The sequence below is a fragment of the Isoptericola sp. S6320L genome, assembly GCF_023015685.1.
In the GTDB taxonomy this organism is placed as follows: Bacteria; Actinomycetota; Actinomycetes; order Actinomycetales; family Cellulomonadaceae; genus Isoptericola; species Isoptericola halotolerans_A.
In genome coordinates this window covers 1-42,812 of record NZ_JALKAT010000034.1, presented here as the reverse complement: position 1 = coordinate 42,812, position 42,812 = coordinate 1, and the positions used below count along the sequence as shown (strand labels likewise).

The 42,812-nt window shown below is 74.4% G+C and carries 36 protein-coding genes and 1 pseudogene; 18 read left to right on the top strand and 19 right to left on the bottom strand.

The features are described 5' to 3' along the window. Positions 1 to 366: 366 nt before the first annotated feature. On the bottom strand, positions 367 to 1,824 hold the full coding sequence (locus MWU57_RS15215) for a sugar porter family MFS transporter (RefSeq protein ID WP_246910276.1): 1,458 nt from the start codon (positions 1,822 to 1,824) through the stop codon (positions 367 to 369). A gap of 187 nt (positions 1,825 to 2,011) precedes the next feature. Here MWU57_RS15215 and MWU57_RS15210 point away from each other — a divergent pair, with 187 nt between their 5' ends. The 3 genes from MWU57_RS15210 to MWU57_RS15200 all read left to right on the top strand — a co-directional run bounded on the left by MWU57_RS15210 (position 2,012) and on the right by MWU57_RS15200 (position 4,460). Continuing rightward, a complete protein-coding gene (locus MWU57_RS15210) occupies positions 2,012 to 2,611 on the top strand; it encodes a hypothetical protein (RefSeq protein ID WP_246910282.1) in 600 nt (199 codons plus the stop codon). Positions 2,612 to 2,829: 218 nt separating this feature from the next. Continuing rightward, positions 2,830 to 3,450 (top strand): DUF47 domain-containing protein, encoded by a 621-nt coding sequence (locus MWU57_RS15205; RefSeq protein WP_106264675.1) that lies wholly within the window; start codon positions 2,830 to 2,832, stop codon positions 3,448 to 3,450. Between the two features lie 2 nt (positions 3,451 to 3,452). Continuing rightward, positions 3,453 to 4,460, top strand: a complete 1,008-nt coding sequence (locus MWU57_RS15200) for an inorganic phosphate transporter (protein WP_106264677.1) — start codon at positions 3,453 to 3,455, stop codon at positions 4,458 to 4,460. A gap of 7 nt (positions 4,461 to 4,467) precedes the next feature. Here MWU57_RS15200 and MWU57_RS15195 read toward each other — a convergent pair whose 3' ends face one another. The 7 genes from MWU57_RS15195 to MWU57_RS15165 all read right to left on the bottom strand — a co-directional run bounded on the left by MWU57_RS15195 (position 4,468) and on the right by MWU57_RS15165 (position 14,466). Continuing rightward, positions 4,468 to 5,514, bottom strand: a complete 1,047-nt coding sequence (locus MWU57_RS15195) for an NUDIX hydrolase (RefSeq protein WP_106264679.1) — start codon at positions 5,512 to 5,514, stop codon at positions 4,468 to 4,470. Positions 5,515 to 5,522: 8 nt separating this feature from the next. After that, positions 5,523 to 7,760: an RNA degradosome polyphosphate kinase gene (locus MWU57_RS15190; protein WP_106265159.1), complete on the bottom strand. Its 2,238-nt coding sequence runs from the start codon at positions 7,758 to 7,760 to the stop codon at positions 5,523 to 5,525. Between the two features lie 110 nt (positions 7,761 to 7,870). Next, positions 7,871 to 8,848 (bottom strand): mycothiol synthase, encoded by a 978-nt coding sequence (mshD, locus tag MWU57_RS15185; RefSeq protein WP_246910272.1) that lies wholly within the window; start codon positions 8,846 to 8,848, stop codon positions 7,871 to 7,873. 169 nt (positions 8,849 to 9,017) lie between these two features. Beyond that, positions 9,018 to 11,024: an acetate--CoA ligase gene (gene acs / locus MWU57_RS15180; protein WP_246910269.1), complete on the bottom strand. Its 2,007-nt coding sequence runs from the start codon at positions 11,022 to 11,024 to the stop codon at positions 9,018 to 9,020. Positions 11,025 to 11,419: 395 nt separating this feature from the next. Continuing rightward, complete coding sequence (locus MWU57_RS15175; protein ID WP_106265162.1) at positions 11,420 to 12,340, bottom strand: HAD family phosphatase; 921 nt, start codon at positions 12,338 to 12,340, stop codon at positions 11,420 to 11,422. A gap of 27 nt (positions 12,341 to 12,367) precedes the next feature. Beyond that, positions 12,368 to 13,048, bottom strand: coding sequence for a response regulator transcription factor (locus tag MWU57_RS15170; protein WP_246910266.1), 681 nt, complete (start codon positions 13,046 to 13,048; stop codon positions 12,368 to 12,370). Further along, positions 13,045 to 14,466 carry a sensor histidine kinase gene (locus MWU57_RS15165; RefSeq protein ID WP_246910265.1) on the bottom strand — a complete coding sequence of 474 codons (1,422 nt, stop codon included), beginning with the start codon at positions 14,464 to 14,466 and terminating at the stop codon, positions 13,045 to 13,047. Before MWU57_RS15165 ends, MWU57_RS15170 begins: the two co-directional genes overlap by 4 nt. Positions 14,467 to 14,609: 143 nt before the next feature. Between MWU57_RS15165 and MWU57_RS15160 the strand changes: the two genes are divergently transcribed. The 10 genes and pseudogenes from MWU57_RS15160 to MWU57_RS15115 all read left to right on the top strand — a co-directional run. Next, a complete protein-coding gene (locus MWU57_RS15160; RefSeq protein ID WP_246910263.1) occupies positions 14,610 to 15,272 on the top strand; it encodes a phosphatase PAP2 family protein in 663 nt (220 codons plus the stop codon). A gap of 13 nt (positions 15,273 to 15,285) precedes the next feature. After that, positions 15,286 to 15,912, top strand: a complete 627-nt coding sequence (locus MWU57_RS15155) for a transcriptional regulator (RefSeq protein WP_246910262.1) — start codon at positions 15,286 to 15,288, stop codon at positions 15,910 to 15,912. Further along, a complete protein-coding gene (locus tag MWU57_RS15150; RefSeq protein ID WP_246910260.1) occupies positions 15,909 to 17,201 on the top strand; it encodes an MFS transporter in 1,293 nt (430 codons plus the stop codon). Before MWU57_RS15155 ends, MWU57_RS15150 begins: the two co-directional genes overlap by 4 nt. An 89-nt stretch (positions 17,202 to 17,290) precedes the next feature. Next, the gene (locus MWU57_RS15145; protein ID WP_246910259.1) at positions 17,291 to 18,106 is read left to right on the top strand and encodes a pilus assembly protein FlpE; all 816 of its coding nucleotides are present in this window, start codon (positions 17,291 to 17,293) and stop codon (positions 18,104 to 18,106) included. 62 nt (positions 18,107 to 18,168) lie between these two features. Beyond that, complete coding sequence (locus tag MWU57_RS15140; RefSeq protein ID WP_374108568.1) at positions 18,169 to 19,323, top strand: TadA family conjugal transfer-associated ATPase; 1,155 nt, start codon at positions 18,169 to 18,171, stop codon at positions 19,321 to 19,323. Further along, positions 19,317 to 19,985 (top strand): hypothetical protein, encoded by a 669-nt coding sequence (locus MWU57_RS15135; protein ID WP_246910257.1) that lies wholly within the window; start codon positions 19,317 to 19,319, stop codon positions 19,983 to 19,985. Before MWU57_RS15140 ends, MWU57_RS15135 begins: the two co-directional genes overlap by 7 nt. Beyond that, positions 19,982 to 20,668 (top strand): type II secretion system F family protein, encoded by a 687-nt coding sequence (locus MWU57_RS15130; protein WP_246910256.1) that lies wholly within the window; start codon positions 19,982 to 19,984, stop codon positions 20,666 to 20,668. Before MWU57_RS15135 ends, MWU57_RS15130 begins: the two co-directional genes overlap by 4 nt. Before the next feature lie 96 nt (positions 20,669 to 20,764). Beyond that, the gene (locus tag MWU57_RS15125) at positions 20,765 to 20,998 is read left to right on the top strand and encodes a DUF4244 domain-containing protein (protein ID WP_246910254.1); all 234 of its coding nucleotides are present in this window, start codon (positions 20,765 to 20,767) and stop codon (positions 20,996 to 20,998) included. Further along, positions 20,995 to 21,345: a TadE family type IV pilus minor pilin gene (locus MWU57_RS15120; protein WP_246910253.1), complete on the top strand. Its 351-nt coding sequence runs from the start codon at positions 20,995 to 20,997 to the stop codon at positions 21,343 to 21,345. The genes MWU57_RS15125 and MWU57_RS15120 overlap by 4 nt, the downstream gene beginning before the upstream one ends. Then, positions 21,285 to 21,701, top strand: a pseudogene (locus tag MWU57_RS15115) (Rv3654c family TadE-like protein); the annotation flags it as partial. The gene MWU57_RS15120 and the pseudogene MWU57_RS15115, both read left to right, overlap by 61 nt. A gap of 18 nt (positions 21,702 to 21,719) precedes the next feature. Here the strand turns inward: MWU57_RS15115 and MWU57_RS15110 are convergent. Further along, positions 21,720 to 22,586 (bottom strand): CoA ester lyase, encoded by an 867-nt coding sequence (locus tag MWU57_RS15110; protein WP_374108567.1) that lies wholly within the window; start codon positions 22,584 to 22,586, stop codon positions 21,720 to 21,722. A 16-nt stretch (positions 22,587 to 22,602) separates the two neighbouring features. Then, on the bottom strand, positions 22,603 to 25,164 hold the full coding sequence (locus tag MWU57_RS15105) for a DEAD/DEAH box helicase (protein WP_246910251.1): 2,562 nt from the start codon (positions 25,162 to 25,164) through the stop codon (positions 22,603 to 22,605). Positions 25,165 to 25,388: 224 nt separating this feature from the next. On the opposite strand from MWU57_RS15105, the gene MWU57_RS15100 reads away from it, so the two are divergent. Next, complete coding sequence (locus tag MWU57_RS15100) at positions 25,389 to 26,249, top strand: LPXTG cell wall anchor domain-containing protein (protein ID WP_246910250.1); 861 nt, start codon at positions 25,389 to 25,391, stop codon at positions 26,247 to 26,249. Between the two features lie 211 nt (positions 26,250 to 26,460). After that, a complete protein-coding gene (locus tag MWU57_RS18225; RefSeq protein WP_281495793.1) occupies positions 26,461 to 27,309 on the top strand; it encodes a transglycosylase family protein in 849 nt (282 codons plus the stop codon). A gap of 18 nt (positions 27,310 to 27,327) precedes the next feature. Here the strand turns inward: MWU57_RS18225 and MWU57_RS15090 are convergent, their stop codons facing one another. Next, positions 27,328 to 28,671 carry a M18 family aminopeptidase gene (locus tag MWU57_RS15090; RefSeq protein WP_246910247.1) on the bottom strand — a complete coding sequence of 448 codons (1,344 nt, stop codon included), beginning with the start codon at positions 28,669 to 28,671 and terminating at the stop codon, positions 27,328 to 27,330. A gap of 95 nt (positions 28,672 to 28,766) precedes the next feature. Beyond that, positions 28,767 to 29,723, bottom strand: a complete 957-nt coding sequence (locus MWU57_RS15085; protein WP_246910245.1) for a glycoside hydrolase family 19 protein — start codon at positions 29,721 to 29,723, stop codon at positions 28,767 to 28,769. Positions 29,724 to 29,986: 263 nt separating this feature from the next. Here MWU57_RS15085 and MWU57_RS15080 point away from each other — a divergent pair, with 263 nt between their 5' ends. Further along, positions 29,987 to 30,766 (top strand): alpha/beta fold hydrolase, encoded by a 780-nt coding sequence (locus MWU57_RS15080; RefSeq protein WP_246910244.1) that lies wholly within the window; start codon positions 29,987 to 29,989, stop codon positions 30,764 to 30,766. 3 nt (positions 30,767 to 30,769) lie between these two features. On the opposite strand, the gene MWU57_RS15075 is transcribed toward MWU57_RS15080, so the two are convergent. The 3 genes from MWU57_RS15075 to MWU57_RS15065 are packed head-to-tail and all read right to left on the bottom strand — an operon-like array spanning position 30,770 to position 33,740. After that, positions 30,770 to 31,744 carry an ArsA family ATPase gene (locus tag MWU57_RS15075; RefSeq protein ID WP_246910242.1) on the bottom strand — a complete coding sequence of 325 codons (975 nt, stop codon included), beginning with the start codon at positions 31,742 to 31,744 and terminating at the stop codon, positions 30,770 to 30,772. Beyond that, positions 31,735 to 32,001: a cory-CC-star protein gene (locus MWU57_RS15070; protein WP_246910240.1), complete on the bottom strand. Its 267-nt coding sequence runs from the start codon at positions 31,999 to 32,001 to the stop codon at positions 31,735 to 31,737. The genes MWU57_RS15075 and MWU57_RS15070 overlap by 10 nt, the downstream gene beginning before the upstream one ends. After that, entirely contained in the window at positions 32,001 to 33,740 is a 1,740-nt protein-coding gene (locus MWU57_RS15065) for a carbon starvation protein A (RefSeq protein ID WP_106264707.1), read from the bottom strand. Before MWU57_RS15065 ends, MWU57_RS15070 begins: the two co-directional genes overlap by 1 nt. Positions 33,741 to 33,954: 214 nt before the next feature. Here MWU57_RS15065 and MWU57_RS15060 point away from each other — a divergent pair, with 214 nt between their 5' ends. Continuing rightward, positions 33,955 to 36,246 (top strand): sodium-translocating pyrophosphatase, encoded by a 2,292-nt coding sequence (locus MWU57_RS15060; protein ID WP_246910238.1) that lies wholly within the window; start codon positions 33,955 to 33,957, stop codon positions 36,244 to 36,246. Positions 36,247 to 36,276: 30 nt separating this feature from the next. Here the strand turns inward: MWU57_RS15060 and MWU57_RS15055 are convergent, their stop codons facing one another. The 4 genes from MWU57_RS15055 to MWU57_RS15040 are packed head-to-tail and all read right to left on the bottom strand — an operon-like array spanning position 36,277 to position 41,616. After that, the gene (locus MWU57_RS15055) at positions 36,277 to 37,134 is read right to left on the bottom strand and encodes an energy-coupling factor transporter transmembrane protein EcfT (protein ID WP_246910236.1); all 858 of its coding nucleotides are present in this window, start codon (positions 37,132 to 37,134) and stop codon (positions 36,277 to 36,279) included. Beyond that, positions 37,131 to 38,879, bottom strand: coding sequence for an ABC transporter ATP-binding protein (locus tag MWU57_RS15050; protein WP_246910234.1), 1,749 nt, complete (start codon positions 38,877 to 38,879; stop codon positions 37,131 to 37,133). The genes MWU57_RS15055 and MWU57_RS15050 overlap by 4 nt, the downstream gene beginning before the upstream one ends. After that, complete coding sequence (locus MWU57_RS15045; protein WP_246910232.1) at positions 38,879 to 39,889, bottom strand: cell division protein FtsQ; 1,011 nt, start codon at positions 39,887 to 39,889, stop codon at positions 38,879 to 38,881. Before MWU57_RS15045 ends, MWU57_RS15050 begins: the two co-directional genes overlap by 1 nt. Before the next feature lie 38 nt (positions 39,890 to 39,927). Then, positions 39,928 to 41,616, bottom strand: a complete 1,689-nt coding sequence (locus MWU57_RS15040; protein WP_246910230.1) for an HAD family hydrolase — start codon at positions 41,614 to 41,616, stop codon at positions 39,928 to 39,930. A 155-nt stretch (positions 41,617 to 41,771) separates the two neighbouring features. Here MWU57_RS15040 and MWU57_RS15035 point away from each other — a divergent pair, with 155 nt between their 5' ends. Then, entirely contained in the window at positions 41,772 to 42,752 is a 981-nt protein-coding gene (locus MWU57_RS15035; protein ID WP_246910227.1) for a LacI family DNA-binding transcriptional regulator, read from the top strand. Positions 42,753 to 42,812: the final 60 nt, after the last annotated feature.

The window sequence follows — 42,812 nt, the reverse complement described above, 5'->3', positions numbered from 1 at the left end:
CTTCGGGACTGACGACCGTGCACGGGACCCGACACCCGGCTTTGGCGTTCCCGCTCGGCACTACCCCACGCCGTCGGGCACTACCTCGCGCCGCGCGCTGCTACCTCGGCGGGCGGGGCGCTACCTCGCGCCGCGCGCTGCTACCTCGGCGGGCGGGGCGCTACCTCGGGCCGGGCGTTGCTACCTCGGCGGGCGGCGCACTACCTCGGCGGACGGCGCACTACCTCGCGCCGGGCGTTGCTACCTCGGTGACCGGCGCACTACCTCGGCGGGTGAGCCCCTACCTCGGCGGGGGAAGGGAGGGGCGGGACGACGACGGCGGCCCGCCCCGGGAGGGACTGGCCGCCGTGCCGTGGCGAGGGTGGCTCAGACGCGGCGACGTACGTCCTCGGTCATGTCCTCCAGCTCCTTGCCCTTGGTCTCCGACACCTTGAACCAGATGAAGAAGAAGGAGATCACGGCGAAGAGCCCGTACATGCCGTACGGGACCGCCGGGCCGAACGCCGACAGCATCGGTGGGAAGGTCAGCGTGATGGTGAAGTTCGCCAGCCAGTTGGCCGCCGCGCCGACACCCAGCGCCGCGGCGCGGATCCGGTTCGGGAACATCTCGCCCAGCATCACCCACATGAGCGGACCCCACGTGGCGCCGAAGAAGACGACGAAGGCGTTCGCGGCGATCAGCGCGATGGTGCCCCACGGGTCGCCGAGGGACAGCGTCGACTCGCCCGCGGCGTCGACCGTGGTGGTGCCCTGCGTGAACACCGCGGCCATGGTCAGCAGCGAGACCGCCATGCCGGCCGACCCGATGAGCAGCATCGGACGGCGCCCGACCTTGTCGATGAGGGCGATCGCGATGAAGGTCACCGCGATGTTCGTGATCGCGGTGATGGTGGAGACGAGGAACGCCTGCGACTCGTCGAACCCGACCGCCTGCCACAGCGTCGTGGAGTAGTAGAAGATGATGTTGATGCCCACGAACTGCTGGAAGATCGCCAGCAGGATGCCCACCCAGACGATGGACTTCAGCCCGAGGAACCCCTTGCCCTTGAGCGAGCCGAGGTCGGCGTTCTTCTCGTCGACGGCGATCGACCGCTTGATCTCCTCGATGCGGTCGTCGGCGTCCTCCTGCGGCCCGAGCACCGAGGCGAGCACGCTGCGTGCCTCGCCGACGTCGCCCTTGGCGACCAGGTAGCGCGGCGACTCCGGCATGCGCAGCGCCAGCAACCCGTAGACGACGGCCGGGACCGCCTCGACGAAGAACATCCACCGCCAGGCCTCCCAGCCCAACCACAGCTCCTCCGACGCGCCGCCGGCGGTGCTCGCCAGGATCTGGTCGCTCAGGAGCGCGCCGAAGATGCCCACCGTGATGGCGAGCTGCTGCAGGGAGGCCAGGCTGCCGCGGATCGACGCCGGGGAGATCTCGGCGATGTAGGCGGGCGCGATGACCGACGCGATACCGATACCGATGCCGCCCAGGAACCGCCAGAGCGACAGGTCCAGCGCGGTCCAGGCCAGGGCGGACATCACCGCGGAGAACAGGAACAGGCCCGCGCCCAGCAGCATCACCTTGACGCGACCGATGCGGTCCGCGAGCCGGCCGGCGCCCCAGGCGCCCAGGGCGCAACCCAGGAGCGCGACCGCCACGACGAGGCCGGTGACCGTGGCCTCGAGCTCGAACTCACCCTCGATCGCCGACACCGCGCCGTTGATCACCGACGAGTCGAATCCGAACAGGAAGCCACCGACGGCGGCGGCGAACGACAGGCCGATCGCCTTGCGGTGCGCCGATCGTGCTCCGGCGCCGCTGGGTGCGGATGCGGTCATCACCAAACTCCTCTCGGGTCCCGGTCCCGGGGCCGTCCCCTGCATGCTAGGAGCGTTGCGCCGAGCGAGCACGGCGAGCGCCCGTGGCGATCCCCACAGGGGATCGGGCGCCCACCTGCGCCATCGCCCGTCGAACCGGACCTGCGAGACTGGGCGGGTGAACGACCGACGCTTCCGTCGCCCGGCCATGCTCGACCCGCGCGACGCCGACGCCCTGGCGGGCGCCCTCGACCCTGCGCGGCGCGACGAGGTGGCGCACACCACCGCCCGCGCCGTCGTGCACCGCGCCCGCGCGGCCGAGGATCCCGAGGTGGTCGCCCGCCTCGTCCGGCTCGTCGAGGACGAGGGCCTCGACGTCGTCGCCGAGCTCTGGTCGGACGCCGCGCCGGCGACCCTGCCGGGAGCGCTCTGGCGGCTGTATGCGCTGCGCGAGTGGGTCCGGCGGGACCCCCGCACGATCGGCCTGCGCTACCGGCTCGGCGTCGACGTGGCGCCCGTGCAGGAGGTCGTGGCCGGCGTCCCGCGCCCGCCCACGCCGTCGGACCTGCGCCAGCTGGCCGACACGGTGCTCTCCGGGGTCTATGCCGGTGACCTCGCGGTCGCGCTGGAACGGGCGGCGGCGTTCTGCCGCATCCTGGCGACCGGCGCCGCCTACGACGCCGACGCGCGGGAGGTCGCCGACCCGGAGGCGGCGGCGCGCATGACGCGCGGAGCGGCCGACCTGGTGGGCACCGCCGGGGAGCTCGAGCACGCCGCCGCGCTCTGGCGTGCGGGTTCGCTCGACTGAGGGGAGCGGTCGTACGATGGACGCGCGACGTCGGACCGCGGTAGCCCCGGGCTCCATCTTCAGCCGCTACGAGCGGCCACGCGCCGAGAGGCGCTCCCGGTCCGGCGTCGCACTTCTGCGTCCGGAGCCGGAACGCACCGGACGGTCGATTTAGCCCGGCCGCGGGGCGGGATCTACTCTGTGTCTGACCGAGCGTCCTTCCTCACCGGGAGCCTCACGTGCGCCTGCGCCTCACACCGCGCGACACCACCTTCTTCGACCTGCTGGCCGTCCTGGCCGGACACACCGTCACCGGAGCCACGCTGCTCGCCGAGCTCCTCGGTGCGTCGCGCCCCGAGCGTGAGGAGATCGTGGGGCGGCTGACCGAGGCCGAGCACGAAGCGGACGATGCCACGCACCAGATCATGCGGCGGCTCAACAAGACGTTCGTCACACCCTTCGGACGGGACGAGATCTACAGCCTCGCCTCCGCGCTCGACGACTGCATGGACGCCATGGACGAGGCGGGGCACCTCATCGTCCTGTACAAGATCGACGAGCTGCCGATGGCGGTCTCGGAGCAGATCCAGGTGCTGCTGCGCTGCGCCGAGCTGACGGCCGACGCGATGCCGCGCCTGCGCAAGCTCGACCAGCTCCCCGAGTACTGGGTCGAGATCAACCGGCTCGAGAACCAGGGCGACAAGCTGCACCGCACGCTGCTCGCGCACCTCTTCGACCGCGTGGCCGACCCGATCCTGCTGATCAAGCTCAAGGAGGTCGTCGACATCCTCGAGGAGGCCACCGACGCCTTCGAGAAGGTGGCGAACCTCGTCGAGACGATCGTCCTCAAGGAGTCGTGAGCGTGGAGCTCGCCCTCGTCGTCGTGGTCGTGGTCGTGGCGCTCGGCTTCGCGTACACGAACGGGTTCCTCGACGCGGCGAACTCCGTCGCGACCTCGATCTCGACCCGGGCGCTCACGCCGCGCATCGCGGTGGCGATGGCCGCCGCGATGAACTTCGTCGGCGCCCTGCTCGGCACGTCCGTCGCCGAGACCATCGCGACCTCCATCGTGGACCTCGACGGTGCGCCTGCCGTCGACGCCCTGGGCGTCCTGCTGTGCGCGCTGCTGGGCGCCATCGCGTGGAACCTCGTGGCCTGGTGGTTCGGCATGCCGACGTCGTCGACCCACTCGCTCGTCGGTGGTCTCCTCGGCGCCGGGCTCGCCGGCGGCATGGTCGTGCACGGCGAGGAGGTCCTCGACCGCGTGGTGCTCCCGCTGCTCGTGTCGCCCGTCATCGGTTTCGTGGCGGCGTTCGCGCTCATGGTCGCCCTGCTCTGGGCGTTCCGGAACGCGGCGCCGTCGCGGGTGAACCGGCGCTTCCGGATCGCGCAGACGGCGTCGGCCGCGGCCGTGGCGCTCGGGCACGGTCTCCAGTCGGCCCAGAAGACCATGGGCGTCGTGTGGCTGGCGCTGCTCACCGTCGGCGCCGTCACCCCCGTCGAGGGCATCCCGCTGTGGGTCAAGCTGGCGGCGGCGACCGCGATGGCCGCGGGCACCTACGCCGGCGGCTGGCGCATCATGCGCACCCTGGGACGGCGGATCATCGAGATCGACCCGGCGCGCGGGTTCGTCGCCGAGTCGGTCTCCGCCATCGTGCTGTACGTCAGCTCGATCGTGCTCCACGCCCCGGTGTCCACCACGCACACCATCACGGCCGCGATCGTCGGCGTGGGCTCCACGCGGCGGCTCTCCGCGGTGCGCTGGGGGGTGGCCCGGACGATCGCCGTCTTCTGGCTCCTGACCGCACCGGCGGCTGGCCTCCTCGCCGCCGGGACCACGTGGCTCCTGCTGGGGGTCCTCGGGAGCTGAGCCCGGCTCAGAAGACCGGTGGCGCGACGCGTTCGGCCGCGACCACCCGCGGGCCGCGGCCCGTCGTGGCGACGTGCGCGACGAGCGCCTCGCCGGGCTCCAGGTACGGGTCGCGCCGGGGCAGCGCGTTCGCCACCGCACGGCGCGAGTGCTGCCCGAGCACGTCGAGGACCGTCGGCAGCACCGGCCGGTGCGTGCACAGTACCGACGACCGGCCCGACTCCAGGAGGTCGCGCACGGCGCCGGCGACGCGCGCGGGCGACCGCTCGTGCTGCGCCTCGCCGAGGTTGTCGCTGTACTCGGGCCGGACGCCGGACGCCCGCACGTAGGGGTCGATCGACGTCGCGCACCGCTCCCACCGGCTGGAGACCACGGAGTCGACGCCGTAGGCCGCGAGGACGGGCACCAGCGCGGCCGCCTGAGCGTGCCCGACCGGTGTCAGCGGACGCTCCTGCTCGGCGCCGTACCACGCCGCACGGGGCAGCGCCCGGCCGTGCCGCACGATGACGACGGCGTGGGTGGCGAGGTGGTCCTCGCGCGCGGCCTCGACCAGGGCGTCCAGCGGCCCCCGGTCGGTCGCCCGGGTGAGCCGCTCGCCGGCGACGTCGGCGTCGACCCACTCGCACCGGTCGATCTCGTGCTTGTCCACCGCGGCGACGGGGGACCGGGCGGCGAGCGGGCGCGCGTCGCGCTCGGAGGCCGCACGCCGCGCCGCCCAGTAGTGCACGCGCTTCACGCGTCCCTCGGGCGTGAGGTACTGCAGGCCGGGCAGCGGCAGGCCCAGCACCACGGCGCGACCCGTCTCCTCGGCGACCTCGCGCACCGCCGTCGTGGCGAGGGACTCGCCCTCCTCGTGCTTGCCCTTCGGCCACGACCAGTCGTCGTAGCGAGGGCGGTGCACGAGCTGCACCTGGAGCTTCTTGTGCCGGATGCGCCACACGAGCGCGCCGGCCGTCTCGATGACGGGAGCGTGCTGCACGGACGTGGCCCCGAGGGGGTCGACGAACGGCGTCGCGGTGCGGAGCGGGCGGGGCGACTGCGGTGCGGAGACCATCGCTGGGATCAGCGCGTCATGCTGGGTCGACGGCGGTGACGGCGGACGAGCTGTGACTGCAGGTCGGCGAGCGGCCGCCCGTCCGGTCCTGCCGCCCGCAGCCACGTGCCGTCCGGCTGCAGGTGCCAGGAGGCGGTCTTGTCGGACATCGACTCGTTGATGAGCTCGAGGAGCTCGAGGACCTGGCCCTCGTCACTGATGCGCACCAGGGCCTCGACCCGGCGGTCCAGGTTGCGGTGCATGAGGTCGGCGGAGCCGATGAACACCTCCGGACCGGTCTCGGGCCCCTCGCCGATCGCCGGGCCCGCCGAGTTCGCGAACGCGAAGATCCGCGAGTGCTCCAGGAACCGGCCCAGGAGGGACCGGACCCGGATGTTCTCGCTCAGCCCGGGCACCCCCGGGCGCAGGGCGCAGATGCCGCGCACGACGAGGTCGACCTTGGCGCCGGCCTGCGACGCCCGGTAGAGCGCGTCGATGGTGGCCTCGTCGACGGCGGAGTTGACCTTGATCTTCACCCACGCCTCGTGGCCCGCCCGGGCGGCGGCGGCCTCGCGGTCGATGCGCTCGATGAGGCCGGACCGCACGGTGCGCGGTGCGACCAGCAGGCGGTGGAACCGCGAGCGGGGCGCGTAGCCGGACAGCTGGTTGAACAGGCGCGTGAGGTCCTGGCCGACGTCCGGGTCGCAGGTCAGCAGACCGTGGTCGGTGTAGAGCCGCGCCGTCTTCGGGTGGTAGTTGCCCGTGCCGACGTGGCAGTACCGGCGCAGCCCGTCGGACTCCTGCCGGACCACGAGGGACAGCTTGCAGTGGGTCTTGAGGCCGACGATGCCGTACACGACGTGCACGCCGGCCTGCTCGAGCTTGCGGGCCCAGGAGATGTTCGCCTGCTCGTCGAACCGGGCCTTGATCTCCACCAGCGCGAGCACCTGCTTGCCGGCCTCGGCGGCGTCGATCAGGGCGTCGACGATGGGGGAGTCGCCCGAGGTGCGGTACAGCGTCTGCTTGATCGCCAGGACCTTGGGGTCGGCGGCGGCCTGCTCGAGGAAGGTCTGCACCGACGTCGAGAACGAGTCGTACGGGTGGTGTAGCAGGACGTCGCGCTCCCGGATCGCCGCGAAGACGTCGCCCGGCATCGCCGACTCCACCTCGGCGAGCTGGCGGTGCGTGGTGGGGATGAACGGCGGGAAGTGCAGCTCGGCCCGGTCGATGTCCGCGATGACGTTGAGGCCCGTGAGGTCCAGCGGGCCGTCCAGCTCGTAGACCTCCTCCTCGACGACGCCGAGCTCGCGCACCAGCAGCTCGCGGATGCGCGGCGAGATGCCACCGGCGAGCTCCAGGCGCACCGGCGGGCCGAACCGGCGCCGCAGCAGCTCCTTCTCCATGGCCTGCAGGAGGTTCTCGGCGTCGTCCTCCTCCACCTCCACGTCCTCGTTGCGCGTGACGCGGAAGGTGTGGTGCTCGCGCACCTCCATCCCGGGGAAGAGGTGGTCCAGGTGGTGGGCGATGACCTCCTCCAGCGGGACGAACGACTTCTGCGTGCCGCCCGCCTGCGTCGGGGTCGGCGCGCTGGGGCGCCCGCGGTCGTCGACGGCGATGAACCGGGGCAGCAGCGGCGGCACCTTGACCCGCGCGAAGTGCTCCTTGCCGGTCAGCGGGTTCTCGACGACGACGGCGAGGTTCAGCGAGAGGCCGGAGATGTAGGGGAAGGGGTGCGCGGGGTCGACGGCGAGCGGGGTCAGCACCGGGAAGATGTGCTTGCGGAAGAACTTGTGCAGCCGCTGCTGCTCCTTGTCGAGCAGCTCGTCCCAGTGCACGATCGTGATGCCCTCGGTGGCGAGCGCCGGCTGGACGTCGCCGCGGAAGACGGCGGCGTGCCGCTCCATCAGCCGGTGGGCGTTCTCGCCGATGCCCTGCAGCACCTCCCGGGGGTTGAGGCCCGACGCCGCGGTGACGGCGATGCCGGTGGCGATGCGGCGCTTCAGGCCGGCCACCCGCACCATGAAGAACTCGTCGAGGTTCGAGGCGAAGATCGCCAGGAACCGCACGCGCTCCAGCAGGGGCATGGAAGCGTCCTCGGCCAGCTCCAGCACGCGTTCGTTGAAGGCGAGCCAGCTGAGCTCGCGGTCCGCGAACCGGTCCTCCGGGAGCGGGGTCGGTTCCGGCGCGACGATCTCGACGTGGTCGGTCGTGTCGTCGGTGTCCTCGGCGATGTGCTCGGCGATGTGAGCGGCGAGCTGGGGGTCCATGCGGTGCGGTCCTGCCTTTGCGGTCGTGCGTGTCTCGGACGTGCTGGCGGTGGCCGCGGCGACGAACCGCCCGCGGGAGTCACGCCGGGCGGTGCGCGGGCTGGACGCAGTCATGACCCCATGTTGGCATCGTTTGATGAACGGTGGGTGACGTGCGGCGCGTACTGGACGTCGATCGCCGCGCGCTCGAAACCTGCCCGCTCGTACGTCGCCAGGGCGGCAGGGTTGTCGCCGTCGACGTAGAGCACCGCCCGGGTGCACCCCACGGACGCCAGGTGGTGCAGCCCCGCCGCGGTGAGCAGGGCACCGAGGCCACGGCCCTGCGCGGCCGGGTCGACGCCGACGGCGTAGATCTCGCCGTCGCGCGCGTCGTCCGGCCGGCCGGTGGGCACCTTGGTCCAGACCGAGCCGGCGAGGTGGCCGTCGGGGCCCTCCAGCAGCCAGAACCCGGCGGTGTCGAACCAGGGTTCGGCCGCGCGCGCGTGCAGGTCGTGGACGGTCAGGCGGCCCTGCTCCGGGTGGTCCGCGAACGCCCGGGCGTTGAGCGCGACCCATGCCTCGTCGTCGGACCCCGGCCGGAACGTGCGGAGCCGGTAGCCCTGCGGGGGCTCCGGCGCCGCCGGGACGTCGTCGAGGGCGAGGGCGAGGAACAGCAGCTCGCGCACGCTCGCGTAGTCCCGCGCCGCGGCGAACGCGCGGGCCGCGGGCAGGTCGCCGTGCGCCCAGACGCGCAGCGCCTTGCCGCGCTGGTCGGGGGCGCCGGAGCGGTCGGGCAGTCGGGCGTCGCGCTCGGCCGTGCGCAGCAGGATCGTGCCGATGCCGGTGCGGCGGTGGTCGGGGTGGACCACGAGCTCGGCGCTCGCCACGTCGCCACCACGGTCCACCTGCAGGTAGCCGGTGGTGGCGCCGGTCCGGGTCTGCACGCGCACGTGCGTGAGGTCCGGGTGGTCGTCCCCGAGGCGCAGCAGCGGCTGCTCCGAGAGCGGGGCCACGCCGTCGTGGGCCTCGGCCGCGGCCGCGAGCTCCCGGACGGCGTCCTGCGACGCGGCGGTCAAGGGATGGATCTCGATCGGGAAGGGGAAGCGCACGTGGTCATTCTCCATGCCGAGCCACGCAGTTGCCGAGCCACGCAGTTGCCGAGCCACGCAGTTGCCGAGCCACGGTGTTGCCGAGCCACGGGGCCACCCGCCGAGGTGGTGCTTCCTCGGCGGGCGGCCCCGCCGTCGTCGACGGCGGCACGGGCCGGGCGGGAGCGGCTCAGTCCTCCGCGGGCTTGGCGAGGCCCGCCTGGATGAGGTTCATGACCGACGAGTCCGCCAGCGTCGTGGCGTCGCCGACCTCCCGGTTCTCGGCCACGTCGCGCAGGAGGCGGCGCATGATCTTGCCGGACCGGGTCTTGGGCAGCTCGGCGACCACGAGGATCCGCTTCGGCTTGGCGATGGGACCGATCTCCTGGGCGACGTGGTCGCGCAGGGTCTTCTCGATGCGGGCCGAGCCCTCGTCGGTGCCCGCCTCGTCGGCGTGCTCGCCGCGCAGGATGACGAACGCGACGACGGCCTGGCCGGAGACGTCGTCCGCGGCGCCGACGACGGCGGCCTCCGCGACGAGCTCGTTCGACACCAGGGCCGACTCGATCTCGGTGGTGGACAGCCGGTGCCCCGAGACGTTCATGACGTCGTCCACGCGGCCGAGCAGCCAGATGTCGCCGTCCTCGTCCTTCTTGGCGCCGTCGCCCGCGAAGTAGATGCCTGGGAACCGTGACCAGTAGGTGTCCTTGAACCGCTGCAGGTCGCCCCAGATGCCGCGCAGCATGGAGGGCCAGGGCTCCGACAGCACGAGGTACCCGCCGCCGCCGTCGGGCACGGGATTGGCCTCGTCGTCGACCACCGTGGCCGCGATCCCGGGCAGCGGGACCTGGGCGGAGCCGGGCTTGGTCGAGGTGACGCCGGGCAGCGGGGAGATCATGATGGCGCCGGTCTCCGTCTGCCACCAGGTGTCCACGATCGGCGTGCGGTCGGAGCCGATGACGCGGCGGTACCACATCCAGGCCTCCGGGTTGATGGGCTCGCCCACGGACCCGAGCACGCGCAACGAGGAGAGGTCGAACTCGGCCGGGATCTCCTCGCCCCACTTCATGCAGGCGCGGATGGCGGTGGGGGCCGTGTAGAAGATCGAGACGCCGTACTTCTGAACGATCTCCCACCAGCGGCCGCGGTGCGGGGTGTCGGGGGTGCCCTCGTAGATCACCTGGGTGGCCCCGTTGAGCAGCGGGCCGTAGACGATGTACGAGTGCCCGGTGACCCAGCCGATGTCCGCGGTGCACCAGTAGACGTCGGACTCGGCCTGGAGGTCGAACACGTTCTTGTGGGTGAACGCCGTCTGGGTGAGGTAGCCGCCGGTGGTGTGCAGGATGCCCTTGGGCTTCCCGGTGGTGCCCGAGGTGTACAGGATGAACAGCGGGTGCTCGGCGTCGACCCAGGCGGGCTCGTGGAACGTGTCGGCGGCCTCGACGGCCTCGTGCCACCAGACGTCGCGACCCTGCGTCCACTCGACGTCCTGCTCGGTGCGTCGCACGACGAGCACGTGCTCGACGGTGGTGGCCGGCTCGCCCTCCTTCGCGGCGAGCGCCGCGTCGACGGCGGGCTTGAGCGCGCTGGGCGCACCGCGGCGGTAGCCGCCGTCGGCCGTGATGACGAGCTTGGCGCCGGCGTCGGCGATGCGGCTGCGCAGCGCGTCGGCGCTGAACCCGCCGAAGACGACGGAGTGCGCGGCTCCCAGCCGGGCGCAGGCGAGCATCGCGACGACCGACTCGACGAGCATCGGCAGGTAGATGACGACGCGGTCGCCGGACTCGACGCCCAGGGTGGCGAGCGCGTTGGCGGCGCGGGAGACCTCGCGCTGCAGGTCGGCGTAGGTGACGGTGCGGGTGTCGCCGGGCTCGCCCTCGAAGTGGATGGCGACCCGGTCGCCGAGCCCGGCCTCGACGTGCCGGTCGACGGCGTTGTACGCGGCGTTGAGGGTGCCGTCGGCGAACCACTTCGCCACGGGGGCCCCGGACCAGTCGAGCGTCTGGGTGAAGGGCGTCTTCCAGGAGACGAGCTCGCGGGCCTGCCGGGCCCAGAACTCCACGCGGTCGGCGGCGGCCTCGTCGTACATCGACGGCTGGGCGTTGGCCTGGGCGGCGAACTCGGGACTCGGCGGGAACGCGCGGGTCTCGTGGAGCAGGTTCTCCAGGCTCGGGCTGGTGGAGTGGCTGTCGGTCACTGGGTTCCTCCGCGTCGTCGCGTTCCGTCCGTGGGGCGCCCGAGGGCCGCCCTCTGGGGAGTGTAGACCTGCGTCGTGGTGCAGATCACGCCCCGCGGGGACCATAGTAAGGGGAGATGACATATCGGTCGCCCGGGTGGACGCCGGCGCTCTCCGGCGAGCGGTCGGCTGGGATACCCGAGCGGTCGCGGCGAGTTCCCGAGCGGTCACGGGCCGGCCGTGTGCCGGTCGGTCGCACGAGCTCGGCGCACGAGGGCTCCGCGAGCGAAGGCCTCCGCGCACGAGGGCGGCGCCCGGGATCGGTCCACCGAGCGCCGCTCTCGCCGGACGGTCCGCGGGTAGCAGGCGCGTGGTCCTCGCGTCGTCGTACCGGGACAAGCCCGCTCGACGAGTCCTCAGTGGACTGTCTGTGCGTGGGTCCCGTGCACCGTCCTGATGTCTCCATGGAACGCCGAGCCACCACGGTCCGCAAGAGGAGCCGGGTGTCCGGTCCGGCGTCGCCACCGCCGCCACCACGTCCAGGCGAGCCCTGCGAGGGCGAGCGTCCCGATCACGGCGAGCACCGGCGTCGGGCGGATCGTGGGACGCAGCGCGACCGGCCGGTTGAACGTGAGCGTGCCCCAGCCGTTCTGTGCCGCGAGCCGGCGCAGCCCGCGGTCCGGGTTCACGGCGAACCCGTGCCCGACGGCCGCCAGCATCGGGGCGTCCGTGACGGAGTCGGAGTAGGCGTAGCAGCGCTGCAGGTCGTAGCCCCGTGCGGCCGCCAGCTCCCGGATCGCCGTGGCCTTGTTCTCCCCGTAGGCGTAGAAGTCGATCTCGCCGGTGAACCGGCCGTCGGCCACCTCCATCCGGGTGGCCACCACGTGGTCCGCCCCCAGCATCGCGGCGATCGGCTCCACGAGCTCCGTGCCCGACGCCGAGACCACCACGACGTCGTGGCCCATCGCGTGGTGCTCCGCGATGAGGTCGACCGCCTCGGCGTAGACGTAGGGGTCGATGTGCTCGTGGAGCGTCTCGGCGACGATCTGCTCGACCTTGGCCACGTCCCACCCCGTCGCGAGCTCGGACAGGTGCTGGCGCATCCGCTCCGTCTGGTCGGCGTCCGCGTTGCTCGCCATGTACAGGAAGTGCGCGTAGGCGCTGCGCAGCACGTCGCCGCGGGTGATGAGCCCGCCGGCGAAGAACGACCGGGAGAACGCCGCGGTGGAGCTGGTCGCGATGACGGTCTTGTCCAGGTCGAAGAACGCCGCCACCCGGTGGCCCGCCCGTGACCGCGCCCGCCCCTGCGGCGGAGGCGTGGCCGGCGACGGGTTGATCACCCGACAGAGCCTACGGCCTGCGGCTCAGACCTCGTCGGCCCGCACCGCCACGAGCGCCGCCTCGACGCGGTTGCGCACCTCGGTGGTCCGCAGGATCGAGGTGACGTGCACCTTGACGGTGCCCTCGGCCAGATGCAGCGCCGCCGCGATCTCGGTGTTCGTCAGGCCTCGTCCGACGAGCCGGAGCACGTCCTGCTCGCGCGGCGTGAGCAGAGCGAACCGTGCTCTGGCGCGATGTGCCGCGTCGAGGGCGGCGGTGCGTCGCACGGTGAGCAGGCGGCGGGCCACGGCGGGGGAGAAGAACGCCCCGCCGGCGGCCACGGCGTGCACGCCCAGCAGCAGCTCGCGCGGGTCACCGGACTTCAGCACGAACCCGTCCGCACCCAGGGCCAGGGCCTCGGCGACGTAGTCGTCCTCACCGAACGTGGTGACGAACAGAACCGGTGCTCCCGACCCCTCGCGACGCAGCTCGGCCAGCACCTCGAGTCCGGACAGTCCTGGCATGCGGACGTCGAGGACCAGCGCGTCGAACCGGTGCGCCCGGGCCGCCGCGAGGGCCTCGTCCCCGGCGCCGGCCTCGCGCGCGACATCGATCCCCGCATCGGTCCGCAGGATGCCGACGACGCCGGCACGCGTCAGTGGTTCGTCGTCGGCCACCAGCACCCGGACCGGTCGCGCCTCCGGCCGGGCGTCGGACCCCGTCACCGGTCTGCCGGGGCGAGACGACCGGCGAAGGCGACGACGCCGTCGGTGAAGCACACGCGGTGGACGTCGCCGGAGGCGTCGTCGAACCTAGCGGTCGTGATCGCGTAGTCGTGGCACGCCGTCCCCGCCTCGGCAGCGGGACGGGGCAGCAGCTCGTGCTCGGGCAGCAGGTGGGCGACCTCGTCGCGGGCGTCTCCGAACTCGATCCGGGCGAAGTCCTGCTCCGGGAGCAGAGCACGGTGGGCCTCGACGAGGGTGAAGGCCTCGACGGCGCCGAGGGCCGCGACGATCACCACGGTGGCCGCCAGGAGGACGGCCCGGCCGCGCCGCCGCGCCCCGGACAGCAGTGCTGCCTCGCGCTCCGGCCCGTCGTCGTCCTCGTGGTCGTCATCGTCCGCTCCGTCGTCCGGGGGCGGGTCGTCGGTGAAGGCCCCGGCGGGCCGGCGCGTCGCGACGGTAGCGCGGAGCGTGAAGGTCTCGCCGTCGTCGCCGGCGTGGAGCGTGCCCCCGGCCCGTTCGAGGTGGCCGGTGAGAGAGGCCAGCCCGGTCCCGGACGTCCCGCCGGTGGGCGGGTGCGGGGCCAACGGGTTGCGGACGGTGACCACCAACGGCCCCTCGCCGGCGACCGCGACGGTCACGGGCTGCCCGGGTGCGTGCCGGACGGCGTTGGTCAGGCCTTCCCGCAGCACCCGCACGAGCGACGCCCGGTCGGCCGTCCTGGGCAGCTCGTGGGACAGGCCGGTGACGCTGACGGCGGCGCCGGCACGCCGGGCCTCGGTGAGCAGGGCGGCGACGTCGTCGGAGCGCGCCAGGCCGGGCGCGGCACCGCTGCGCAGCGAGTCGACCGACGTGCCGAGGCCGTCGACGGCACGAGCGAGCTGGCGGCGGGCGGCGGCCACCCGGTCCCGGGCGGGTCCCGTGAGGTCCGGGTCGAGCTCGAGGCGGCCGAGCTGCAGCGCGACGAGGCTGAGGTCGTGGCCCAGGTGGTCGTGCAGGGACTCGGCGAGCGCCAGTCGTTCGGCGTCGCGCCGCCGCCGCGCGGAATCCCGGCGCGCGTGCCGCTCTTGGGCCAGCCGCTCGACCGCCTGGCGGCGCACCTGGGTGCGCAGCCGCCACGCGTAGCCGACGAGCCACGGCACGCCGCCGCGTACGGAGGCGAACAACATCTCCCGGGCGGCCACGGCTGGATCGTTCCCCTGCGCGAGGGTCAGGAGCATGACCGTCGCCGTCGCCAGGAGGAACGCCGCCGCGCCGCGCCGCGCGCCGTCGTCGGACAGGCCGACGGCGCACGCGACGACCGCGAGCAGCAGAAAGGTCCACGGCCGGGGCTGCGGCAGCGCGAGCAGGCCGGCGAGCACGACGACGGCGACCGGCCCGGCGAGCGGGCGCAGCCTCGCCGGGAGGGGGCGGTCGTCCATGCGTCCATGATCGCCGACCCGGGGGCCCGCACGCGTCCGCCGAGGGGACGATCCCGGCCGTGCCCGCCTACCACCAGGGTCATAGCCGGGTCGTGCCCTCGGGGGGATCTGGCGCGTCCGGGCGCTCCGTAGCGTCCGTCGACATGTTCTCTCGAAGCCTCCCGCCCACCTCGGGCGACCGTGTCGCTCCAGCCGTGGTGGCCCTGCGTCCGGTCGGCCTGGTCGTCGGCATCCTCGTGCTCCTGTCGGCGACGACCTACACCGTGCGCGACCCCCTCTACCTCGCGCTGGCGGGCGCGGCCGGGTCGTCGTCCCTGTGGGGACCCGTGGCCGGTCTGGTGGCAGGGAAGGGCCTGCTGGTCCTGGTCGCCGTGACCGCGTGGCTCGTCGTCCGGTCGTGGCGACGGGGGCGCCGCGTGTTCTGGACCCTGGCGGCTGCTGGTGCCGGCGTCGTCGGTGCCTATGTGACGAGCGAGGCCGTCAAGATGCTGGTCGCCGAGGAGCGGCCGTGCCGTGCCCTGGTGGTGCGGACCGTGCTCGCCTGCCCGCCTCCGGGTGACTGGTCGTGGCCCTCGAACCACGCGGTGATCGCTGCTGCGTTCGCGACGGCGTGCGTCGTCGCGGCACCCCGGACGGCCTGGTTCGTGGTGCCGGTGGCGGTCTCGATCGCCGCCGGCCGGGTCCTTGCCGGTGTCCACTACGTGCACGACGTGGCGGCCGGGCTCGCGCTGGGGGTGCTCGGGGTGGTGCTGGTGGTCCTGGTCGCCAGGCGAGGCACAATTCTTGTGCAAAAGAATTGTGCATGAGTATTGTGCACGCATGGACACGAACCCGGAGCAGCCCTGGACCCGCCTCGACCTCACCGCCGAGTCGGTCAAGGTCCTGGCCCACCCGCTGCGCTCACGCCTGCTGAGCGCCCTGCGGCGCGGCGGACCGGCGTCAGCCACGGCGCTCGCCGCCGAGCTCTCCACCAACACGGGCGCCACCAGCTACCACCTGCGCAAGCTGGAGTCGGTCGGGCTGGTGGAGGACACCGGCGGCGGCCGCGGCAAGGAGCGCATCTGGCAGGCGGCGACCGAGAGCCACGCCTGGTCCCACGCCGACCTCGCCGACGACGAGGACGCCCGCACGGCGCTCGGCTGGCTCGTGCGTGACTACCACCGGCAGTTCGACGTCGCGTACTCCCGCTGGCTCGACGTCGCCGAGTCCTGGCCGATGCCCTGGCAGGAGGTCTCCGGCATGGGCGACGCCTGGGTCGAGGTGACTCCGGAGCAGGCGCGCCAGATGCAGGCGGAGCTGGACGCCGTCGTCGCCCGGTACGCCCACGCGGGCGCCGGTACCCCGGACGCGAGGCGCCTGCACCTGTACATGACGTCGTTCCCGCTCGAGCCGGACGACGTGCCGGCCACCGGAGGCGCCGACGGCACCGAGGACGCCGGCTCGTGACCGGGCTCACGCCGGCCGCCGCGCGCCGGGTCTTCCTGCTGCTGAGCGCCACCCGCTGGTTCCCCGTGGGCCTGGTCGTCGCCGTGACGACCCTCCTCCCGGTGGAGCGCGGGCTCACCGTGACGCAGACCCTGACGCTCGCGTCGGTGACCGGGATCGTCGTGTTCGCGCTCGAGCTGCCGACCGGCGGCACCGCGGACGCGTTCGGTCGCAAGCCCGTGCTCGTCGCCGCCGCGGCGACCCAGGTGGTTGCGGCGACCGTGTTCGCCGTGGCGGGCAGCTTCTGGCAGTTCGCCGTCGCGGCCGCCGCCACGGGGGCGTTCCGGGCGCTGGACTCCGGCCCGCTCGAGGCGTGGTTCGTCGACACCGTCCACACGACCAGCCCGGGCGCCGACGTCGACCGCACCCTGGCACGGCACGGCGGCGTCGTGGGCCTGTCCGTCGCGTCCGGCGCGCTCGTCTCCGGTGCGCTCGTGTGGTGGCATCCCGTGACGGCCTGGTCCGCGCTCACCCTGCCGTACGTCGTCTACGCCGGGCTCGCCGTCGTGCACCTCGTCGCGGTGTGCCTCCTGCTCCGGGAGGTCCGTCCCGTGCCCGACGGCGGTGCCCGCCGCGGGGGAGCGGCCCGGCGTGCGCTCGCCTCGGCCCGCCGGACGCCCGCCGTCGTCGCCGACGGGCTGCGCCTCGCCGCCACCAACCGGGTGCTGCTCGGGCTGCTGCTCGTCGAGGTGTTCTGGTCGACGGCGATGGTCGTGTTCGAGTCGTTGCAGCCGATCCGACTGGCCGAGCTCGTCGGCAGCGAGGCGCGCGCCGGCGCGATCATGGGACCGGTGGCATCCGTGGGGTGGGGCGTCTTCGCGCTCGGCTCGGCGCTCGCAGGCATGGCCTCCCGGCGCATCGGGGTGGTGCGCGCGGCGATGGCGGCGCGCGTCCTCAACGGGCTCGGCGCGGTGTGGATGGGTCTGGTGGCCGGCCCGGCGGCCCTCGTGGTGGCCTACCTCGTCACCTACGCGCTGCACGGCGCGGCGGGCCCCCTGTACAACGCGCTGCTGCACCGCGAGGCCGCGTCGCGCAACCGCTCGACCGTGCTCTCTCTGGCGTCGATGACGGCCTTCGCCACCTATGCGATCGCCTCGCCCGCCCTCGGCTGGACCGCCGACCTGCTGTCCACCCCGACGGCGATGGTGCTCGGCGGCGCGGTGAGCGTGCTCGGCGTCTTCTGCTTCCTGCCCGCCCTGCGTCGCGAGCGCGAGCTACGGCGCACGGGACGGGCCGTCCTGAGCGTGTAGCCCGCGGCGAGTCCGTCCCCAGGCGGGTCGTTCCACCGCCGGGGACCCCCGCCCGACGGCGGAGCCTCCGGTCGCTCCAGGGTGGCGGCATGGATCACGCCACCGAACCGTCCGCCTCCGCGCAGCGGGGGCCGGCCCGCCTCACCGCCGTCGTCGGCGCCTGCGGCGGGGCCGGCGCCAGCGTGCTCTCAGCGGCGCTCGCACGTGCCCTGCGGCGACGGGTGGGCGCGGCCGCACTCGTGGACCTCGACGTGCCCGGCGCGGGGCTCGACGTGCTGCTCGGGGTCGAGGCCGACCCTGGTGCGCGCTGGCCAGACCTGGCCGACGCCCGGGGCAGTCTCGACGCCGAGGGGCTCGTGGCCGCGCTGCCGCGCTGGCGCGCCGTGCCGCTGCTCTCGGGCACGCGGGAGCAGGCGCCCGGCGGCGGCCCCGACGACGCGGTGGTGCTGGACGTGGCGACGGCGCTGCTGCGGTCCGGCCACCGGGTGGTGCTCGACCTGCCACGGCCGTCCGGCTGGGGCGAGGCGACCCGCTCCCTCGTGACCGCCGCCGACGCGGTGGTCCTCGTCGTCCCGCTCACCGCGCCGGCGGTGGCCGGCGCGATGGCCACCCTGGCGGTGCTCGACGCGCTCGGTACCGCCCCCGTGCACGTGGTGCCCCGCCGCCCGGCCCCCGGACGGGTCGACACGGCCGGGGTCGAGCGGGCGCTCGGCCGCCGGGCGGTCGCCACCGTGAGCTGGGACGGCCGCCTGGCCGCGGCGGTCGAGCGCGGCGACGGTCCCCGCACCGGACGCCGCACCCCGCTGGGTGCGGCCGCCGAGCGGCTCGTGGACGCGCTCGCCCGCCCGGCCCGCACGTCCGGGGCGACGGTCGCGGCGGCCACGACCACCGGGGCGGTCGCGTGAGCGCCGCCGGGCCGGGCCGCGCCGGCAGCGGACCCGCACCGGGGGACGGCGGCCGGTCAGCCGTGCTCGACCCCCTGCTCCTGGACGGGTTGCGCACCCGCCTCGGCGCCGCGGCCGGCACGCCCGACGACGCGGCGGTCGCCGACGCGCTGCGGGCCAGCGGTCGTGTCCTCGGCTCCGATGCGCTCGCCGACCTCACCCGCGCCGCGCGGGCCGAGCTGTCCGGCGCCGGCCCGCTGCAGCCGCTCCTCGAGGAGCCGGGCGTCACCGACGTGCTCGTCAACGGTCCCGACGAGGTCTGGGTCGACCGGGGGGACGGGCTGCGCCGCAGCGACGTGCGGCTGGCGGGCGCCGCGGAGGTCCGGGCGCTCGCGGTCCGCATGGCCGCCGTCGCCGGGGCCCGGCTCGACGACGCCAGCCCCGTGGTCGACGCGCGTCTTCCGGACGGGACCCGTCTCCATGCCGCGGTCGAGCCGATCGCACCCTCGGGTGCGGTGATCGCCCTGCGCGTGCTGCGCCAGGCCGTGCTCGACCTGCCGGCCCTCACCGCCCGCGGTGCCGTGCCCGCCGCGTGGGGGCCGCTCCTGGCCGGGCTCGTGGCCGGGCGGGCCAACCTGCTGGTCACCGGTGGGACGGGGACGGGCAAGACGACACTGCTCGCCGCGCTCCTCGGTCTCGTGCCGCCCGGCGAGCGCCTGCTCACGGTAGAGGAGGCCCGCGAGCTCGCGCCCGTCCACCCGCACGTGGTGGCGCTCGCGGCCCGGCGGGCCAACGTGGAGGGCACCGGCGAGGTCACCCTCACCGATCTGGTCCACGGGGCGCTCCGGATGCGGCCCGACCGGATCGTCCTCGGCGAGTGCCGCGGCGCCGAGGTGCGGGAGCTCTTGCTCGCACTCAACACCGGGCACGACGGCGGGATGGCCACGGTGCACGCGAACGCCGCCGAGCACGTCCCGGCCCGCCTGGAAGCCTTGGCCGCGCTGGCCGGGATGCCACGTGCCGCCGTCGCCGCGCAGGCGGCCGCGGCCCTCGACGTGGTGCTGCACCTGCGTCGTCGTCGAGGCGTGCGGCACCTGGCGCAGGTGGCCGTGGTGCGGCTCGCCGCTCCGGGCGAGCTGGAGGTCCGCCCGGTGGCGACCTGGGACGGCCCGGGTACCGGGGACCCGGCGCCGGGACCCGGCTGGGAGGACCTGCTGAGGCGGTGGGGCCGGTGCTGAGCACGGCGCTGGTGGGCCTCGGTGTGGCCTGCGCGGCCTGGTGCGTCACGGTGCCCGGCGGTCGCCGGGCGGCGTCGCTCGTCGTCCCGTCGACGGCGCGCACGGGTCGCCGGCCGGGCGCCGGCTGGTGGCGCCGGCTGACGCGGCGGTCCGAGCCCGAGGCGGACCAGGTGCGGCTGGCCGTGGCCCAGGTGGGTGCGCTGCTGCGTTCCGGCGCGTCGCCGGCGGCGGCCTGGTCGCGGGCGCTCGGAGTACCGGTCGATGCCGACGGCCTCCCCGACCGTGAGGCGCTGGCCGCGACCGTCGGGGGTACCCGGCCCGCGCACGCCGTCGTCGCCGCGGCGCGGCTCGCCCGGGAGGTCGGTGCGCCTCTGGGAGGCGTGCTGGAGGCCGTCGGCGCAGCTCTCGTCGCCCAGACCGAGGCCGACGCGGAACGCGAGGCGTCCCTCGCCGGACCGCAGGCCACGGCGCGTGTCCTGCTGTGGCTGCCGGCGCTCGGCGCGGTCCTCGGGACGGCGCTCGGCGCCGACCCCCTCGGTACCGCCACCGACGGCGGGATCGGCACCGCTGCGGTCCTGCTCGGCGTGCTCGCGCTCCTCGCCGGCCGGACCTGGACCCAGCGGCTCGTCGCCACGGCCCGGACGGCGGGAGCAGGTCCGTGAGCGCCGCACTGACGAGCGCCGCACTGACGCTCCCTACGCTGACGAGCCCTGCGGTGCTGAGCACCGCCGTGAGCCCTGCCGTTCTCGGCGTGCTGGTGGCCCTGGCCGCCTACGCCGGTCTGTCGCCGTGGCGGTGGGCGGCACGGGCGTCGAGCCGTCGGGTGTCGACGCTCGCCGCCGACCCGTCCCCGCACGACGACCCGGCCGGGCAGGGTCCGGTGGCGGCGTCGATGGACGTGCCGTGCCTGCTCGAGCTGGTCGCGGCAGCGGTGCGGTCCGGCGCGGGCGTGCCGCGTGCGCTGGAGGCGGTGGCCGCGGCCGTCGACGGTCCGGACGGCCGCGACCTCGCGCGGGTCGCCGCGGCGCTCCGGCTGGGCGCCGGGTGGGACGCGGCCTGGGCCGGCGCCTGTGGCGAGACAGGCCGTCTCGCGGCCCCGCACCGGCTCGACGTGCTGCGGCGGGCGCTGCGCGGTGCGTGGGTCGACGGCGCGGCACCCGGCGAGTCGCTGCGGGCCGCCGGGGCGGGGCACCGCCACGAGCGCCAGGCGGCAGCCCGGACGGCGGCCGCACGCCTGGCCGTCCGGCTCGTGCTGCCGCTCGGCCTCTGCTACCTGCCGGCCTTCGTGCTCGTCGGGCTCGTGCCCGTGCTGCTCGCGCTCGGCGTGGACCTGCTGTCCGGCTGAGCGTGCCCACCCGGCCGGTGGTCGGGCGGATCGCCTCCGGTCGACCGGCCGGAGGCGCGGAAGCCGGGTGCGAGCCCGGTGGAGAGAGGAGAACGCATGACCGAGAAGACGCAGCGCGTCGACGACGACCTGGCCCCCGGGGTTCTGGCGGGAGAGCCCGGTACCGGCCGTTCCGACGCGCTCGACCCCGAGGCCGGCCTCGCCACCGCGGAGTATGCGATCGCGACGATCGCCGCCGTCGGGTTCGCGGGGCTGCTCATCCTGGTGCTCCAGAGCGACGCCGTGCGCGGCATGCTCGAGTCGATCATCAGCTCGGCGCTGTCGGTGTGAGCGCGCGCGACCGGGGAGAACGCGGCTCGGTGACGGCCGAGCTGGCCGTCGGCATGCCGGTGGTCGCCCTGCTCCTGGTCGCGGTGCTCACGCTCGCGGCCGCGTCCACCGCGCAGCTGCGCGCGGCGGACGCGGCCCGGGCGGGCGCCCGGCAGGCCGCCGTGAGCGGGGACCTCTCCGCCGCGGGCTCCGCCGTGGCACGGGTCGCCGGCGGCGACGCCGAGGCCACGGTGACCCAGGAGGGCGACTGGGTGCGGGTGGTCGTCACCCGGCCGGTCGTCGGCGGATGGCTCGCCCACGGGCCGCTGCGGGCGACCGGCGAGGCCGTCGCCTGGGTGGAGCCATGACGGGTCCGCCTCGTGCCAGGAGCAGTGACCGCGAGCGCGGCGCCGGCACGGTGCTCGTCCTCGGGCTGGCGGCGGTGGTCCTTCTGCTCTGCACGGCGGTCGCGGCGCTGGGCGCGGCCCAGCAGGCGCGGTCCACGGCGCGTTCGGCCGCGGACCTCGGTGCGCTGGCCGGAGCGACGGCGCTGCGCTGGGGACACGACGCCTGCACGACGGCGGAGCGCGCCGTCCGGCAGAACCACGCGCAGGTGGTGGCCTGCGACGTCGGGCACGGTGGCTTCGTGACGGTCACCGCCGCGCGGTCCGTGGCGGGCACCGCTGGGCCGTGGGACGCGGCCGGCCGCGCCGAGGCGACGGCGCGGGCCGGGCCCCGCCCGTCAGCTCGGGTCGATGCGGAACAGCTGGGCGCGCTCGGTGATGAGACGCGCGCGGGCGAGCCGCGGCTTGTCGGACCCGTCGCGGATGACCGACCCGGACGCCTCGAACTCCGCGAGGAAGTCGAACGCCCAGGCGACGTCGGCGGGCGCGGGGGACAGGACCTCGTTGACCACGGCGGGCTGCTCGAGGTCCAGGCAGAGGCGCCCCGTCATGCCCATCGCGACGGCGTCGCCCGACTGCTCGCGCAGCAGGGGGTGGCTGGAACCCACGGTGGGACCGTCGACGGGACCGGGCAGGCCGCCGATCCGGCTGGCGGTCACGAGCCGCGAGCGCGGGTAGGCCATCGCCAGCGGCTCGTTGGCCGCGCCGGTGTCGCGCCGGTAGTCGCCCGAGCCGAACGCGAGCCGGAACGTGCCGGGGGCGCGGGCGATGCTCACCGCGTCCTCGATCCCCAGCGCCGACTCGACGAGGGGCACCACGGGAAGGTGCCCGCCGAGCCGCTGCACGGTGTCGACCACCTGGTCGGGGCTCTCGGTCTTGGCGAGCATCACCCCGCAGAGGCCCTCGGCGTCGCGGAAGGCACGGACGTCGTCGGCCCAGGCGTCGGAGCCGCGTTCGTTGATGCGCACCCAGGCGCGGCCGCCGGAGGCGAACCAGTCCAGGACACCGCGACGGGCCTCGTCCTTGCGGGACTCGTCGACCGCGTCCTCGCAGTCGAGCACCAGCTGGTCGGCGCGCGAGAGCTGCGCGGCGTCGAAGTCGTCGTGGCGCAGCGCGTTGAGCAGCAGCCAGGAGCGGGCGTTGGCGGGATCCACACGCCGCGCCTCGCGGGTGCGGCGGAGCGCGGTCAGGTCGTCGGTGGTCACGCGACGATCGTAGGCGCTACGTCGCCACCGTCGGTGCCGACGACGGCGAGCCGTCCGGGGCGTGCCGGAGCAGCGCGTCCAGGACCCGCACGGCCGCCGCCTTGTCCAGCGGCGAGTTGTCGTTGCCGCACTTGGGCGACTGGACGCATGCGGGGCAGCCCGTGGCGCACGGGCAGGCGGCGACGGCCTCCCGCGTGGCGCGTAGCCACCGCTCGCCGAGCTCGTAGCCCCGCTCGGCGAACCCTGCCCCGCCGGGGTAGGCGTCGTAGACGAACACCGTCGCCTCACCGGTGTCGGGGTGCTGAGCGGTGGAGACCCCGCCGAGGTCCCACCGGTCGCAGGTGGCCAGCAGCGGCAGGAGCCCGATGGCGGCGTGCTCGGCCGCGTGGAGCGCACCCGGCGTCTCGTCGGCGTCGACACCGGCGGCCCGCAGCACGTGGTCCGGGACCGACCACCACACGGCGGTGGTGCCCAGCGTCCGGGACGGCAGGTCGAGGGCCTCCGTGTCGAGGACCTGCATGTCCGGGATGCGACGCCGCTGGAAGCTCACGACCTGACTGGTGACCTCCACCGGGCCGAGTCCCCAGGTGATCGGGCCCCACTCGCGCCGCTGCGGGGGGCGCGACCCCTCGGGGGCCGGGTGCTCGGGGTCGCCGGGTTCCTCGAGGGAGATCTCCATGACGTCGCGCGACCAGGTGCCGTGGTCCACGTCGCGGCGCACCACGAGCGCCACGTGGTCGTCCAGGTCCAGGTGGTCGACGACGTAGGTGACGCCCTGGTGGACGTAGACCGCGCCGTCGTGCACCTGACCGTCCGCCGAGGCGGCGTCGACCGTCCCCAGCAGGCGGCCCGTGCTCGCCTCGACCACCCGCACCGGCCGCCCGCCGGACCCGCGCAGGTCCGCCATGCCGGCCGCCGGCTGGGCGTGCGTCCAGTACCAGCCGGAGGGGCGACGTCGCAGCAGGCCGCGGGCGACGAGCACGTCCAGCACCTCGCGGACCCGGGCGGGGTCGCCGAACCGGGCCAGGTCCTCGGCGCGCAACGGCACCTCCTGCGCCGCCGCGCAGAGCTGCGGGGCGAGGACGTAGGGGTTGCCGGGATCGAACACGGTCGCCTCGAGCGGGGCGTCGAACACCGCCTCGGGATGGGTGACCAGGTAGGTGTCCAGCGGGTCCTCGCGCGCGACGAACGCCACGAGGCCGTCGGCGCCGGCGCGTCCGGCCCGCCCGGCCTGCTGCCACAGGGACATCCGGGTCCCGGGCCAGCCCGCGACCAGCACCGCGTCGAGGCCGGAGATGTCGACGCCGAGCTCGAGCGCGTTGGTCGTGGCCAGCCCCAGGAGCTCGCCCGAGCGGATGGCCTGCTCGAGCTCGCGCCGTTCCTCCGGCAGGTAGCCGCCCCGGTAGGCGGCGACCCGGCCGGCCAGCTCGGTCGACACGGGGCGCAGGTGGTCGCGGACCTGCTGGGCCACGGACTCCGCACCGCGGCGCGAACGGGTGAAGGCGAGCGTGCGGGCACCGTGCGCGGCGAGGTCGGCGAGCAGGTCGGCCACCTCGGCGGTGGCGGACCGGCGCGGGTGCTCGGCCGCGCCCTCGACGGTGAGGACGGCGTCGGTCTCGTTCGCCTCGGGGTCCAGGGGGTCCGGCAGGGCCCAGGGGTCCTCGTCCTCCGCCGTCGCGCCGCCGGAGCGCTCGAACGCCGGGCCCGTGAGCTCGGGCGGTTGCCAGAGGACGACGGTGCGCCGTCCCGCAGGTGAGCCGTCGTCGGTGACCTCGGTGACGTCGTCGGGCGAGGTCCCGAGGAGCCGGGCGACGCTCGCGGCGGGGTCCGCCGTCGTCGCGCTCGCCACGACGAACGTGGGTGCCGTGCCGCCGTAGTGCTCGGCGAGCCGCGCGAGCCGCCGCAGGACCAGGGCGACGTGGGCACCGAAGACGCCGCGGTACGCGTGCCCCTCGTCGACGACGACGTAGCGCAACCCGCGCAGCAGCCGCGTCCAGCGGCGGTGGGCGGGCAGCAGGGCGAAGTGGAGGAAGTCGGGGTTGGTGAGGACGACGTCGGCGTGCTCGGCGACCCAGCGGCGCTCCTCCGTGGGGGTGTCACCGTCGCACGTGGTGGCCCGGACGTCCCGGGTGCCGGCGGCGTCGAGGAGCCGGGTCAGCGCGGTCAGCTGGTCCGCCGCCAACGCCTTGGTGGGGGACAGGTACAGCACCGTGCTGCGGCGGACCGTCGACTCGATGCGCCCCTGCCCGTCCCGCGCCACGGCGTGTCCCGCACGCACGGCCGTCAGCGCGGGCAGCCAGAACGCCAGCGACTTGCCGGAGCCCGTAGAGCTCGCCAGTGCGACGTCCTCTCCCCGCCACGCGGCGTCCGCCGCGGCGACCTGGTGGGTCCAGGGACGCTCGACCCCGAGGGCCCGGTAGCCCGCCACGAGCTGCGGGTCGGCCCAGCCGGGCCAGTCGGTGTGCGCCGCCGCGCGGGCCGGGAACGTACGGGCGTGCTTGAGCCGGTCGGCCCGGGCGCCCCGAGCGGTCAGCACGTCCAGCAACGGGTGGTCGGCGGACGGCGTCTCGGATGGCACGCCGACAGTCTCGCACCTGCCATTCACCCGCATCGCGTGCCACGGGGGAGGTCCGCTCGCACCGCCGACGTCTAAGATCGGTCGCGAAACCATCAGCCCGGTATGGCCGTCCTGTCGTCTTCATGCCATGAACCCGACATGTCTGTCTGTCCCGGCCGGACCACAGCTCCCGGAACACGCCTGGCGCCCTCGGCCGCTGGGCACCGCCCCGACGAAGGACTCGCATGCGCACGCTCCCGGCCGCCGCTCTCACCGCCGCTCTCGTCATCGCCCCGGCCGCCCTGGCCTGGGCGGGAGGCTCGGACGACGTCACGCCGTACCAGGTCACGGCCGAGGGCATCCAGCTCCCCGACGGGGACGTCTTCCCGGACAACGGTCACGTCAACGTCCGGACGTCGAAGAACGGTGCCCAGATCGGGCAGGCGCACTTCGAGGGCAAGTGCGTCGACCGCACGGACGCCGAGTGTGCCGGGACGCGGCACGAGGTCGCCCAGTACATCGGGCAGGGCTTCATCCCCTGGGCCGCGCTGGGTGTGGCGGCCGGTGAGTGCGTCGGTTGGGTGCAGGTGAGCCACTACGACGAGCACTTCGGCGAAGGCGGCCAGGAGCCGGTCTGCCTCGAGACCCCGGCCCCCGAGGAGACCCCGGCCCCCGAGGAGACCCCGGCCCCCGAGGAGACCCCGGAGCCCGTGGTGACCCCGGAGCCCAAGCCGACGCCGGAGTTCCCCGACACGCCCCCGGTCGTTCCGGGCGAGCCCGTCGAACCGGGAACCGACCTCACGCCCACCGAGCCCACCGAGCCGGTCGCGCCGAGCGAGAGCCCGGCCGCGGTCGTGGACGAGGGCGACGACACCTCCGACGGCACGATCGGCCGCCCGCAGGGTGTGGCGGTCACACCGGGTGCCCCGGAGACGTCCGGGGACGCGGCCGAGGTGAGCGCAGGGTCGGCCGAGCAGGTCCGCGCGCAGACCGGCGCGGAGCTGCCGCAGACCGGCACGGCGGTCACGGGCGTGGTCGTCGCGGCAGTCGCCCTCGTCCTGGGAGGTCTCGGCGTCCTGACGGTACGCCGCCGCCGTCGCGTCTGATCGGGCGACACCACGGGGCGGCCCGTCCGACGGCGGGCCGGCCCGGTGGCTCTATCGCCGTTCGCAGGGCATAAGCGAAGAATGATCGACCTGACCGTTCAGAAGCATTTGTCTATTCTCTGATGAATGGCTTGAGGAATGGTCATGGACGTCTTGTGAAAGAAGTCTCGACCGGGCTGTTATCCGTTCGTGACCATCGTTCCCTGGTCTCATGCCCACCACCAGGACCCGGCGGCTCGCTGCTGCCCTCACGGCGGCCACCGCCGTCGCCCTCGCCCCGCTCGCGGTCGCTCCGGCGAACGCCGCCGCAGCCCCTGCCGCGGCGTCCGCGCTGCCGGCGACCACCGCGGCCACCCTCCCGGCGGCCGCACCGCCGAGCGCCGCGCCCGCCGCCGCCGTCGGCCCTCTCGCCGCGGCGTCCCAGGGCACCGTGCGCTGGGTCAAGGCCGACCGGGCCAAGGTCACGAAGAAGCGCGGGCGGTCGAGCCGCGTCGTGGCCCGGCCGGACGACGGCACGCGGCTGACGGTGCTCGAGCGCCGCACCCGTCTGCTGGAGGTCCGGCTGCCGAACGGGAAGGTGGGTTGGATCGGCAAGCGCCACGTGACGGCCACGCCGTTGCGTGACGTCGGCGGCCAGCGGTTCACGACCAAGCGGGTCGCGATCACCCGCGAGGTCCGCGGGGCGTCCCGCACCGTGGCGCGAGCGGCCCTGGGCACGAAGGTCACCAAGCTCGCCCGGACCACCGGCCGTGACGTCAACCGCGTCAAGGTCGAGCTGCCCGGCGGGAAGACCGGCTGGGTGTCGGCGAAGAAGCTCCGGACCCGCGACGTGTGGGGCCAGCTCGCGCGGTGCGAGTCCGGCGGCCGGCCCGGGATCGCCACGGGCAACGGCTACTACGGCATGTACCAGTTCACCGCCAGCACGTGGCGCGCCGTCGGCGGCTCGGGCCTGCCGCACCGCCACAGCGCCCGTGAGCAGACCAAGCGCGCGCAGATCCTCCAGGACCGCGCCGGCTGGGGGCAGTGGCCGCACTGCACCCGCAAGCTGGGGCTGCGGTAGGGGCCACTCAGCGCCGCGTCACCGGACGAGCACGGCGCCCATGGCGCGCGCGAGGTACCAGGGGTCGACGACGGCGGTCAGCTCGCGGGCGGAGTGCATCGACAGGATCGGCACGCCGACGTCCACGACGCGGATGCCGAGCCGCGTGGCGGTGATCGGCCCGATGGTGGACCCGCACGGGATCGTGTTGTTCGAGACGAACTCCTGGGTGGGCACGCGCGCGGCGTCGCACGCCGCCTGCCAGAGCGCCGCCCCGTGGGCGTCCGTGGTGTAGCGCTGGTTGGCGTTGATCTTGAGGATGGGACCGCCGCCCGCCCGCGGGTGGTTGGCGGGGTCGTGGCGCTCCGGGTAGTTCGGGTGCACGGCGTGGCCGACGTCGGACGAGACGCACACCGACGAGGCCAGCGCCCGACGGCGGTCCTCGCCGCCCGCCCCGAGGGCCCGGGAGACGCGGCCCAGCACGTCGGCGAGGAACGGTCCGGCGGCGCCCGAACGCGACTCCGACCCGATCTCCTCGTGGTCGAACGCGGCCAGCACGGCGACGCCGTGGAGGTCCGCGGGCGTGGCGCCGAGCAGCGCGGTGAGCGCCGCGTGGGTGGACAGCAGGTTGTCCAGACGGCCCGAGGCCCACAGCTCCTCGTGCGTCCCGAACGCGCGCGGTGCCTGGGTGTCGGCGACCACGACGTCGTAGCCGAGGATGTCGGCCGGGTCGACGGCGGCGCCGTCGGGCAGCTCGGCCCGCGCGGCCAGCGCGGCGAGCACGTCGGCGTCGCCGACCTCGCCCAGGCCGATCACCGGCTGCGTGTGGCGCTGCTTGTCGAGCGTGAGGCCGTCGTTGACCTGGCGGTCGAGGTGGATCGCGAGCTGCGGGATGCGGGCGAACGGCCCGGTGCGGACCAGGTGCTCCGTGCCGTCGCGGGTGACGAGGCGCCCGGCGAGCTCGAGCTCGCGGTCCAACCAGGAGTTGAGCAGCGGCCCGCCGTACACCTCGACGCCGGCCTGGACCCAGCCCTCGCGCCCGGTGGTGGGGCGCGGCTTGAGCTTGAACCCGGGGGAGTCCGTGTGCGTGCCGAGCACCGTGAACGGGGTGGTCGCCCCGGCCGAGGGCGGCACGACGAAGGCGATGGCCGAGCCGTCGCGCACGACGACGTAGCGGCCGCCCGGGGCGACGTCCCAGGTGTCCGTCTCGGCCAACGGTACGAACCCGGCGGCCTCGGCGCGGCGGGCCACCTCGGCGGCCGCGTGGTACGACGACGGCGCGGCGGTGACGAACGCGCCGAGGTCCTCGGCGTGCTCCCGGGCCTCCACGGGAACCTCGGGGTGCGGGTGCGGTGCAGGGGTGACGGGGGTGTTCTCCGGCATGGGGGAATCCTCGCACGCGCGCACGGGTCGGTCGGGGGCACGGACCGACGAGGGGCCGACGGCGGTGGGTCCCGCCGTCGGCCCCTGCGGCGAGGTCAGCAGCCGAGGTTGCCACCCGTCGTCGTGCCGAGGATCTGCGCGAAGCGCTGGAACGAGGCGATCCGGCTCTGCACCTGGGCCGGGTTGCCGCCGTCGCACTCCAGGGCGCCGTTGATCGAGCGGATCGACTCGCCGAACCCGGCGCCGGTCACGATCGCCTGGTGGCCGGTCAGGGTGCCGGGGCCCGACTGGGTGTTCCAGTACCAGAGCCCGGTCTTCCAGGCGACGGCCGGGTCGGTCTCGACGAGGTAGGGGTTGTTGAGCAGGTCGATGCCCAGGGCGTCGCCCGCGGCCTTGTAGTTGTAGTTCCAGGAGAGCTGGATCGGGCCCTTGCCGTAGTAGGCCGACTGACCGGCGGGGCACCCGAACGGCTGCGTGGTGTCGCAGTAGTGCGGGTAGTTGGCCTCGTTGATCTCCTTGACGTAGCGCAGCCCGCCCGTCTCGTGGTCCACGTTGGCCAGGAACGCGGCGGCCTCCCGCTTCGCGATCTCGGGGCCGCCGGCCGCGGCGAAGTCCGGGTACGCGCCGAGGGCGTCGACGAGGCCCTGGTAGGTGTAGAACGCGTTCCGCTGCGGGAACATCTGGTCGAACTGCGCGGCGGATACCACGAAGTCACCGGGGTCGACGGGCGGGTCCGTGGGGTCGGGCGTCGAGCCGCCGTCGCAGGCGCCCGCGGAGCGCCAGACGCCCCACTGGCCGGTGGTGCCCGGCGTCTCGCCGAGCGTCCACCACTGCGCGTCCCAGTTCTCGCCGTCGTGCGAGACGACGTCGCCGGCGGTGTACACCGTGCCCGCCGACCAGGCGGGCGCGCAGCTCGCGGCGGAGGCCGACGCGGCGGGACCGGCGGTGGTCCAGGCCAGCGCGCCCGCGGCGGCGACCACGAGGGCGGTGAGGGCGGAGAAGGTGCGACGCACTGCGGCGCCGCGGAGGTCGAAGGCTGTCGATCGGGTCATGGCGAACCTTTCGTCAGGGATGCTCACAGAACCGAGTCTGGGACGCCACCCAGCGATGGACAACACCCGTACACCGATGCCCGACCGTGAGGAAAACCCTTAGCGAGCGACGCCGTGCGGGCCTCGGGTGCGACCCGACGCCGCGGACTGCCGTCGACGATGGTCGTGCGACCGCGCGGCCACCTCCGTACCGTCGTGGGTGGAGAGCGGCGGCGAGGCCGGGCTCCGGTGGGAGGAGGCGCGCGATGGTGAGGCGCCGGTCCGTGAACGGTGTCGATGTCGCGTACCGCCGCGCGGGCGAGGGTCCGCCGCTCGTCCTGGTGCACGGGGCAGGAGAGGACGGCCGCCTGTGGACTCCGCAGCTGCGGTCGCTCTCGGACGAGCTCACCGTGGTGGCGTGGGACGAGCCGGGCGCCGGGGCCTCGGGCGGGCTGCCCGAGGGTTTCGCGCTCGCCGACTACGCCGACGTGCTGGCCGGCCTGATCGTCACCCTCGGGCTCGCACCGACCCCCGTGTGCGGGCTCTCCTGGGGATCGACGGTCACCCTCGAGCTGTCCCGGCGGCACCCCGAGCTCGTGTCCGGCCTGATCCTGACCGGCGCCTACGCCGGATGGAAGGGATCGTTGCCGGCCGCTGAGGTCGCTGCACGCGTCGCCGCCCTCGAGCCCCTGCTGGCAGCACCCGAGGGCGAGGTCGACCTGGTCCTGCCCGACCTGTTCGCCGCGGGGCCGCCCGGCCCGTTCACGGCGCTGGTCGATGCGATGGCGGCGAGCGTGCGCCGTGACAGCCTGCGCACCCAGCTGGCCATCATGGCCGCGACGGACCTGAGTGCCCACCTGCCAGCGGTCCGGGTGCCGACGTTGCTGCTCTGGGGAGAGCTGGACGCCCGGTCGCCGCTCCGTGTGGCGCACGAGATGGCGCGGGTGATCCCGGGGTCGACGCTCGTGGTGATCCCGGAGTGCGGGCACGTCACGAACCTCGACCGGCCCGACGAGTTCGACCGGGCGGTCCGTGCGTTCTACCGAGGGCTGCCCACCCGGTGAGGTTCAGTGCCACCAGGTCGCCAGACGGGCCAGCCCCTCCGCTCCGACGGGCTCGGCCGCGAGCAGCGGCACCTCGCAGCCGGGCACGTCGGGCAGCGCGGACCGCAGGGTGGCCAGGTGCACCGACTCCGCCGCGTGGCGCGCGGCGAGCAGCTCGCCGGCGTCGGCGGGCGAGCGCTTGTTGACCACGAGCCCGCCCACGTCCACCCCGAGCCGGTCGAGCTGCCCCACGAGCTCGACCGTCTCCAGCACGGGCAGCCGCTCCGCGGCCAGGACGACGACGAACGTGCAGGCGTCGTGGTCCGTCAGCACGTCCCTCAGGTGCGCGAACCGCTCCCGCCGCCGGGTCAGCACGGAGCGGATCTCGGCGTCGCGCCGTGCGGTCGCCTCGCCCCGGCCGCCCAGCATCTGGGCGGCGGCGCCCAGGCGGTCGGACCGGTCCCGGCGGCGCAGCAGGCCGTCCGTCCAGGCCCCCATGGTCTCCGGCAGGGACAGCAGCCGGGCGGTGTGCCCCGAGGGCGCGGTGTCCAGGACCACGAGGTCGTAGTCGGCCGTGCCTGTCTGGACGAGGTCGGCCACCCGCTCGAGGATCGCGGCCTCGTGCATGCCGGGGGCGTCACGGGCCAGGTCCAGGTGCCGGTCCACCTCACCGCCCAGGTGCTCGGGCATGAGCCGGCGCAACGTGGCCCGGACCGCGGCCAGGTGCGCCGCCGTCGTGCGCCCCGGGTCGATCTCGACGCCGTCGAGGGACCCGTCGGCAGCCCCTCGGGCGAGGTGGACGACGTCGTCGCCCACCTCGCGCTGCCACAGGTGGCCCAGGTTGTGTGCCGGGTCGGTGGAGACGACCAGCACCCGGCGGCCGGCGCGGGCCTGGTCGAGCGCGACCGCCGAGGCGATCGACGTCTTGCCGACACCGCCCTTGCCGCCGAGGAACATGACACGGCGGCGGGCGGCCAGGCCGTGGAGGTCTAGCAGCACGACACGTGGTCCAGGGGGGAGCGGTCCATGCCGAGGCGGGTGTGCCACTCGTGCACGCGGTCGGCCACCAGGGGCAGCAGCTCGACGGTGTAGTACGTGGCGGGGTTGGGCACCCCGAGCGCCTCGGCGAGCACGACCAGGGTGAACAGGTCGTCCTCGTCCCGCTGGGCGCGAGCCATCGTGCGCCGGTACGGCGCCTCGTAGAGCTCGCGCAGACCTGCGGTGAAGGCGGCGAGGGCGCTCGGGGTGCCGGGCATCAGGCCTCCTGGGTGGGGTTCCCGCCCGCACCGCGCGCGCCGGCGGCGGCCGAGCCGCTGGGCACCGGCTCGTCGGACTCCGGGTCGAAGGATCCCTTGCGCGCGGCGTTCATCGCGGCGGCGGCCTCGACGGCCACCCACAGCGACGCGACGAGGATGACGACGTCGAGGCCCAGCAGCAGCCAGCTCTGGTCCGCCCAGAACGTCCCGAGCTGCACGACGAGCGCGTAGATCGACATCACCAGGACGAAGACCAGCGGGACCAGCACGGGCACGGGGTTGCGCTTCTTGCGGAGCAGGATCACCGCCACGACCGCGAGCGTGAGGGACGCCAGGAGCTGGTTCGTGGTGCCGAAGAGCGGCCAGATGAGCAGCCCGCCGTCCCCCTCGCCGCCGGAGCTGAAGACCAGCCCCATCGCGACCACGAGCACGACGATCGTGCCGACGACCTTGTTGATCCGGATACCCGCCAGCTCACCCGCCTCCTGGACGACGAACCGCTGCAGGCGCACGCCCGTGTCCATCGTCGTGGCGGCGAACAGCACGGCCATCGTGGCCAGGATGGTCGCCGACAACGAGGCGGGGATGCCGAGACCGGCGTTGACGATCGCGGCACCGCCGTCGACGAACGCGCCGACGCCGTTGACGGCGAACGAGGAGTAGACCGCCTCCCAGTCCGCGACCGTCCGGAAGCCCGCCGTCGTGGCGATGATCGCGCCGAGCGCCAGCATGCCCTCGCCGACCGCGCCGAAGTAGCCGACGAACCGGCCGTCCGTCTCCTTGTCCAGCTGCTTGGACGACGTGCCGGACGACACCATGCCGTGGAACCCCGAGATCGCGCCGCACGCGATGGTCACGAAGAGCAGCGGGACGAGGCTGGGCGTGTCCGCCGGCACGTTCTGGTTGACCGCGGGGGCGACGACGGCCGGCGTCGAGAACAGCACGGCACCGTAGAGGATGCCGAGCCCGATGAAGAGCTGGACGCCGTTGATGTAGTCGCGCGGCTGCAGCAGCACCCACACGGGCAGCAGCGACGCGATGCCGGCGTAGACGAACAGGGCCACGATCCAGAACGTCGCGGGCGACATGCCGAGGATCGGGTCGGGCAGGACGACCGGGAACCGGTCGCCGACGAGGATGAGCGAGTAGAGGGCGACGACGCCGATCACGGTCGTCACGAGCAGGTTGATCTTCCAGCGGTAGATCATCTGGCCGATGACCGCCGCCACGGCGATGGCACCCCAGACCGGGATGACCGACGACGGGGTCGCGATGAGCAGGTTCTTGATGACCACGGCGAACGCGGCGATCACCATGAGCAGCAGCAGGAAGATCACCACGAGGAACAGGCCGCGCCCGCGAGCGCCGATGTAGCGGCCGGACAGCATGCCCATCGAGCGGCCCTTGTTGCGGACCGACGCCCACAGCGCCCCCATGTCGTGCATGCCCGCGAAGAACACGGTGCCGAGGGTGACCCAGAGGAACGCGGGCAGCCAGCCCCAGATGACGGCGATGGCGGGCCCGACGATCGGTGCGGCGCCGGCCACCGAGGTGAAGTGGTGACCCCAGAGGACGAACTTGTTGGTCGGGACGTAGTCGACGCCGTCGCGCATCTCGTGGGACGGCGTGCGGTAGCCCTCGTCCAGCCGGTAGATGCGGCTGGCCAGGAACTTCGAGTAGAGGAAGTACCCGGCGAGGACCATGGCCAGGCCCACCACCATCAGCACCAAGGAGTTCACGCTGTGCTCCGATCCAGTCGTCGTTGACCTTGTGCCGGGGAGTCTACGGCGGCCCCTGGGTGCCCGGGGCAGACGTCCGTTCGTGACGGCCGTCACGTGTGAGTAGACTCACGCGCATCCCGCCGTCAACGGCGACGGCGGGGTGTCCAGCAGACGCTCCGCCCCGGTCGAGGAAGACCCGGACGCGGCGCGTGGCACACGTCGAGGAGGACGGATGCTCACACTCGGGTCCGACAGCATCACGATCGTCGCGGTCATCGCGGTGATCGCCCTGGCAGCGCTCGTGTGCGCCGCCGTGCTGCGGCGGCAGGTGCTCGCCGCAGTCGGTGGCACCGACAAGATGCAGGACATCGCCCAGGCGGTCCAGGAGGGCGCGTCCGCCTACCTCAGCCGGCAGTTCCGGACCCTGGCGCTGTTCGCCGTCGTGGTGTTCGCCCTGCTCTTCCTGCTGCCCGGCGACGGCGGGGTCCGGGTCGGACGGTCGGTCGCGTTCCTCGTCGGTGCCGGGTTCTCCGCGGCCATCGGCTACCTCGGGATGTCGCTCGCCGTGCGGGCCAACGTCCGGGTCGCCGCGGCCGCCACCCGGCCCGACGGCCGCCGGACGGGTGCTCGGATCGCGTTCCGCACCGGCGGCGTCGTCGGGATGTCGGTCGTCGGGCTGGGCCTCCTGGGTGCCGCCGTCGTCGTGCTGGTCTACCGCACCGACGCCCCGGCCGTGCTGGAGGGTTTCGGGTTCGGGGCCGCGCTGCTCGCGATGTTCATGCGCGTCGGCGGCGGGATCTTCACCAAGGCGGCCGACGTCGGAGCCGACCTGGTCGGCAAGGTCGAGCAGGGCATCCCCGAGGACGACCCGCGCAACGCCGCGACCATCGCCGACAACGTGGGCGACAACGTCGGTGACTGCGCGGGCATGGCCGCCGACCTCTTCGAGTCCTACGCCGTGACCCTCGTCGCCGCCCTCATCCTGGGCAAGGCCGTCATGGGGGAGCAGGGCCTGGTGTTCCCGCTCGTCGTCACCGCGGTGGGCGCCTTCGTCGCCCTGCTGGGCGTCGTCATCACCCGGATGCGGGAGAACGAGTCCGGCCTCACCGCCATCAACCGCGGCTTCTACGTCTCGGCCGTCGTCGGCGCCGGTCTCGCCGCCCTGGCCGCGTTCGTCTACCTCCCGGGCTCGTTCACGGGGATGGGCGGCACCGCGGACCTGACCGGCGTCACCTCCGACCCGCGCGTCGTCGCCTCGCTCGCCGTGCTCATCGGCATCGTCCTGGCCGGCATCATCCTGTGGATCACCGGGTACTTCACCGGGACCGACTCGAAGCCGACCAAGCACGTGGCGGCGACCTCCCGCACCGGCGCGGCCACCGTGGTGCTGTCGGGCATCGGCGTCGGCTTCGAGTCGGCCGTCTACACCGCCGGCGTCATCGCGGCCGCGATCTGCGGCGTGTTCCTGCTCGCCGGCGGGTCCATCTGGCTGTCGCTGTTCCTGGTGGCGCTCGCGGGGTGCGGCCTGCTGACCACGGTCGGCGTGATCGTCGCCATGGACACGTTCGGTCCGGTGAGCGACAACGCGCAGGGCATCGCGGAGATGAGCGGCGACGTGGACGACGAGGGCGCCCAGATCCTCACGGACCTCGACGCCGTCGGCAACACCACCAAGGCGATCACCAAGGGCATCGCCATCGCGACGGCGGTCCTCGCCGCGACCGCGCTGTTCGGCTCCTACGCGGACGCCGTCGAGACGGCGGTCGCGGAGGTGACGACGGTGGGCAGCGGGCTCGTGGGCGCGATGCTCAGCTACGAGATCATCTCCCCGATCACGCTGGTCGGCGTCATCCTCGGCGCGGCCACGGTGTTCCTGTTCTCCGGCCTGGCGATCGACGCGGTCACCCGGGCCGCCGGCGCCATCGTCTACGAGGTGCGTCGCCAGTTCCGCGAGCACCCCGGGATCATGACCTACGACGAGCGGCCGGAGTACGGCAAGGTCGTGGACATCTGCACCAAGGACTCCCTGCGCGAGCTCGCCACCCCGGGCCTGCTCGCGGCGTTCGCACCCATCGCGGTGGGCTTCGGGCTGGGCGTCGGCCCGCTGGCCGGGTTCCTCGCCGGGACCATCGGCGCAGGGGTGCTCATGGCGATCTTCCTGGCCAACTCCGGCGGCGCCTGGGACAACGCGAAGAAGATCGTGGAGGACGGCGCCCACGGCGGCAAGGGCTCCGAGGCGCACGAGGCCACGATCATCGGCGACACCGTGGGCGACCCGTTCAAGGACACCGCCGGCCCGGCGATCAACCCCTTGATCAAGGTGATGAACCTGGTCTCGCTGCTCATCGCCCCCGCGGTGGTCATGCTCTCGGTGCCTGCGGACGCCAACCACGTGCTGCGCATCGCCATCGCCCTGGTGGCCGCCGGCATCGCGATGGGAGCCGTGGTGCTCTCCCGCCTGCGTGCGGCGCGCGTCGACCGCGAGACCGAGCCGGAAGAGGTGCCCGCCGTCGCCACGCGGTGAGGTGGGCCGGGTCCGCTCCGAGCGTGCCGGTCACGCGAACGCGTAGACCGCCACCACCACGGCCAAGGTCGCCCCGAGCAGCAGGGCGTCGCCCCCGGTCCAGCGCAGGTGCGCGAGCCGGAGGCGGCGCCCGTCGCCGGCGGCGGTGGCCGCGGTGAACCCGCGCGTCTCGAGCGCCTCGACGGTGGTGCGGGTGCGCTTGGCCGTGTTGAGGATCAGCGGGTAGAAGGCCTGCACGGCGATCCGGCCGGCCCGCGTCAGGGCGCGCCACCCCAGGAACCCGGCCCCGCGTGACGGCGCACCGCGCATCCGGTGACCGTCGACGATCGTCTGGAACTCGTCGACCAGCACCGGCACCATCCGGTACCCGTAGCTGACGGCGAACCCGAGGATGGCGGGCGCCCGCAGCGCCAGCAGGGCGTCGGTGATCTTCTCCGGGTCGAGCGACACGAACGCCGCCATGGAGACCAGCGACACCGTGCTCAGCTTGAAGTACGCCTGGGCCAGCCCGGTGACCGATCCCAGGTCGCCGCCCAGCACCAGGACCAGCACGAGCAGGTAGCCCACCTGTCCCACGGTGGACAGCACGAACAGACCGAGCAGGAGCGGCCCGATCCGCGCGGCGAGCGCCGCGCCGAGGGCGAGCCCGAAGAACGCCCCCAGGACCCGCAGGTCGTAGGTGAACCAGGGCGCCAGCGCGCAGACCGCGTACCAGAGGACGACGGCGCGCGGGTCGCGCCGCGCGAGGAAACCGCCGCGCGTGGCGTAGGCGACCCGCATGAGCTCGAGCTTGACCCACTCGACGCTCGTGCGGTCCCAGCCGGTCCGACGGCGGGCCCGGCGCTGCGCGGGCCGGGTCTCGGCGGGCGTGGACGTGGCGGCGCTCATCGGGCACGCTCCACGAGCTCGTCCACCGACAACGGCACGGGCGCCATGCCGAGAGCGGCGCCGACCTGGCTCACCTGGGGCGGCACGAGGCGGGCGCGGGAGAGGATCTCGGGCGACGCGAACAGCGTGGCCGGGTCGGTGTCCGCGAGGACGCGTCCGCCGTCGAGCACCACCACGCGGTCCGCCCACTCGGCGACCAGGTGCATGTCGTGCGTGGCGACGACGGTGCAGCGGATGTGCGCGGCCAGCGCCGCCAGCATGGCGATGACGTCGTCGCGCGAGCGCAGGTCGAGGCTGGAGGTGGGCTCGTCGAGCAGCAGCAGGCGGGGGCGCATGGCCAGCGCGACGGCGAGGGCCGCGCGGCGCTGCTGGCCGCCGGACAGGAGCCGCCCGTCCCGGTCGGCGACCTGGGTGAGCCGCACCCGTTCGAGCACTTCCTCCACCAGCGTGTCGGCGTCGGGCACCCGGCGGCCGCGCGGGTGCATCGCCACGTCGCCGCGCACGGAGTCCGCGAGGAACATCTCCTCGGGGCGCTGCACCAGGTAGCAGACGGCGTCGGAGAGCTCGGCGGCGGACACCCGACGGGTGTCCCGGCCGTCCACCTCGACGGTGCCGTCGCGGGGGAGGGTCAACCCGGCGAGGAGCGCCAGGAGGGTCGACTTGCCGGCACCGTTGGAGCCCACCAGCGCTACCTTCTCGCCGTCGTGCAGGCTGAGGTGGAGGTCGTCGAGGACGACGGAGCGGCCGCCGGCGATGGTGCGGTACCCGTGCGTGACGCCGGCGACCGTGGCGACGGGCGGCGCGTGCCGGACCGCGGCGCGCGGGACCGTGGCGGAGGTCGCGAGGGGAACAGGCGGCGAGGGCAGCGACGAGAGCAGCGTCGTGCACTCCTCCACCGTGAGCGGCAGGCGCGGCGTGCCGGGCGCGAGCCGGCGCGCCAGGTCGATGACCTGCGGGACGGGGATGTCGGCCTCGGCCAGGTCGTCGACCCGGCCGAGCGCCTCCCGCACCGGCAGGTGCCATCGCGGGGCGCCGTCGGCCATGAGCACCACCGACCGGGCGTACCGGGCCACCAGCTCGGCGTGGTGCTCGATGACCACGACGGTGACCCCGCGCTCGCGGTTCAGCCGGGCGAGGTGCTCGTAGAGGGCCGTCGCGCGGGCCGGGTCCACCTCGGCGGCGGGCTCGTCCACGACGAGTAGCCGGGGCGCGAGCGCCAGCGCCCCGGCGAGCGCCGTCAGGTGCTGCTGGCCGCCGGAGAGCTGCCAGGTGAACGTGTCCCCGATCGAGGTGAGGTCGAGGCCCGCCATCGCGCGGTCGGCGCGCTCGGCCCAGTCGGCGTGGCCGAGGTTGAGCGGGGCGAACCCGACGTCGTCGCGCACCGTGGGGCGCACGAGCTGGTTGCCGAAGTCCTGGAACACGTAGCCGACGTCGGCGCCGAGCTCGGCGACGCCGAGGCCTGCGGTGTCCCGGCCGAAGACCTCCACCGAGCCGGTGAGGTCGCCGTTCCAGAAGTGGGGCACCAGACCGTTGAAGGCCTTGCACAGCGTGGTCTTGCCCGAGCCGTTGCCGCCGACCACGGCCACGAAGTCGCCCTGCGCGATCCGCAGGTCGACCCCCCGCAGCGAGTCCTGCTCCGCCCCCGGGTAGCGGAACGTCAGCCCGCGCACCTCGACGGCGGCGGCAGCCTGCGACGGCGGCGCGGACGGGGCACCGGGCGCGGTGACCGTGGTCGGCGTCGGCATCAGCGGTCCTCGTCCTGGCGGGTCGAGCCGGACCGGGCCGCCGCGTCCGTCCGGGCGTCGCGGCGACGGCGCACCACCGCGACGAGGGCGAGGACGACGGCCAGGCCGACCACGAGGCCGACGAGCGCCGCGATCCACACGACGTTGTCGCCGTAGGTGTCGGTGAGCTCGGTGTCGAACGACCCGGCGGTGGTGACGGCCTCCTCCCGCCCGACGAACTCCTCCCACTGGCTGAGGACGCCGATCAAGGCGGCGGTGAGGATGCCAAGGATCGCGACCCACCAGAACGACAGCCCCCAGGGGCCGACGAGCCGGGGCGGGTTCTGCGGGTCGCGGGGCCGCAGGCCCATGAGGGGCTCGATCTTGCCGTGCAGGCGCGGGGCGAGCCAGGCGGCGGCGAGACCGCCGAAGACCACGCCGGTGATCAGCAGCGCCATGAGGAGCTCGAAGCCCTCGGCGACGACGACGGCGAGGAGCGTGCCGCCCTGGTCCTCGAGCTCCTCCGGGTCCACGCCGACGGCGACCTTGGCGACGTCGATGACCGCGGAGGAGACCTTGTCGATCGCCACGAGCGCCAGGGCTGCGGCGAAGAGCTGCTGCACCTTGCGGGGGTCCTTGACGAGGCAGCCGGCCACGTAGGTGCCGATGAAGAGCTGCAGGAAGCCCTCGAGCTCGCCGAACCCGCCGAAGCTGCCGAGCAGCAGGTCGGCGATCACGGCCTCGCCGATCGCGACGCCGAGCGCCACCCACAACGGGGTGAGCAGCGCGGCGAGCACCACGGGGATGAAGGCGAAGTAGGCGACCTCGAGCTCCAGCGGTCCGACGGAGAACGAGGGCAGCATGTCCGCGACGATGTCGGCCACGCCGAACAGCGTCATCGACAGCACGAGGATCATGAGCTTCTGGGAGCCGGAGATGCCGTCGGGGTCGTGCACGCGGCGGCGCAGTGCGCCGGCCGCGCTCACGGGGTGGCGGGCGGGGGCGGGGTCTGTGGTCGGCGAGCTGGTCATGGTGGCCTTCCTCGGTCGGATGGTGCTCGTCGTGCGGGTCACCGGCGGGTGCCGGCGCGGGCTACGAGGCCGCGCAGCAGGGCGGCGACCTCGTCGATCTCGGCGACCTGGTGGTCGGGGGTGTGCTCGCCGCCGGCGGGCAGGGCGGCCAGCGCCTCGTCGCCCGTGGAGCCGCCGCGCACCAGCACGACGGTCCCGACCCCGGCGGCGCGGGCGGCGACGACGTCGCGGTGCGGCTTGTCGCCGACGAACACGGCGCGGGCAGCGTCGGCGTCGAGGGCGGCCAGGGCGGTGCGGACCGTCGTGGGATCGGGCTTGCGGAGCCCGAGCTCGTCGGAGTACACGTGGGCGCCGACCAGGTCGTCGAGGCCGTGCTCGACCAGCTCTTCGCGCACCGCTCGCCCGCACACCGTGTTCGAGACGACGGCGACGGGCACGCCGGCGTCGCGGGCCGCGGTGAGGAGCTCGCGCACGCCGGGTCGCACCGTGGGGGTGGACTTGGTCCGGGCGTAGTCGACCATGAGGGCGTGCGCCTCGGCGCGCAGCCAGTGCCGCACGCCCGTTCCGTGGTGCTCGAGCAGCGGCCCGACGAGGTCGACCCAGAACGTCGGCGCGTCGATCTCGGCGACGGCGGTGCCGCCGTCGTCCGCCTGCTCGTTCTGGTCCTTCCAGGCCTTGTGCGCGGCGCGCGCCCGGTCGAGCACGTCGACGGCCTCGTCGGTGCCGGTCGGGTACCCGGCGGCGCTGAGGCCCGCGGCCAGGCGCGCCGCGAACGCGCGCCGGGTGGCGCCGTCGGGCCGCGAGACGGCGATGACACCCCCGTGATCGAGCAGCAGCGCGCTGACGGCCCTGCGGGCGGCGGACGCTGGCGGTGCCGGTGGCCGGGCCGGGGCGTCCGGCCGGGACTCCGCCAGCAGGCCGGCGAGACCGCGCGGGTCCTCCAGCACGAGGTCCGGCTCCTCGGCCACGGGGAACGGCGGCCGGTCGGTGTGGTGGTCGCGGGTGAGCACGACGGCGCCCGTCCCGGCGCGACGCCCGGCGACGACGTCGCGGTCGAAGGTGTCGCCGACGTACCAGCAGCGGTCCGGCGTCGTACCGAGCGCGCGGGCGGCGAGCTCGATCATGCCGGGGTGCGGCTTGCGGATGCCGACCTCGTCGGAGTACACCTGCACGGCGAACGCCGAGGCGAGGCCCTGCTCGGCGAGGATCGCCCGGTGCGCACGGCCGGAGTGGGCGTTGGAGACGATGCCGAGCGGGACGCCGAGGTCGCGCGCGGTGGCCAGCAGGTCGCGCACCCCGGGGCGGACGGCGTGGTCGGTCAGGGTGCGGGTGATCGTCTCCTGGAGCTGCCCGGCGGAGCCGGCGAGGACCTCCCGCTCGGCCGCGGTCAGCGGGGAGCCGTAGAACTCGCGCCAGATGGTGCGGTGGTCCAGCTCGGTGGGCTCCAGCAACCGCGAGGAGGCGTTCTTCCAGTCCTTCAGCGCCTTCTTGCCACCCTGCAGCACCGGCAGGAGCTCCGCCGCGGATCGCCGATGGCCGGCACGGGCGAGCGTCGCGGCGACGTGCTCGGCCATGGCCTCGAGGCCGCCGGGACGCTTGCTGGTGGTCAGCACGACGCCGCCGAAGTCGAGCAGCAGTGCCGCCGGGCGGGTGCGCAGCGTGGGTGCCCCGGCGGTGCCGGGCAGCGTGTCGGGGCGGGCGGTCTCGGGGCTCGGGGCGATCGTCACGACGGCGACGCTAGGGACGGGCAACGTCTGGGCAGCGTCGCGGTGGTGGCCTCCCGGTGAACGACGCCGGAACTTCTGGAACGTTCCAGACGCTCGCCGTGGTCCGCCCGCGCGTCGATGTCGCGCCGTCGCCGTCGGCTGGGCAGGATGGCCGCGTGCCGCCCGCCTCGTCCCGACCACGCCCCACCCTGCTCGACGTCGCCGCCGCCGCCGGGGTGTCGAAGTCCCTCGTCTCCCTGGCGCTGCGCGGTGACGCCGGGGTGTCGGAGCGCACGCGGGAACGCATCCTCGTCGTCGCGGACCAGCTCGGCTACCGGCCGTCGCTCACCGCCCGCACCCTCAAGCAGGGACGGTCCATGCTGCTCGGCGCCGTCATCTCCAGCCTCGACAACCCGTACCACACGGAGATCGTCGCGGCGGTGGAGCAGGCGGCCGAGGCCGCGGGGTTCTCCGTGGTGCTCGCGCACGGGTCCCGGGAGCGCGGACGGCTCGCCGGCCGCGTCCAGCAGCTCCTCGACCTCGGTGTCGACGGGCTCGTCGTCGTCTCGTCATGGGTGCCCGAGGAGGTGCTGGTCACCGCGGCCCGTCGCGCACCGGTCGTCATGGTGGGCCGCACCGCGACCCCGGTGGCCGGCATCGACTCCGTCAACAACGACGACGAGCAGGGCGCGGCGCTCGTCGTCGACCATCTGGTCGCGCGCGGGCACCGGCGCATCGCCCACGTCACGTCGTCGACCCGCCCGGCCGGGATCGCCCGGCGCAGCGGGTACGAGGCGGCCATGGGGGCCGCCGGTCTGGGGGCGGAGGTGCGGGTCGTGCGACCGGACCCGGCCGCGCTCGACGCCCTGGTGCAGGACGGCACGACCGCGGTGTTCGCACGTAACGACGTCGAGGCGGTCGACGTGCTCGACCACGCGCTCGACGCGGGGCGGCGTGTCCCGGCCGACCTCGCCGTCGTCGGCTACGACGACACGATGCTCGCCCGGCGGGCCCGCCCCGCTCTGACCACCGTGCAGCAGCAGCGTGACGTCATGGGGACCCGTGCGGTGGCGCTCCTGCGCGAGCGGCTCGACGGGCGGACCGACGACGTCCACGAGGTGCTGGAGCCGCGGCTCGTGGTGCGCGCGTCGGCCTGAGCCCCCCTCTCACGCTGTGGGTGCACGACACGCCGCTACCCCCGTGGGGATAGCGGCGTG

What these genes read in the sequence shown, in the direction of transcription:
- MWU57_RS15215 (WP_246910276.1), bottom strand. Translation starts at nt 1,824, where the DNA reads ATGACCGCATCCGCACCCAGCGGCGCCGGAGCACGATCGGCGCACCGC.
- MWU57_RS15210 (WP_246910282.1), top strand. Translation starts at nt 2,012, where the DNA reads ATGCTCGACCCGCGCGACGCCGACGCCCTGGCGGGCGCCCTCGACCCT.
- MWU57_RS15195 (WP_106264679.1), bottom strand. Translation starts at nt 5,514, where the DNA reads ATGGTCTCCGCACCGCAGTCGCCCCGCCCGCTCCGCACCGCGACGCCG.
- MWU57_RS15190 (WP_106265159.1), bottom strand. Translation starts at nt 7,760, where the DNA reads ATGGACCCCCAGCTCGCCGCTCACATCGCCGAGCACATCGCCGAGGAC.
- MWU57_RS15165 (WP_246910265.1), bottom strand. Translation starts at nt 14,466, where the DNA reads ATGGACGACCGCCCCCTCCCGGCGAGGCTGCGCCCGCTCGCCGGGCCG.
- MWU57_RS15160 (WP_246910263.1), top strand. Translation starts at nt 14,610, where the DNA reads ATGTTCTCTCGAAGCCTCCCGCCCACCTCGGGCGACCGTGTCGCTCCA.
- MWU57_RS15155 (WP_246910262.1), top strand. Translation starts at nt 15,286, where the DNA reads ATGGACACGAACCCGGAGCAGCCCTGGACCCGCCTCGACCTCACCGCC.
- MWU57_RS15145 (WP_246910259.1), top strand. Translation starts at nt 17,291, where the DNA reads ATGGATCACGCCACCGAACCGTCCGCCTCCGCGCAGCGGGGGCCGGCC.
- MWU57_RS15125 (WP_246910254.1), top strand. Translation starts at nt 20,765, where the DNA reads ATGACCGAGAAGACGCAGCGCGTCGACGACGACCTGGCCCCCGGGGTT.
- MWU57_RS15100 (WP_246910250.1), top strand. Translation starts at nt 25,389, where the DNA reads ATGCGCACGCTCCCGGCCGCCGCTCTCACCGCCGCTCTCGTCATCGCC.
- MWU57_RS18225 (WP_281495793.1), top strand. Translation starts at nt 26,461, where the DNA reads ATGCCCACCACCAGGACCCGGCGGCTCGCTGCTGCCCTCACGGCGGCC.
- MWU57_RS15090 (WP_246910247.1), bottom strand. Translation starts at nt 28,671, where the DNA reads ATGCCGGAGAACACCCCCGTCACCCCTGCACCGCACCCGCACCCCGAG.
- MWU57_RS15085 (WP_246910245.1), bottom strand. Translation starts at nt 29,723, where the DNA reads ATGACCCGATCGACAGCCTTCGACCTCCGCGGCGCCGCAGTGCGTCGC.
- MWU57_RS15070 (WP_246910240.1), bottom strand. Translation starts at nt 32,001, where the DNA reads ATGCCCGGCACCCCGAGCGCCCTCGCCGCCTTCACCGCAGGTCTGCGC.
- MWU57_RS15060 (WP_246910238.1), top strand. Translation starts at nt 33,955, where the DNA reads ATGCTCACACTCGGGTCCGACAGCATCACGATCGTCGCGGTCATCGCG.
- MWU57_RS15055 (WP_246910236.1), bottom strand. Translation starts at nt 37,134, where the DNA reads ATGAGCGCCGCCACGTCCACGCCCGCCGAGACCCGGCCCGCGCAGCGC.
- MWU57_RS15050 (WP_246910234.1), bottom strand. Translation starts at nt 38,879, where the DNA reads ATGCCGACGCCGACCACGGTCACCGCGCCCGGTGCCCCGTCCGCGCCG.
- MWU57_RS15045 (WP_246910232.1), bottom strand. Translation starts at nt 39,889, where the DNA reads ATGACCAGCTCGCCGACCACAGACCCCGCCCCCGCCCGCCACCCCGTG.